The organism is Pseudomonas sp. PA27(2017) (assembly GCF_001945445.1).
Taxonomy (GTDB): domain Bacteria; phylum Pseudomonadota; class Gammaproteobacteria; order Pseudomonadales; family Pseudomonadaceae; genus Aquipseudomonas.
On sequence record NZ_MSXW01000061.1, the window covers coordinates 362851 to 420117 of the forward strand.

50 protein-coding genes and 3 pseudogenes (2 of these 53 cut by a window edge) are annotated in these 57267 nt (G+C 62.1%); 27 read left to right on the plus strand and 26 right to left on the minus strand.

Annotated elements, in window-relative coordinates:
• Positions 1-1331, minus strand: the 5' portion of a protein-coding gene (locus tag BVH06_RS23265) for a glutamine synthetase family protein (protein ID WP_075928521.1). 49 nt of this gene lie to the left of the window's left edge; only the first 1331 of its 1380 coding nucleotides appear in the window; the start codon lies at positions 1329-1331; its stop codon lies off the left edge, out of view.
• Positions 1332-1440: 109 nt separating this feature from the next.
• Between BVH06_RS23265 and BVH06_RS25590 the strand changes: the two genes are divergently transcribed.
• The 8 genes from BVH06_RS25590 (at position 1441) to BVH06_RS23300 (ending at position 10523) form a co-directional block, all read left to right on the plus strand.
• Entirely contained in the window at positions 1441-2148 is a 708-nt protein-coding gene (locus BVH06_RS25590; RefSeq protein ID WP_139315714.1) for a hypothetical protein, read from the plus strand.
• 7 nt (positions 2149-2155) lie between these two features.
• Positions 2156-3514 carry a glutamine synthetase family protein gene (locus tag BVH06_RS23270; protein WP_070885911.1) on the plus strand — a complete coding sequence of 453 codons (1359 nt, stop codon included), beginning with the start codon at positions 2156-2158 and terminating at the stop codon, positions 3512-3514.
• Positions 3515-3567: 53 nt separating this feature from the next.
• Positions 3568-4935 carry an aspartate aminotransferase family protein gene (locus BVH06_RS23275; protein ID WP_075928522.1) on the plus strand — a complete coding sequence of 456 codons (1368 nt, stop codon included), beginning with the start codon at positions 3568-3570 and terminating at the stop codon, positions 4933-4935.
• Positions 4936-5102: 167 nt separating this feature from the next.
• Positions 5103-6203: a polyamine ABC transporter substrate-binding protein gene (locus BVH06_RS23280; protein ID WP_075928523.1), complete on the plus strand. Its 1101-nt coding sequence runs from the start codon at positions 5103-5105 to the stop codon at positions 6201-6203.
• A gap of 152 nt (positions 6204-6355) precedes the next feature.
• Positions 6356-7450, plus strand: coding sequence for a polyamine ABC transporter substrate-binding protein (locus BVH06_RS23285; protein ID WP_075928524.1), 1095 nt, complete (start codon positions 6356-6358; stop codon positions 7448-7450).
• Between the two features lie 55 nt (positions 7451-7505).
• Entirely contained in the window at positions 7506-8660 is a 1155-nt protein-coding gene (gene potA, locus BVH06_RS23290; RefSeq protein WP_075928525.1) for a polyamine ABC transporter ATP-binding protein, read from the plus strand.
• 23 nt (positions 8661-8683) lie between these two features.
• Positions 8684-9565 carry an ABC transporter permease subunit gene (locus BVH06_RS23295; RefSeq protein WP_168172944.1) on the plus strand — a complete coding sequence of 294 codons (882 nt, stop codon included), beginning with the start codon at positions 8684-8686 and terminating at the stop codon, positions 9563-9565.
• Between the two features lie 82 nt (positions 9566-9647).
• Positions 9648-10523, plus strand: coding sequence for an ABC transporter permease subunit (locus BVH06_RS23300; RefSeq protein ID WP_075928527.1), 876 nt, complete (start codon positions 9648-9650; stop codon positions 10521-10523).
• Positions 10524-10998: 475 nt separating this feature from the next.
• Here BVH06_RS23300 and BVH06_RS23305 read toward each other — a convergent pair whose 3' ends face one another.
• The 3 genes and pseudogenes from BVH06_RS23305 to BVH06_RS23315 all read right to left on the minus strand — a co-directional run.
• A complete protein-coding gene (locus BVH06_RS23305; protein ID WP_075928528.1) occupies positions 10999-12972 on the minus strand; it encodes a choline BCCT transporter BetT in 1974 nt (657 codons plus the stop codon).
• A gap of 220 nt (positions 12973-13192) precedes the next feature.
• Positions 13193-13495, minus strand: a pseudogene (locus BVH06_RS23310) (magnesium chelatase); the annotation flags it as partial.
• A gap of 71 nt (positions 13496-13566) precedes the next feature.
• A pseudogene (locus tag BVH06_RS23315) lies at positions 13567-13853 on the minus strand (transposase); the annotation flags it as partial.
• 192 nt (positions 13854-14045) lie between these two features.
• Here BVH06_RS23315 and BVH06_RS25595 point away from each other — a divergent pair.
• From BVH06_RS25595 to BVH06_RS23320, 3 genes and pseudogenes are all read left to right on the plus strand, one after another.
• Positions 14046-15827, plus strand: coding sequence for a hypothetical protein (locus BVH06_RS25595; RefSeq protein ID WP_139315715.1), 1782 nt, complete (start codon positions 14046-14048; stop codon positions 15825-15827).
• A 72-nt stretch (positions 15828-15899) separates the two neighbouring features.
• The gene (locus BVH06_RS25600) at positions 15900-16424 is read left to right on the plus strand and encodes a hypothetical protein (RefSeq protein ID WP_139315716.1); all 525 of its coding nucleotides are present in this window, start codon (positions 15900-15902) and stop codon (positions 16422-16424) included.
• A 70-nt stretch (positions 16425-16494) separates the two neighbouring features.
• A pseudogene (locus tag BVH06_RS23320) lies at positions 16495-17521 on the plus strand (IS30 family transposase).
• A 429-nt stretch (positions 17522-17950) separates the two neighbouring features.
• On the opposite strand, the gene BVH06_RS23325 reads toward BVH06_RS23320, so the two are convergent.
• Both BVH06_RS23325 and BVH06_RS23330 read right to left on the minus strand, forming a co-directional pair.
• Positions 17951-19441, minus strand: coding sequence for a YifB family Mg chelatase-like AAA ATPase (locus BVH06_RS23325; RefSeq protein WP_075935631.1), 1491 nt, complete (start codon positions 19439-19441; stop codon positions 17951-17953).
• Between the two features lie 34 nt (positions 19442-19475).
• The gene (locus BVH06_RS23330; RefSeq protein WP_075928530.1) at positions 19476-19748 is read right to left on the minus strand and encodes an accessory factor UbiK family protein; all 273 of its coding nucleotides are present in this window, start codon (positions 19746-19748) and stop codon (positions 19476-19478) included.
• A gap of 390 nt (positions 19749-20138) precedes the next feature.
• Here BVH06_RS23330 and glnK point away from each other — a divergent pair, with 390 nt between their 5' ends.
• The 5 genes from glnK to sutA all read left to right on the plus strand — a co-directional run bounded on the left by glnK (position 20139) and on the right by sutA (position 24161).
• A complete protein-coding gene (gene glnK, locus BVH06_RS23335; protein ID WP_003096476.1) occupies positions 20139-20477 on the plus strand; it encodes a P-II family nitrogen regulator in 339 nt (112 codons plus the stop codon).
• Positions 20478-20518: 41 nt separating this feature from the next.
• Entirely contained in the window at positions 20519-21835 is a 1317-nt protein-coding gene (locus BVH06_RS23340) for an ammonium transporter (RefSeq protein WP_075928531.1), read from the plus strand.
• A 117-nt stretch (positions 21836-21952) separates the two neighbouring features.
• Positions 21953-23206 (plus strand): ammonium transporter, encoded by a 1254-nt coding sequence (locus tag BVH06_RS23345; protein ID WP_075928532.1) that lies wholly within the window; start codon positions 21953-21955, stop codon positions 23204-23206.
• Positions 23207-23338: 132 nt separating this feature from the next.
• Positions 23339-23764 (plus strand): secondary thiamine-phosphate synthase enzyme YjbQ, encoded by a 426-nt coding sequence (locus BVH06_RS23350; protein WP_075935632.1) that lies wholly within the window; start codon positions 23339-23341, stop codon positions 23762-23764.
• A gap of 76 nt (positions 23765-23840) precedes the next feature.
• Entirely contained in the window at positions 23841-24161 is a 321-nt protein-coding gene (sutA, locus tag BVH06_RS23355) for a transcriptional regulator SutA (RefSeq protein ID WP_070885922.1), read from the plus strand.
• A 256-nt stretch (positions 24162-24417) separates the two neighbouring features.
• Here the strand turns inward: sutA and BVH06_RS23360 are convergent, their stop codons facing one another.
• From BVH06_RS23360 to BVH06_RS23385, 6 genes are read right to left on the minus strand one after another with little or no spacing between them, the layout of a single operon-like run.
• Complete coding sequence (locus tag BVH06_RS23360; RefSeq protein WP_075935633.1) at positions 24418-25122, minus strand: HAD family hydrolase; 705 nt, start codon at positions 25120-25122, stop codon at positions 24418-24420.
• On the minus strand, positions 25119-26021 hold the full coding sequence (xerC, locus tag BVH06_RS23365; protein ID WP_075928535.1) for a tyrosine recombinase XerC: 903 nt from the start codon (positions 26019-26021) through the stop codon (positions 25119-25121). Before xerC ends, BVH06_RS23360 begins: the two co-directional genes overlap by 4 nt.
• A 56-nt stretch (positions 26022-26077) precedes the next feature.
• A complete protein-coding gene (locus tag BVH06_RS23370; RefSeq protein WP_075928536.1) occupies positions 26078-26773 on the minus strand; it encodes a DUF484 family protein in 696 nt (231 codons plus the stop codon).
• A complete protein-coding gene (gene dapF, locus BVH06_RS23375) occupies positions 26770-27600 on the minus strand; it encodes a diaminopimelate epimerase (RefSeq protein WP_075935634.1) in 831 nt (276 codons plus the stop codon). Before dapF ends, BVH06_RS23370 begins: the two co-directional genes overlap by 4 nt.
• A gap of 5 nt (positions 27601-27605) precedes the next feature.
• Positions 27606-28853, minus strand: coding sequence for a diaminopimelate decarboxylase (gene lysA, locus BVH06_RS23380; RefSeq protein ID WP_075935635.1), 1248 nt, complete (start codon positions 28851-28853; stop codon positions 27606-27608).
• 9 nt (positions 28854-28862) lie between these two features.
• Entirely contained in the window at positions 28863-28988 is a 126-nt protein-coding gene (locus BVH06_RS23385) for a lipoprotein (RefSeq protein ID WP_075928539.1), read from the minus strand.
• A gap of 181 nt (positions 28989-29169) precedes the next feature.
• Between BVH06_RS23385 and cyaY the strand changes: the two genes are divergently transcribed.
• The 3 genes from cyaY to rnk all read left to right on the plus strand — a co-directional run bounded on the left by cyaY (position 29170) and on the right by rnk (position 30233).
• Positions 29170-29502 carry an iron donor protein CyaY gene (gene cyaY / locus BVH06_RS23390; RefSeq protein WP_027903921.1) on the plus strand — a complete coding sequence of 111 codons (333 nt, stop codon included), beginning with the start codon at positions 29170-29172 and terminating at the stop codon, positions 29500-29502.
• Positions 29492-29695, plus strand: a complete 204-nt coding sequence (locus tag BVH06_RS23395; protein ID WP_075935636.1) for a DUF1289 domain-containing protein — start codon at positions 29492-29494, stop codon at positions 29693-29695. The genes cyaY and BVH06_RS23395 overlap by 11 nt, the downstream gene beginning before the upstream one ends.
• 130 nt (positions 29696-29825) lie before the next feature.
• Positions 29826-30233 carry a nucleoside diphosphate kinase regulator gene (gene rnk, locus BVH06_RS23400; protein WP_075935637.1) on the plus strand — a complete coding sequence of 136 codons (408 nt, stop codon included), beginning with the start codon at positions 29826-29828 and terminating at the stop codon, positions 30231-30233.
• 81 nt (positions 30234-30314) lie between these two features.
• Here rnk and BVH06_RS23405 read toward each other — a convergent pair whose 3' ends face one another.
• The 9 genes from BVH06_RS23405 to BVH06_RS23445 all read right to left on the minus strand — a co-directional run bounded on the left by BVH06_RS23405 (position 30315) and on the right by BVH06_RS23445 (position 44119).
• Positions 30315-32006: an ABC transporter ATP-binding protein/permease gene (locus tag BVH06_RS23405; protein ID WP_075935638.1), complete on the minus strand. Its 1692-nt coding sequence runs from the start codon at positions 32004-32006 to the stop codon at positions 30315-30317.
• The gene (locus tag BVH06_RS23410; protein WP_075935639.1) at positions 32003-34792 is read right to left on the minus strand and encodes a M16 family metallopeptidase; all 2790 of its coding nucleotides are present in this window, start codon (positions 34790-34792) and stop codon (positions 32003-32005) included. The genes BVH06_RS23405 and BVH06_RS23410 overlap by 4 nt, the downstream gene beginning before the upstream one ends.
• A gap of 14 nt (positions 34793-34806) precedes the next feature.
• A complete protein-coding gene (locus tag BVH06_RS23415; protein WP_083652173.1) occupies positions 34807-37677 on the minus strand; it encodes a TonB-dependent receptor in 2871 nt (956 codons plus the stop codon).
• A gap of 376 nt (positions 37678-38053) precedes the next feature.
• A complete protein-coding gene (locus BVH06_RS23420; RefSeq protein WP_075935640.1) occupies positions 38054-39034 on the minus strand; it encodes a FecR domain-containing protein in 981 nt (326 codons plus the stop codon).
• 90 nt (positions 39035-39124) lie between these two features.
• Positions 39125-39640, minus strand: a complete 516-nt coding sequence (locus tag BVH06_RS23425; protein ID WP_075929107.1) for a sigma-70 family RNA polymerase sigma factor — start codon at positions 39638-39640, stop codon at positions 39125-39127.
• Positions 39641-39717: 77 nt separating this feature from the next.
• A complete protein-coding gene (locus tag BVH06_RS23430; protein WP_075935641.1) occupies positions 39718-42567 on the minus strand; it encodes a class I adenylate cyclase in 2850 nt (949 codons plus the stop codon).
• A 107-nt stretch (positions 42568-42674) separates the two neighbouring features.
• Entirely contained in the window at positions 42675-42920 is a 246-nt protein-coding gene (locus tag BVH06_RS23435) for a TIGR02647 family protein (protein ID WP_075935642.1), read from the minus strand.
• On the minus strand, positions 42910-43764 hold the full coding sequence (locus BVH06_RS23440) for an ABC transporter substrate-binding protein (protein WP_075935643.1): 855 nt from the start codon (positions 43762-43764) through the stop codon (positions 42910-42912). Before BVH06_RS23440 ends, BVH06_RS23435 begins: the two co-directional genes overlap by 11 nt.
• Positions 43765-43843: 79 nt before the next feature.
• Positions 43844-44119, minus strand: coding sequence for a hypothetical protein (locus BVH06_RS23445; RefSeq protein ID WP_075928548.1), 276 nt, complete (start codon positions 44117-44119; stop codon positions 43844-43846).
• Between the two features lie 161 nt (positions 44120-44280).
• On the opposite strand from BVH06_RS23445, the gene BVH06_RS23450 reads away from it, so the two are divergent.
• Complete coding sequence (locus tag BVH06_RS23450; protein ID WP_075935644.1) at positions 44281-45054, plus strand: IclR family transcriptional regulator; 774 nt, start codon at positions 44281-44283, stop codon at positions 45052-45054.
• A gap of 59 nt (positions 45055-45113) precedes the next feature.
• Positions 45114-45737, plus strand: a complete 624-nt coding sequence (locus BVH06_RS23455; RefSeq protein ID WP_075928550.1) for a 2-dehydro-3-deoxy-6-phosphogalactonate aldolase — start codon at positions 45114-45116, stop codon at positions 45735-45737.
• A gap of 27 nt (positions 45738-45764) precedes the next feature.
• On the opposite strand, the gene BVH06_RS23460 is transcribed toward BVH06_RS23455, so the two are convergent.
• Both BVH06_RS23460 and BVH06_RS23465 read right to left on the minus strand, forming a co-directional pair.
• Positions 45765-46007 (minus strand): DUF4282 domain-containing protein, encoded by a 243-nt coding sequence (locus BVH06_RS23460; protein ID WP_075928551.1) that lies wholly within the window; start codon positions 46005-46007, stop codon positions 45765-45767.
• A 323-nt stretch (positions 46008-46330) separates the two neighbouring features.
• Entirely contained in the window at positions 46331-47224 is an 894-nt protein-coding gene (locus BVH06_RS23465; RefSeq protein WP_075935645.1) for a LysR family transcriptional regulator, read from the minus strand.
• A 115-nt stretch (positions 47225-47339) separates the two neighbouring features.
• Between BVH06_RS23465 and BVH06_RS23470 the strand changes: the two genes are divergently transcribed.
• The 5 genes from BVH06_RS23470 (at position 47340) to BVH06_RS23490 (ending at position 53621) form a co-directional block, all read left to right on the plus strand.
• Positions 47340-48587, plus strand: a complete 1248-nt coding sequence (locus tag BVH06_RS23470) for a D-amino acid dehydrogenase (RefSeq protein WP_075935646.1) — start codon at positions 47340-47342, stop codon at positions 48585-48587.
• A 26-nt stretch (positions 48588-48613) separates the two neighbouring features.
• Complete coding sequence (locus BVH06_RS23475) at positions 48614-48970, plus strand: RidA family protein (protein ID WP_075935647.1); 357 nt, start codon at positions 48614-48616, stop codon at positions 48968-48970.
• Between the two features lie 169 nt (positions 48971-49139).
• Positions 49140-50120, plus strand: coding sequence for a TAXI family TRAP transporter solute-binding subunit (locus BVH06_RS23480; protein ID WP_075928555.1), 981 nt, complete (start codon positions 49140-49142; stop codon positions 50118-50120).
• Between the two features lie 134 nt (positions 50121-50254).
• Positions 50255-52819 carry a TRAP transporter permease gene (locus BVH06_RS23485; RefSeq protein ID WP_075935648.1) on the plus strand — a complete coding sequence of 855 codons (2565 nt, stop codon included), beginning with the start codon at positions 50255-50257 and terminating at the stop codon, positions 52817-52819.
• Between the two features lie 136 nt (positions 52820-52955).
• Entirely contained in the window at positions 52956-53621 is a 666-nt protein-coding gene (locus BVH06_RS23490; RefSeq protein ID WP_075935649.1) for a glutathione S-transferase, read from the plus strand.
• On the opposite strand, the gene BVH06_RS23495 is transcribed toward BVH06_RS23490, so the two are convergent.
• From BVH06_RS23495 to argH, 3 genes are read right to left on the minus strand one after another with little or no spacing between them, the layout of a single operon-like run.
• A complete protein-coding gene (locus BVH06_RS23495; protein WP_075935650.1) occupies positions 53622-54101 on the minus strand; it encodes a GNAT family N-acetyltransferase in 480 nt (159 codons plus the stop codon).
• Positions 54102-54116: 15 nt separating this feature from the next.
• Complete coding sequence (locus BVH06_RS23500; RefSeq protein WP_075935651.1) at positions 54117-54662, minus strand: AAA family ATPase; 546 nt, start codon at positions 54660-54662, stop codon at positions 54117-54119.
• On the minus strand, positions 54659-56053 hold the full coding sequence (argH, locus tag BVH06_RS23505; protein WP_075935652.1) for an argininosuccinate lyase: 1395 nt from the start codon (positions 56051-56053) through the stop codon (positions 54659-54661). The genes BVH06_RS23500 and argH overlap by 4 nt, the downstream gene beginning before the upstream one ends.
• Positions 56054-56272: 219 nt before the next feature.
• On the opposite strand from argH, the gene BVH06_RS23510 reads away from it, so the two are divergent.
• Positions 56273-57267, plus strand: the 5' portion of a protein-coding gene (locus tag BVH06_RS23510) for a sensor histidine kinase (protein ID WP_075935653.1). The gene runs 82 nt beyond the window's last position; the window shows 995 of its 1077 coding nt (coding positions 1-995); it begins with the start codon at positions 56273-56275; its stop codon lies off the right edge, out of view.

Sequence of the window (57267 nt, forward strand, 5' to 3'; positions counted from 1 at the left end):
TCGAACTCCTGCAGCTCGGCTTCCTTGCAGGCCACGAAGATATCGATGTAATCCGGACTGATGTATTTGTTGAGTACCTCGCTGTCGTCCAACTCGCGCAGGGCGTCGCGCAGGTTGTTCGGCAGGCTCTGCTCCAGTTGCTCGTAAGAGTTGCCCTCGATGGGCTCGCCCGGATCCAGCTCGTTGGTCAGGCCGTGGTGAATACCGGCCAGGATGGCTGCCATCATCAGGTAAGGGTTGGCATCGGCACCGGCGACGCGGTGCTCGATGCGAATCGCATCGCTGCTGCCGGTCGGTACGCGAACGGCCACGGTACGGTTGTCCAGGCCCCAGCTCGGCGCGTTCGGCACGTAGAACTGCGCACCGAAGCGGCGATAGGAGTTGACGTTCGGGCACAGGAACGCCATCGACGCCGGCATGGTGTCGAGGATCCCGGCGATGGCATGGCGCAGTGGTGCGTGCTGCTCGGGGTCTTCGGTGGCGAAGATGTTCTGGCCGGTTTTCTTGTCGAGCAGCGATATGTGCACGTGCAGGCCGTTGCCCGCCTGGCCCGGATAGGGTTTGGCCATGAAGGTGGAGTCCATTTCATGGTCGTAGGCGATGTTCTTGATCAGGCGCTTGAGCAGCAACGCATGATCGCAGGCCTTGAGCGCGTCCTTGGTGTGGTGCAGGTTGACCTCGAACTGCGCCGGTGCGCTTTCCTTGACGATGGCGTCGGCGGGCAGCGCTTGTTCCTTGGCAGCTTCTAGCATGTCCTGCAGGCAGTCTACGTACTCGTCGAGGTCGTCAATCAGGTAGACCTGGGTGGAGTGCGGACGCTTGCCGGAAATCGGCGAGCGCGGCGGTTGCGGGCGGCCATTCACGTTCTCCTGATCGATCAGGTAGAACTCCAGTTCGAAGGCCGCGCAGATGGTCAGGCCAAGTTCGTCGAACTTCTGTACCACCTGACGCAATACCTCACGGGGATCGGCAAAGAAGGGGCTGCCGTCCAGTTCGTGCATGGTCATCAGCAATTGCGCGGTCGGGCGCTTCTGCCAGGGTTCCTTGCACAGGGTATCGGGGATGGGGAAGCAGATACGGTCGGCGTCGCCGATGTCCAGGCCAAGGCCGGTGCTTTCGACGGTGGCGCCATTGATGTCCAGGGCGAACAGCGAAGCAGGCAGGTTGATGCCCTTTTCATACACCTTGTGGAGGCTGGCGCGTTCGATGCGCTTGCCGCGCACGACGCCATTCATATCTGCAATCAGAAGGTCGACGAACTGAACCTCAGGATGTTCCTTGAGGAACGCGTTCGCTTCATTGAGCTGAACGGCACGCGGGGGTACCGACATGATGCAACACCTATGTTGTTAAAAATATCAATCAATTGCTGACACACCGGGAGTCAATCCCAAACGCCAGGCACTGTCAAGGTAACGAGATGCTGCCCCAATCCGGAGCATGATGGCCATTTTTAGGGCGTTTCAGGGCGTTTCCGTGGAAAAACACTGCACCGTTTTAGGCATCGATCCCAGGCTTTTGGAAGCCGATATGAACGGGTTGTATAAAAAAATGAACAAGGCTAAGCTCGGCGAAAGCCCAAATAATCCAACAATACGGGTGTTTCATGAGCTGCATGTCGCTGTCCGGCGTCATTGCCAGTCCCACATGGTTCGCGGCATTGCCGGCTATGGCCGAAGCCGGCAGAGCCTTGCGCGTAACGCTCGCACAGCGCTTTGCGCGGCATTTGCTTATAGAGATGCCATCGCGTCGAATCGCTCGAAAATCTGCACACTCCGTCAGCTTCCCTCTGTTCCCCCTGTCTATGCTTTTCTGTCGACCGGCGCAGCTTCACGTGTCCATGCGATGTACTTTTGCGTGGCTGATCGATCGTGCTCGGCAATGTCTGACGGGGACGGCGCGCGCTTTGCAATGGCATCTGGCGCTGTCGAGTGCAACAAAGGTCGGTTACAGTCGTGGGCGATGCGGTGGCACGCCGCTGTGGGCATGCAAGGCTCCGGCTTGCGCGCCTGGAGGAGCTTTCGGGCGGTTGCCCGCGACGACGTGAACACCCTGGATTATCCCGTGCGCTGGTGCTGGGCGGCAAAGCCCGCCGCCAGGTTCGGGGCATGTCGAGCCGGCCGAGGATGCCGGTTTCAAAAAACCTGAGGTCTCTATGAGCACCAAATTGGACCAGCTTTCCAGCTGGTTGAAAGAACGCAAGATCACCGAAGTCGAATGTCTGGTCAGCGACCTGACGGGGATTGCCCGGGGCAAGATCTCGCCGACCAACAAATTCCTCGACGAAAAAGGCATGCGCCTGCCCGAGAGCGTACTGCTGCAGACCGTCACCGGCGATTACGTCGAAGACGATGTGTACTACGACCTGCTCGATCCGGCCGATATCGACATGTTCTGCCGGCCGGACGAGAACGCCGTGTTCATCGTGCCCTGGGCCATCGAGCCCACCGCTCAGGTGATTCACGACACCTACGACAAGCAGGGCAACCCCATCGAGCTGTCGCCGCGCAACATCCTCAAGAAAGTGCTGCGCCTCTACACCGACAAGGGCTGGCAGCCGATCGTGGCGCCGGAGATGGAGTTCTACCTGACCAAGCGCAACAGCGACCCGGACTTCCCGCTGGTGGCGCCGATGGGCCGTTCCGGCCGCCCGGAAACCGGCCGGCAGAGCTTCTCGATCGACGCGGCCAACGAATTCGACCCGCTGTTCGAAGACATGTACGACTGGTGCGAGCTGCAGGGGCTGGATCTGGACACCCTGATCCACGAAGAAGGCCCGGCGCAGATGGAGATCAACTTCCGTCACGGCGAGGCCCTGCACCTGGCCGATCAGATCCTGGTATTCAAGCGCACCATGCGCGAAGCGGCGCTCAAGCACGACGTGGCCGCGACCTTCATGGCCAAGCCGATCACCGATGAGCCAGGCAGCGCCATGCACCTGCACCAGAGCATCATCGACCTGAAGACCGGCAAGAACATCTTCTCCAACGAAGACGGTTCGATGAGCCAACTGTTCATGCACCACATCGGCGGCCTGCAGAAATACATTCCCGAAGTGCTGCCGCTGTTCGCCCCCAACGTCAACTCGTTCCGCCGCTTCCTGCCTGATACCTCTGCGCCGGTGAACGTCGAATGGGGCGAGGAGAATCGCACCGTCGGCCTGCGCGTGCCGGATGCCACGCCGCAGAATCGCCGGGTGGAAAACCGCTTGGCCGGCGCCGACGCCAACCCCTATCTGGCCCTGGCAGCCAGCCTGCTATGCGGCTACATCGGCATGGTCGAAGGCATCGAGCCCAGCGCACCGGTGGTCGGGCGTGGCTACGAGCGCCGTAACCTGCGCCTGCCGCTGACCCTGGAAGCGGCGCTGGAACGCATGGAAACCTGCCAGGTCGTGGAGCAGTACCTTGGCCACAAGTTCGTCAGTGGCTATGTGGCGGTCAAGCGTGCCGAGCACGAGAACTTCAAGCGCGTGATCAGTTCCTGGGAGCGCGAGTTCCTGCTGCTCTCGGTCTGATCCAGCCGGGGCTGGCGCGCGATCCGCACGACCCCATTCATAAAGAGGTGAACATGACGGCAAACAATGCGAAAACCCAGCAGTGGCAGGCCATGAGCCGCGACCATCACCTGGCGCCTTTCAGTGACTTCAAGCAACTGGCCGAGAAAGGCCCGCGCATCATCACCCGCGGTGAGGGCGTGCACCTGTGGGACAGCGAAGGCAACAAGATCCTCGATGGCATGGCCGGGCTGTGGTGCCTGGCCGTCGGCTACGGCCGCGAAGAGCTGGTGGAGGCGGCCAGCAGGCAGATGCGCGAGCTGCCGTTCTACAACACCTTCTTCCAGACCGCCCACCCGCCGGTGCTGGAACTGGCCAAGGCGCTCGCCGACGTGACCCCTGCCGGCATGAACCATGTGTTCTTCACCGGTTCGGGCTCGGAAGGCAATGACACCATGCTGCGCATGGTTCGCCATTACTGGGCGCTCAAGGGCAAACCAAACAAGAAGGTGGTGATCGCTCGCGAGAACGGCTACCACGGCTCCACCGTCGCGGGCGCCAGCCTGGGCGGCATGAAGGGCATGCACGAGCAGGGCGACCTGCCGATTCCGGGTATCGTGCACATCGCCCAGCCATACTGGTTCGGCGAGGGTGGTGACATGACGCCGGAAGCTTTCGGTATCTGGGCTGCAGACGAGCTGGAGAAGAAGATTCTCGAGGTCGGCGAAGATAACGTCGCCGCCTTCCTGGCCGAGCCGATCCAGGGCGCTGGTGGGGTGATCATTCCGCCGGACAGCTATTGGCCGCGCGTGCGCGAGATTCTCGCCAAGTACGACATCCTCTTCGTCGCCGACGAGGTGATCTGTGGTTTCGGCCGTACCGGCCAATGGTTCGGCAGCGACTACTACGGCAACACGCCGGACATGATGACCATCGCCAAGGGCCTGACGTCTGGCTACGTGCCGATGGGCGGCCTGGTGGTGCGCGACGAGATCGTCAAGGTGCTCAACGAAGGCGGCGATTTCAACCACGGCTTCACTTATTCCGGGCATCCGGTAGCGGCGGCGGTGGCGCTGGAAAACATCCGAATTCTGCGCGAAGAAAAGATCGTAGAGCAGGTCAGAGAAGAAACGGCACCGTATTTGCAGAAACGACTGCGTGAACTGGCCGATCACCCATTGGTCGGCGAAGTGCGCGGTGTGGGCATGCTGGGCGCCATCGAACTTGTGAAGGATAAACAGACCCGCACGCGTTATCCGAGCGACAAGGCGGTGGGTATGATCTGCCGCGGTCACTGTTTCGAAAACGGACTGATCATGCGCGCCGTGGGCGACACCATGATCATTTCGCCGCCGTTGGTGATCAGCAAGAGCGAAATCGACGAGCTGGTGGAAAAGGCCCGCAAATGCCTGGATCTCACCGCCCGTGCTTTACTGGCCTGACGGCTGCTGCAGCGCTGTCGCACGCAACGACGGTCGGGTGTAATCAATTGCCTGTCAGGGCTTGAGCGATGGGGCTGTTATCGCCAGACTTGCCGGCCAAAAAAATGGGTCCCGCCGCGTAGAACGGCGGCCCGGTTAATCGACATCATATGAGGGAGCTGAACCGCATGATCAAGACTTTCGGCAAGACTCTGCTGGCGGTGACGCTGGCCGGCGCCGTGGCCGGTATGGCGCAGGCAGATGGCAAGGTATTGAACGTCTACAACTGGTCGGACTATATCGCCCCGGACACCATCGAGAAGTTCACCAAGGAGACCGGCATCAAGGTCACCTACGACGTCTTCGATTCCAACGAAACCCTGGAAGCCAAGCTGTTCGCCGGCAAGTCGGGTTACGACATCGTGGTACCGTCCAACAGCTTCCTGGCCAAGCAGATCAAGGCCAAGGTCTACCAGCCGCTGGACAAGTCCAAGCTGCCGAACTGGGAAAACCTGGACAAGAACCTGCTGAAAACCGTCGAGGTCAGCGATCCGGGTAACCTGTATTCCTTCCCATACATGTGGGGCACGGTCGGCATCGGCTTCAACCCGGAAAAGGTCAAGGCCGCGCTGGGCGAAAACGCTCCTGTAGATTCCTGGGATCTGCTGTTCAAACCCGAGAACATCGAAAAGCTGAAGGCCTGCGGCGTGTCGTTCCTCGATTCGCCAACCGAGATCCTGCCGATCGCCATGCAGTATCTGGGCTATGAGCCGACCAGCACCGATCCGAAGCAGCTCAAGGAAGCCGAAGCGCTGTTCATGAAGATCCGCCCGTCGGTCACCTATTTCCACTCCTCCAAGTACATCTCCGACCTGGCCAACGGCAACCTCTGCGTGGCCGTGGGTTACTCGGGTGATATCTACCAGGCCAAGTCGCGCGCTGAAGAGGCCGGTGGCAAGGTCAAGGTTTCCTACAACATTCCGAAGCAGGGCGCTGGTGCCTTCTTCGACATGGTCGCCATCCCGGCCGATGCGGAAAACGTCGAGTCGGCCCATGCCTTCCTGAATTTCCTGTTGAAGCCGGAAATCATGGCCGAGATCACCAACGAAGTGCACTTCCCGAACGGCAACGCGAAAGCCACGCCGCTGGTGGATGAGGCCATTCGTAACGACCCGGGCGTGTATCCGACCCAGGAAACCATGGGCAAGCTGTACGCCTTCCCGGATCTGCCGCCGGCTGCCCAGCGTGCCATGACCCGTAGCTGGACGAAGATCAAGTCGGGTCGCTGATCGCCTGCGGACCGCGGTGCCTTGGCACTGCGGTTTGCGTTTATGGGCAGAGGGTGGATCGCCACCCGTCGAGTGCCGTGGCGTTGCCATGGCGCTCTCCTGAATCGCGATACGTCACCAGTCGGTGATGAGCCACAAGAAGAGGACGACCTGTGCATTTTCCCCTGGGCAAGATCCTGACAACGACCGCGCTTTCGGTTGGCTTGGCAACCCTGGCACATGCGGACGGTACCGTGCATATCTACAACTGGAGCGACTACATCGGCGAGGACACCCTGGCCGAATTCCAGAAGGCCACGGGCATCAAACCGGTCTACGACGTCTTCGACTCCAACGAAACCCTGGAAGGCAAACTGCTCGCCGGCCGTAGCGGCTACGACGTGGTGGTGCCGTCCAATCATTTTCTCGGCAAGCAGATCAAGGCGGGCGCGTTCCAGAAGCTCGACCGTAGCAAGCTGCCGAATTGGAACAACCTCGATCCGGCGCTGCTCAAGCAGCTGGAAACCAACGACCCGGGTAACCAGTACGCCGTGCCTTATCTGTGGGGCACCAACGGCATTGGCTACAACGTCGCCAAGGTCAAGGAAGTGCTGGGCGTCGACAAGATCGACTCCTGGGCCGTGCTGTTCGAGCCGCAGAACATGAAGAAACTCGCCAGCTGCGGCGTGTCGTTCATGGATTCGGCCGACGAGATGATCCCCTCGGTGCTCAACTACCTGGGCCTGGATCCGAACAGCCAGAACGCCGATGACTACGCCAAGGCCGAAGCCAAGCTGATGGAAGTGCGCCCCTACGTGAGCTACTTTCACTCCTCGAAATACATCTCCGACCTCGCCAACGGCAACATCTGCGTGGCGTTCGGCTACTCGGGCGATGTCTTGCAGGCATCGGACCGTGCCGCGGAGGCCGGAAAGGGCGTCGAAATCGCCTATGCGATTCCCAAGGAAGGCGCCAACCTGTGGTTTGACATGCTCGCCATTCCCAAGGATGCCAGCAATGTCGAGCAGGCCCATGCCTTCATCAACTATCTCCTCGATCCCAAGGTGATCGCCGGGGTCAGTGACTATGTCGGCTACGCCAACCCCAACGTCAAGGCGGGGGAGCTGATGGACCAGGACATTCGCCAGGACGAGTCGGTGTACCCACCGCAGGCCGTGCTGGACAAGTTGTACGTGATGGCCGAACTGCCGCCCAAGGCGCAGCGCCTGATGACGCGAAGCTGGACCAAGATAAAGTCCGGTAGGTGAAATCGTTTAGCGCCCGGCCCTCGCCGGGCGCCCTTTATACTGCGGGAGTTTGGTAATGGCAGTTGCTTCCAGTGCCTATAAGAAGGTCATCGAGGGCAGCCAGCAACCCAAAGAGGTGCTGGTCAAAATCGAGCGCGTGACCAAGAAATTCGACGAAACCGTCGCCGTCGACGATGTCTCGCTGACCATCAACAAGGGTGAAATCTTCGCCCTGCTCGGTGGTTCCGGCTCGGGCAAATCGACCCTGCTGCGCATGCTCGCCGGCTTCGAGCGGCCCACCGAGGGACGCATCTTCCTCGACGGCCAGGACATCACCGAACTGCCGCCCTACGATCGACCGATCAATATGATGTTCCAGTCCTACGCGCTGTTTCCGCACATGAGCGTGGCTGACAACATCGCCTTCGGCCTCAAGCAGGACAGGATGTCCAAGGCCGAGATCGACGAGCGCGTGGCCGAGATGCTCAAGCTGGTGCACATGACCCAGTACGCCAAGCGCAAGCCGCACCAGCTCTCCGGCGGTCAGCGCCAGCGCGTGGCTCTGGCTCGCTCGCTTGCCAAGCGCCCCAAGCTGCTGCTGCTCGACGAGCCCATGGGCGCACTGGACAAGAAACTGCGCTCGCAGATGCAGCTCGAACTGGTGGAAATCATCGAGCGCGTCGGCGTGACCTGCGTGATGGTCACCCATGACCAGGAAGAGGCCATGACCATGGCTCAGCGCATCGCCATCATGCACCTGGGCTGGATCGCCCAGATCGGCAGCCCGATCGACGTCTACGAGACGCCGGCCAGCCGCCTGGTCTGCGAGTTCATCGGCAACGTCAACCTGTTCGACGGGCAGATCGTCCACGATGACACCGACCACGCGGTGATCGACTGCCCGCAGTTGGACAAGCCGATCTACATCGGTCATGGCATCAGTACCCGCGCCCAGGAAACCCAGGTCACCTATGCCCTGCGCCCGGAAAAGCTGCTGATGGCCACCCAGCTGCCCGCCGATCACGAGCACCCGGACTACAACTGGAGCCACGGCACCGTTCACGACATCGCCTACCTGGGCGGCCATTCGGTCTACTACGTCAAGCTGACCTCCGGGCAGATCGTGCAATGCTTCATCGCCAACGCCGAGCGCCGCGGCAAGCGACCGACCTGGGATGACCCGGTGGTGGTGTTCTGGGAAGACGACAGTGGCGTGGTATTGCAATCATGAAGATGAGCAGCCTGACCAAGCGTATGCCTAACGGCCGACACCTGGTGATCGGCATTCCGTTCATCTGGCTGTTCCTGTTCTTCCTGCTGCCGTTCATCATCGTGCTGAAGATCAGCTTCGCCGAAGCCGATGTGGCGATCCCTCCCTACACGGAAATCTACACCTGGGTCGACAACACCCTGCAGGTGGTGCTGAACCTGGGCAACTACATCTTCCTCACCGAGGATGAGCTGTACCTGGCCGCCTACCTGGGCTCGCTGAAGATCGCCTTCATCAGCACCCTGGCCTGCCTGGTCATCGGCTATCCGATGGCCTATGCCATTGCCCGGGCCAAGAAGGAAACCCAGACCGTTCTGCTGCTGCTGGTGATGATGCCGACCTGGACTGCGATCCTGATCCGCGTCTACGCGTGGATGGGCATCCTCAGCAACAACGGCCTGCTCAACGGCTTTCTGCAGACCATCGGCCTGATCGACGCACCGCTGCAGATCCTCAACACCAATACCGCGGTGTACATCGGCATCGTCTACTCGTACCTGCCGTTCATGATCCTGCCGCTGTTCGCCAACCTGGTGAAGCATGACCAGAGCCTGCTCGAAGCGGCCTCGGACCTTGGTTCGAGCAACTTCAACAGCTTCTGGAAGATCACCGTACCGCTGTCCAAGAACGGCATCATCGCCGGCTGCATGCTAGTGTTCATCCCGGTGGTTGGCGAATTCGTGATCCCCGAACTGCTCGGCGGGCCGGAAACCCTGATGATCGGCAAGGTGCTGTGGCAGGAATTCTTCAACAACCGCGACTGGCCGGTGGCCTCGGCGTTGGCGGTGGTGATGCTGGCGATCCTGCTGATCCCGATCATTCTGTTCAATCGCAACCAGGCTAAGGAATTGGAGGGTCGTGTATGACGCGATACAGCGCACAGCAACGATCATTCTGTTCAACCGGCTCTTCACCCACAATCCGGGCTAAGGAATTGGAGGGACGGGTATGAAGAACTTCCGTTTCTCCTCGCTGATGCTGTGGGTCGGCCTGTTGTTCATCTACCTGCCGATGGTCATCCTGGTGATCTACTCGTTCAACGAGTCGCGCCTGGTAACGGTGTGGGGCGGCTGGTCGACCAAGTGGTACTGGAGCCTGCTCGACGACCGCCAGTTGATGGGCGCCGTATGGCGCTCTCTGGAGATTGCCCTCTATACGGCGGTTGCCGCGGTGGCGCTGGGTACGCTGGCAGCCTTCGTGCTGACCCGCATCAGCCGCTTCAAGGGCCGCACCCTATTCGGCGGCCTGGTCACTGCGCCGCTGGTGATGCCGGAAGTGATCACCGGTCTGTCGCTGCTGCTGCTGTTCGTGGCCATGGCGCAACTGATCGGCTGGCCGGCAGAGCGTGGCATGATGACCATCTGGATTGCCCACACCACGTTCTGCTCGGCCTATGTGGCGGTGGTGGTATCGGCCCGCCTGCGCGAGCTGGACCTGTCCATCGAGGAAGCGGCCATGGATCTTGGTGCGCGGCCGTGGAAAGTGTTCTTTCTGATCACAATCCCGATGATCGCGCCCTCGCTGATGGCTGGCGGCATGATGTCCTTCGCCTTGTCGCTCGATGACCTGGTACTGGCCAGCTTCGTGTCCGGCCCTGGCGCCACCACGCTGCCGATGGAAGTGTTCTCCAAGGTACGCCTGGGCGTGACGCCGGCCATCAACGCCATTGCCAGCCTGATCCTGCTGGCCGTGTCGCTGGCTACGTTCCTGGTGTGGTTCTTCACCCACCGCGCCGAGGAGCGCCGTCGCAAGGCGATCCAGCAGGTCATGGAAGAAAGCCAGAACGCTATTGGCGCTCGTCCTGAGGCCAAGCCGGCTCACTAAGGCATGTGAGCTGGAAGACGATGCCCGCCCGCTGCGCAAGCAGGGCGGGCATTTTCATTTCCGGCAATGGCATGCCGATGCCTGCATCATCCGTCAGAGTCTATTCACGAGCGTTTTGGGCGACATTAGAGAGACTGCTGCAAGGCAGAAGCGGACATTGATGCAGTACCTGTGGGAGCGGGCGGGGACGCACAGTCCATGCCCGCGATTTTTCGCGCGCATGGCGCGCTCCCACAGTGGATCAGCGAACGGCTGCTGCCTTTTGCAGGCAAAGCGCTGAAAGTCGAGCCGAAAGGTCGTAGACAGGCTCTTGGAGAGGCTGGCGACTTCGCACCCGGGGCGGTCAGCGCTCGCCACGCATTCATCATGCTGCGCCCGGCCACCCGTCAGCGCTGGTTGCCCAGCAGAGGCAAGGAAGGCAGATATAAAAACGCCCGGGCTATCACGGCCCGGGCGTTTTCGTTGCTGCGGAAGTTTAACGCGTCAGATGCAGGAAGTGCATGTGGCGCTCGTACTGGTCGAGGATGTCGCCGATCACTTCTTCACGGTTCCAGCCCATCACGTCGTAATCCTGGCCGCCCTCGTTGAGGTGAACCTCGGCGCGGAAGTACTTGCGCTCCTCGCTGGAGTCGTCGCGGGTGTCACGCAAGGCGAAACTCGGCTGGATCAGGGCGCGGGGGCGTACCTGATACTGGAAGTCCGCTTCGGCACCATGGCTGACCGACAGGGTGACACGGCCATCTTCGCCGCTTTCGACTTGTGCTTCACGCCCCTGCTTGCGCATTTCCTCGGCCACCTGCTGGCAGGCGGGCAGCACCGTCTCGGCGATGAAGCGATTCACGTGAGAGCGGCGCGGCAGCATCACCATGCTGCGCAGGCGACGTTGCCAGCCGCCAGGGGTCGATGCACCGCGGGGGCTTAAAGCGACCTGGTCGCGCAGGTTACGTTTGGCTGCATCGATCTGCAGGGCACGCAGCAGGCCCCACATCGAGGCCATCAGGGCGATCACGAAGGGCAGGGCGCTGGCGATGGTCGCCGTCTGCAGCGCCTTGAGGCCATCGGCGAGCAGCAGCGAAGCCGCCACCACCGCCATCAACGCGGCCCAGAAGATGCGCTGCCACACCGGTGTCTGGTCCTGGCCGCCGGAGGCGAGCATGTCCACCACCATGGCGCCGGAGTCCGCCGAGGTGACGAAGAACACCACGATCATCAGCACCGCAATCTGCGACAGGATCATCGACAGCGGGAAATGCTCGAGAAAGGCGAACAGGGCCAGGGAGCTGTCCTGATTGACGGCTTCAGCGAGGTCGGTAATCCCGTCGACCAGGATCATGTGAATCGCGGTATCGCCGAACACGGTCATCCACAGCAGCGTGAAGCCGGCCGGTACCACCAGCACACCGCTGATGAACTGGCGGATGGTGCGGCCGCGGGAGATGCGTGCGATGAACAGGCCGACGAAGGGCGACCAGGACAGCCACCAGCCCCAGTAGAACAGGGTCCAACCGCCGATCCAGTCGGTCGGCTCGTAGGCGTAGAGGTTGAAAGTCTTGCTGACGATCTCCGACAGGTAGCCGCCGGTGTTCTGCACGAAGGTCTGCATGATGAACACGGTGGGGCCGAGTACCAGCACGATCAGCAGCAGCCCTACGGCCAGCAGCATGTTGAGCTCGGACAGGCGGCGGATGCCCTTGTCCAGGCCGCTGACCACGGAAATGGTCGCCAGCAGCATGGTGAAGATCAACAGGCCGATCTGCACCGTGGTGGTGGTCGGCAGGCCGTAGAGATGATTGAGCCCGGTATTGATCTGCAGCACGCCGTAGCCCAGCGAAGTGGCCACGCCGAGCACGGTACCGATGACCGCGAAGATATCCACCGCATGGCCGATGGGGCCGTAAATGCGGTCGCCGATCAAGGGATACAGCGCCGAGCGCAGGGTCAGCGGCAGGTTATGCCGGAAGGCGAAGTAGGCCAGGATCAGCGCGACGATGGCGTAGATCGCCCAGGCGTGCAGGCCCCAGTGGAAGAAAGTCAGCTTCATCGCTTCCTTCGCCGCGGTGACCGTCTGCGGGTCGCCCACTGGCGGGTCGATGAAGTGCATCACCGGCTCGGCCACGCCAAAGAACATCAGGCCGATGCCCATGCCGGCGCAGAACAGCATGGAGAACCAAGTGGTGTTGTTGTATTCGGGCTCGCTGTGGTCGGGGCCGAGCTTGATGTCGCCGAAACGGCTCATGGCCAGGAACACCACGAACAGCAAGATTAGCGCGACGGAAAGGATATAGACCCAACTGGCATTCTCGATGATCCAGGCCTGGGTGGCGCCGAACACGCTCTGGGCGTTGTCCTTGAAGGCCGTGCTGTAGATCACCAGGCAGGCGATCAGAAAGGTCGAGCCGAAGAACACCGGCGGGTTGAGGGTGGAGCGGGAAGACAAGTTTGCCCCCATTGAGCTAGCTCTCCTTGGTCAGAGTCAGTCCACTACGTGCATATTCCCGGAGCAGCGTAGGCCGTATCGGGAAGATGGCAGGATGGAAATGCGACTCGGTTTTTCGGATGGCCGCCAAAAGCGGAAGGCCCGCGATTGTAGCATCACCGGTAATCGGATTAGTGGCCACGCCTGCTATCGATAAGCCACTAGCCGTTTCGTTCAGCTTATTTGCGCAGGCTCACAGGCTGGTGCGGTACTGCAGCGCCTCGGCCAGATGCTGGCGACTGATGCGCTCCTCGGCCTGCAGGTCGGCCAGGGTTCTCGCCACTTTCAGCACGCGATGGGCAGAGCGCAGCGACAGCGTGAGGCGCTCGCAGGCGTGCTCCAGCCACTGGCGGTCGCCATCAGCCAGATGGCAATGAGTGCGCAGCCCAGGCAGGTCGAGAAAGGCGTTGGCGGTGCCCTGGCGCTGCAGTTGGATATCCCGTGCTGCCGCAACGCGGGCGGCAGCCGCCTCGCTGGTTTCGCCGTTATCTGCCGGGGGGCATCCTCCTTTTTTCCGGCGCCTGAAGAGGCTCGGGTTGCACGTAAGGCAGTGGAGTCGATCATTCAGGTGTCCAGATTGATCAGGCCCTCTAATTCAACCGGACGTGCAACCGCTCAAGTACTCGGTCAAACGTGCCATTGTCTCGCCAATCACGGAACCGTTGATACACCGTTGACCACGGGCCGAAACGCTCTGGCAGGTCGTGCCAGGTGGCCACGGAGCAGAGGATCCAGAAGATGCCGTTGATCAACAGCCGATTATCACTGCGCGGCCGGCCCATCTTCTGTTCCGGGGAAACTAGATCTTTGATCAACTCCCATGCTGCATCGGGGAGTTCGTAGCGTTTTGTCATGCAGGCCTCCAGCCAATCATGGCACTAAATCTATCCGTATTGACTTTTCGTACAGAACTTAGTACCGCCCTTGCAAGGACTAGATAGGCGTTGGAATCGCTAACAATCTCATCATTTTTTGAAAATTACTGAGATTTCTTCTGATAGACGTCTTGTAAAAGGAGAGCCTAAAGGCTTGGCTGGCGAGGTGAAATGATGGCCTGGGAGTGGGATGTAGGACTTCTTATAACACCAGATGATTACACATCGACGAATGAAACTGGCACTGGATTCATCGGAGGTAACTTTAGTAGGCCTGGAGGATCAGTCCCATATGGAGCGATAAAATTCACGATGGGACAAAATGAGAAGCACTATCAAAATAACAAGAGCGAAGTTAGCGCGCACTATACGGCGCCAGATAGCGATAATTATCTTTCAAATGCAATGATCAGTTTTCTTATTCCGGAAATGGCTAGGTTGCCGAGTCTAATTGCCGACATCACTAAAGAAACAATGAGCAGTGCAGAATACAAAGCAATAAAAACGTTCGCTTTGAAAAATAATGTTGTGGCGCAGGTTGCCCTAGCAGGCAGCGCGATTAGCGAGGACGTCAACTCCGGAATTTCTCCCTACGTAGCAATTGGCACACAAGCTACAATTATTGGATTTGGGGCTGGACTCGCTATTGCTACTGCCGGACTTGGTATTCCACTCTCGTTAGGTATAGGTTTGGTACTATCTATCGGTCTTGAAAAATTTAATGTCCAGGGTCAAATAAACAACTACTTATCATCTATTCTCGGATTGCCTACAAGCACTGCCAATGAAGGTGGCGAAACAGATGGTCTAACGGGATATCAAGTTTATCAAGCCCTCATGCAAATCCTGCAAAATCCGGACGCATATCCGGATGCGGGAGATATGCTCGATGAGTTTGTTGCCGAAGCCGGCGCAATGCTGCTGAATCACGATGCTTTTGTAATAATAAGTCAAAACAATAGCGAGCTACTAAATAAAGAGCCACCAAAGACAATTTTAATGTCTGACATAAATCATGACGGCGATGGATATAGAACCTACTCAGCCGAAGGGAACGGGGGGTATCTATTCAAAGGCTCAGAAGAGTACAACAAAATGATCGGTGGCGATGGGCTTAACTGGTTTCTAATCGCAGAAAGCTGGGGCCTTGAGGGCTGGGACTTTCTTACGCCACGGAACATCGTTACAGGTGGTGCGGGGTACAATGTTTTAGACTTCTCTAATGCTCCGGATGGCGTCCATGTTTTGCTAGGCGGTAATGATTATATCAATCAACGTATAAATGACATGGACGAAAAATTTAACTCATCTGTTCGTAGCTTCCTAGATGAGCAGATGTCGAGGGCTATGAGAGGCGGGGCAGATCAGTGGCTCAATACAGACTTCTGGAATATCAACTCGGGTGAGTACAGAAACATTAATTTGGTTATAGGCTCTCCTTACAACGATATCATAGTAGGTGATTGGATAGGTGGAAATACATTAACAGGAGGTTATGGTGACGATATATTTGTAATCCATGGCGGGAGTAATACGATTAGATTTTATGATACGGACTTCTCTAATCCCGGTGAGGTAATAGTTAGAAAAACCGTACATGGCCTAACCTTGGGCAAGGAAGCTCTTTATTTTAATGGGCCGAATTACAATCCCACCCATGATAGATATTTCAGAATAGACAGTGATAAGCTAGATTTTAGCGGAATTGATGCAGACCTTAGCAAGGAAGGTACTCAGTCATTTACCTTCATTGGTGAGAATGAATTTTCAGGTGCAGCTGGCGAGCTTCGTCTCGACGTAGCAGTCGCTGAAAAACCTACATTTACACTCCAGGGTGATAGAACAGGAAATGCCACCGCTGACCTCGAAGTTTCCTATGAAATCTACTATACAAACCCGTTCGTTAATGCCGCATGGAGTCCATTCATTACAGTAGAGGATCTTATCTTATAGCATGCAGTCATTGAAGAGCAGCAAACGCTCATCACTGTCTGAACTAACCTATGACTTCAAGGTCACCGCAGAATGAAAGAACTTATTAAGAAATCATTGAGTTTACTTATTGATATCCCCAGCGCAAGCAATCGACTTGCCCCACTAAAAATATTTTTTTTGCTGTCCTTGGCATGGGTGGTCTCACGCTTAATGCTCGGCAGATACATATCGGAACTATTTTATTTATACGATATGACCAATGATGTCTTACTAGTTCAGCGTGACGAAATGATTTTTTTTATTAACCCAGGACTGGCAGGGGCTTTAGTGGTGATAATTGGCTCAGCAGTAATGCATATTCTTGTATACTTCAATACAATCAATTACAACTGGAAAGCTTCCGCCATAATTATAATTTCAGCTATCGCATCCTCAATCATGTTCTTAATAATTGGGCTGTGGGCTAAGCAACTTTCATACTTTGTAATCAGCTCGGGGGGCTACATTGTTTGCCCATACGGTTCAGCTGGTTATAGTAGGTCGCATGACTATGGTGGTAGTAACTTATATAAGTTTGCTTTGCTTGATAGAAAGTCAGGGCTGACTTGCAAGTAGGTATTTTTAATTGTAGGCGGTGGCAAAAACTGAGTGCAACACCTGACCCTTTCGGTAAGGTGCTGCCCCTATGCCTTATCACGAACTTAGTATCGAAGAACGCATCATCATTCAACTCGGTCAGGCCCAGGGCTTCAGTTTGTGCCGGATTACCGCTCTGATCAAACGATCACCCTCGACCCTCAGCCGCGAGCTGCGTCGCAATAGATGCTCTGGCGCCAGCTACTTGGTCTGTACCGCTCAGCAGCAGATGCGTGCCCGTCGTCAGGCCTGTCGCCCCCAACGCAAACTCTTGCCAGGCAGTGAACGTTTCGAGCTGGTGGCTCATATGCTGCGCGAGCGTTTGTCTCCCGAGCAAATCGCCGGCAAGCTACGCCGCATGAGCATTCCCAGCCTTAGAGATGCCTACGTCTGCCGCGAGACGATTTATAACGCATCTATGCAATGCCAGTGGGCGAGTTACACAAGGGGTTGATCGTTTGCCTGCGCCAGGGAAAAACGACTCGCCGGCCGCGTTCCGGCGGTGTGGATCGACGTGGCCAGATCCCCGATATGGTCAGCATCCATGTGCGCCCGCCAGAGATCGAAGACCGGCTGATGCCGGGCCATTGGGAGGGTGACCCGATCAAGGGCAAGGCCAACGCCTCAGCGGTGGCACCCTGGTCGAGCGCAGCAGTGGCTACCTGATGCTGGTAAAGATGAATGACGCGACGGCGACCTCGGCGATAGAAGGCTTCGGTGCAGCGCTCAATGGCGTGCCGCTGGCGATGCGCAAGAGCATGACCTACGACCGGGGGCGGGAGATGGCGCAGCATGCCAAAATTACCCAGCAGACCGGAGTGGCGATCTACTTCTGCGACCCGCACAGCCCCTGGCAACGCGGTAGCAACGAAAACATCAATGGGTTGATCCGTCAGTACTTGCCGAAGGGCACAGACTTATCGATACATAGCCAGCAGGAGCTGAATGCCATCGCCTTGCAACTGAATATGCGCCCCCGTAAACGCTTCGATTTCAAATGTCCGATCGAAGCCATGAGCGAAGTGATGCAGGAAGCCATGGCTGTGCGACATGATGCGCCAGCTTCAATCCAATAACCGTGTTGCACTCAGCTCCTGCAGCGGCCCCCTTTCAAACCTGCCTCGACACGGTGAACTACTATCACGGAATGCTCCTATGTGTAAGTTCTGCACATTGCCGTTAGAAAATAAACGCCAGCGTAGTCCGCGCCGCTGGGTCAGCAGAAAATCAACAGCTCAAGCTAGTCATTGAAAAAATATTGCGAGCAACCTCACGAAATCGCAGGGGGCCTTAGCCTCACCGGCGAACATGAAAGTCATCATGCAATCTTGTCTTAGGTTGGGATCGTCCTGAATGTGTAGCATCTTGCGAGGACGCATTTTTTAGGCTTGCCATCGTGGGCGAGCCGTACAGGTCACGCCTATAGCATCACCGGTAATCGGATTAGTGGCCACGCCTGCTATCGATAAGCCACTAGCCGTTTCGTTCAGCTTATTTGCGCAGGCTCACAGGCTGGTGCGGTACTGCAGCGCCTCGGCCAGATGCTGGCGACTGATGTGCTCCTCGGCCTGCAGGTCGGCCAGGGTTCTCGCCACTTTCAGCACGCGATGGGCAGAGCGCAGCGACAGCGTAAGGCGCTCGCAGGCGTGCTCCAGCCACTGGCGGTCTTCATCAGCCAGATGGCAATGAGTGCGCAGCCCTGGCAGGTCGAGAAAGGCGTTGGCGGTGCCCTGTCGCTGCAGTTGGATATCCCGCGCTGCCGCAACGCGGCCGGCAGCCGCCTCGCTGGTTTCGCCGTTATCCGCCGGGGCATCGAGCTGGGTGCTCTCGCGGGCCACGGTAATGTGCAGGTCGATGCGGTCGAGCAAGGGCCCGGAGAGCTTGCCGCGGTAACGCTGGATCTGCTCCGGGCTGCAGCGACAGCGCCCGCTGGGATCGCCGAGAAAACCGCAGGGGCAGGGGTTCATGGCCGCTACCAGTTGGAAGCGGGCAGGGAAGCTGACCTTGTCGCGGGCGCGGGCAATCACGATATGGCCGCTTTCCAGGGGCTCGCGAAGCACTTCCAGCACGCGGCGGTCGAACTCGGGCAACTCGTCCAGAAACAGGACGCCATGATGGGCCAGAGTGATTTCTCCTGGCTGCGGGCGACTTCCGCCCCCTACCAGCGCCGGGCCGGATGCGCTGTGGTGGGGATGCCGGAATGGCCGTTGTGGCCAGTTATGTAACGGCGTGTGGCTCGCCACCGAGCGAATCGCGGCGACCTGCAGGGCTTCTTCCTCGGTCAGCGGCGGCAGCAGGCCGGGCAGGCGGCTCGCCAGCAGGGTCTTGCCAGTACCGGGCGGCCCGCTCAACAACAGGTTGTGGCCGCCTGCGGCAGCAACCAGCAGGGCACGCTTGGCGGCGATCTGCCCCTGCACTTCGGCGAGGTCCGGATAGGGCTGGATGTGACGCAACAGGCCTTGGGCCTGGTAGGGCGCCAGCGGCGTCTGGCCGTTCAGGTGCGCCACCAGCTCCAGCAGATGATCGACCGCCAGCACGGTGAGGCCGGTAGCCAGGCTGGCTTCTTCGGCGTTTTCCTTTGGCACCACCAGGGTGCGCCCGGCGTGCCGGGCCGCCAGTGCTGCGGGCAGCACGCCCTGTACCGGGCGGATTGCGCCGGACAAGGCAAGTTCGCCAAGGCATTCGAGGCTGGTAAGGGACTCTGCGGGCAGTTGGCCGCTGGCGGCAAGAATGCCCAGGGCAATGGCCAGATCGAAGCGGCCACCATCCTTGGGCAGGTCCGCTGGCGCGAGATTCAAGGTGATACGGCGGGGTGGGAAATCCAGCGCGCAGTTGAGGATGGCACTGCGTACGCGATCCTTGGATTCCTTGACCGCGGTTTCCGGCAGCCCGACCAGGGCCAGAGAAGGCAGGCCGTTGGCCAGGTGGGCTTCGACGGTGACACTGGGAGCATCGACGCCGACCTGAGCGCGACTATGGACTATGGCCAGCGACATCGATTCACTCCCTGATCACGCCCGGCCGGTCAGGCTACTCGACCGGCGCCTGTTGCGTCGTTGCGGTGCGCGTTTCGAGTTCGGCGACTTTGGCTTCCAGGGCTTCGAGTCGCGCGCGGGTGCGGGCCAGTACGACCATCTGGCTGTCGAATTCCTCGCGGCTGACCAGATCCAGCTTGCTGAAGCTGCTCTGCAATAGTGCCTTGAGCTGGCTTTCGATTTCACTGCGGGGCAGCGGGTTGTCGCCGCTGAGCAGGCGACTGGCCTGGCTGCTGAGGGCATCGAGCAACGCTTTGGGTGGCAGCATGGGAACCTTCCAGAATGAACTGGCGGCAGTGTAGCACGGTGATTTTTCGCAGCCGGCAAGCTGTTTGCGCACTAATTGTGTGCATGGCGCGGTGCGGTTTGGCGCTCTTCTGGTGCGACCGCCTTGGTGTGACGCACATCACTCTCGTTCACAGGCCCGTAAGTTCCTGAAAAGCGGCGTTTTGCCGGTATTGGCAAGATTTCTGCTTAGACGCTCATGACCCATGCACCGATGCGGTTCGGTTGTCACGAACGGGCGGGAAGGGTTCGCCGCGAGCAGTTGGTCAGCCCGTCTTGGCAACCGATGCATACAAAAGCCAGACACTGAGCTTAGACTTGAGCTGGGGTAACAATTCCTGGGGCAAGTCCACCTTACACGGGAGAGAGTTTCATGAAACTAGTCACTGCCATCATCAAGCCGTTCAAGCTGGACGACGTCCGCGAATCGCTGTCGGAAATCGGTGTGCAAGGCATCACCGTCACCGAAGTGAAAGGCTTCGGCCGCCAGAAGGGCCACACCGAGCTGTACCGCGGCGCTGAATATGTCGTCGATTTCCTGCCCAAGGTGAAGATCGACGTCGCCATTGCCGACGATCAGCTGGACCGCGTCATCGAGGCCATCACCAAGGCCGCCAACACCGGCAAGATCGGTGACGGCAAGATTTTCGTCGTAAACCTGGAACAGGCGATCCGCATCCGTACCGGCGAAACCGATACCGACGCGATCTAAAGCTCCGCCCCCACCCCCCAAATCGTCCCAGGAGTTAAATCATGACTCTGCGAAAAATCGCAGGGCTTGGAGCCCTTTCGTCCCTGTTTTTCCCAGGCCTGGTCATGGCTCAGGAGAAAACGCTTAATTCCGGTGACACGGCCTGGATGCTGACCGCCACCGCCCTGGTGCTGTTCATGACCATTCCGGGCCTGGCGCTGTTCTACGCCGGCATGGTGCGTTCCAAGAACGTGCTGTCGGTCATGATGCAGTGCTTCGCCATCACCGCGCTGATGAGCCTGCTGTGGTTCGCCTACGGCTACAGCCTGGCGTTCGACACCACCGGGATGGAAGCCGGTGTCACCAACTTCAGCTCCTTCGTCGGCGGCCTGGGCAACATGTTCCTCGGCAACCTGACCAAGGAATCGCTGACCTCGGCATTCCCGGAAAGCGTATTCATCACCTTCCAGATGACCTTCGCCATCATCACCCCGGCGCTGATCGTCGGTGCCTTCGCCGAGCGCATGAAGTTCTCCGCGATGCTGGTGTTCATGACCGTTTGGTTCACCCTGGTCTACGCGCCGATCGCGCACATGGTCTGGGGCGGCGACGGTGCGCTGATGTGGGACTGGGGCGTGCTCGACTTCGCTGGCGGCACCGTGGTGCACATCAACGCCGGTATCGCCGGCCTGGTAGCGTGCATCGTGCTCGGCAAGCGCAAGGGCTTCCCGAGCGTGGCCATGGCGCCGCACAACCTGGGTTACACCCTGATCGGTGCAGCGATGCTGTGGGTCGGCTGGTTCGGCTTCAACGCCGGCTCCGCTGCCGCCGCTGACCAGACCGCTGGCATGGCCATGCTGGTCACCCAGATCGCCACTGCCGCCGCGGCGCTGGCCTGGATGTTCGCCGAGTGGGTCGCTCACGGCAAACCCAGTGCACTGGGCATTGCCTCGGGTGTGGTCGCCGGCCTGGTCGCCATCACCCCGGCTGCCGGCACCGTCGGCCCGATGGGCGCGATGATCATCGGCCTGGCTTCCGGCGTGATCTGCTTCTTCTGCGCCACCAGCCTCAAGCGTAAGCTGGGCTACGACGACTCGCTGGACGTGTTCGGCGTGCACGGCGTGGGTGGCATCGTCGGCGCGCTGCTGACCGGTGTGTTCGCAGCACCAGCCCTGGGTGGCTTCGGTGAGGTCGAGAACATCGGCCTGCAACTGTGGATCCAGTTCAAGGGCGTAGCCGTCACTGTGATTTACACCGCCATCGTCACCTTCGTGATCCTCAAGGTCATCGATGCCGTGATGGGCCTGCGTGTCACCGAAGAAGAAGAGTCGGTCGGCCTCGACCTGGCTCAGCACAACGAGCGCGGTTACATCCTGTAAGTACCAGCGGCCCGCTTTCTGTGGCGGGCCGACAGCACACGGAGTGCGCCCGGAGCCAACCCGGGCGCCTCGACCGCACAGCGCACGCCCGTGCGCAACGGCCAGAGGTGAATAAAAATGGACAACACAGCACTGACTGCTCTGCAGTACGGTTTCGATACCTTCTACTTCCTGATCTGTGGCGCTCTCGTCATGTGGATGGCCGCCGGCTTCGCCATGCTCGAAGCAGGCCTGGTACGAGCCAAGAACACCACCGAGATTCTCGCCAAGAACGTGGCGCTGTTCGCCATCGCCTGCATCATGTATTTGCTGATCGGCTACTACATCATGTATTCCAGCCCAGAGGGCGGCATTGTGCCGAGCTTCGGTTTTCTGATCGGTGACGAAAACACCGTCGAGTCGGTACTGGCTGGTGGCGAAGATGCCCCGTACTACGCAGCCCGCTCGGACTTCTTCTTCCAGATCGTGTTCGCCGCCACCTGCATGTCGATCGTCTCCGGCGCGGTGGCCGAGCGCATGAAGCTCTGGTCGTTCATCGCCTTCGCGGTGGTGATGACCGCGGTCATCTACCCGATCCAGGGCTTCTGGAAATGGGGCGGTGGCTTCCTCGACGCCGCCGGTTTCCTCGATTTCGCCGGCTCCAGCGTGGTGCACATGGCTGGCGCCGCGGCTGCTCTGGCCGGGGTGATCCTGCTCGGTGCGCGCAAGGGCAAGTACGGCGCCAATGGCCAGGTAAACGCCATTCCGGGTGCCAATCTGCCGCTGGCGACCCTGGGCATGTTCATCTTGTGGATGGGCTGGTTCGGCTTCAACGGTGGCTCGCAGCTGAAGATGAGCACCATCGAAGACGCCAACGCCGTGGCCCAGGTGTTCGTCAATACCAACATGGCCGCGGCCGGTGGCCTGATCGCCGCGCTGATCGTTGCACGCATCCTGTTCGGCAAGGCGGACCTGACCATGGCCATCAACGGTGCGCTCGCCGGCCTGGTGTCGATCACCGCCGAGCCGCTGACCCCGACCGCGCTGCAGGCCACCCTGATCGGCGGCGTGGGTGGCGTGCTGGTGGTGTTCGCCATCCTCGGTTTCGACAAGATCAAGATCGATGACCCGGTCGGTGCCATCTCCGTGCATGGTGCGGCGGGTATCTGGGGCACCCTGGCGGTCTGCCTGACCAACCCCGAATCCAGCCTGGGCGCTCAGCTGCTGGGTATCGCCTGCATCTTCGCCTGGGTGTTCATCGCCAGCCTGATCGTCTGGAGCATCATCAAGGCAGTCGTCGGCCTGCGGGTTTCCGAGGAAGAAGAGTACGACGGCGTCGACCTGGTCGAGTGCGGGATGGAAGCCTATCCCGAGTTCACCGGCAAGAAATGATGGGGGAGGCGCAGGGCGCCGACCATCATCAGTAAAAATGATGGTCAATACCGGCAAAAGGGCGCTCAGGCGCCCTTTGCTTTTTTTTCCGGCACGCTAGAATGCGCGCGTTGAAAAACGAGGGCGACGAGCATGTGGCAGCAACGGCTGATCACCCTGCGGCCAAGGGCACGAGGCTTCCACCTGGTGACCGATGAACTGCTGGATGCATTACCGGAACTGGCGAGCTACAGGGTGGGTCTGTTACACCTGTGGCTGCAACACACGTCGGCGTCGTTAACCGTCAACGAGAATGCCGACCCAGCAGTGCGTCGTGACTTCGATCGTTTCTTTGGCCGCCTCGTGCCCCAGGATGCGACAGGTTACGAGCACTGTGACGAAGGCCCGGACGATCTGCCGGCGCATTTCAAGTCGAGCCTGCTCGGCGTTCAGTTGCAGCTGCCAGTGAGTAACGGACGCTTGGCGCTGGGCACCTGGCAAGGGATTTACCTGGGCGAACACCGCGAACACGGTGGCGCCCGCCGTGTGCTGGCAACCTTGCAAGGTACGGCAAATTGAATTTTTTCCAGGCGTTCGGCAACGTCGTACGACTGGGCTATAACTAACCTGCTTTTCGCAAGTCATGAGGCTGAACATGAGCGACGAAGAACTGGAACAAGACGAACTGGAAGGCGCAGACGAGGACGACGGCGAGGAGCTGGCGGCTGCTGATGGGGATGTCGCCGATGACGACAGCGAGTCCGATAGTGCAGCGCCCGCCAAGGGCAAAGCCAAGAAGGCCGTTGAAGTCGAGGAGCTGCCGAGCGTAGAAGCCAAGCAGAAGGAACGCGATGCGCTGGCGCGCGCCATGGAAGAGTTCTTGTCCCGTGGTGGCAAGGTTCAGGAAGTGGAGCCCAACGTCGTTTCCGACCCGCCCAAGAAGCCTGACAGCAAGTACGGCAGTCGCCCCATCTGACGCGAACGCTGGATTTGAATGCAAAAGCCCGCCTCTATCAGGCGGGCTTTTGCGTTTGTGGCGGCTGTCATATTTAGCGAAAACACGAGCTGATCGAGCAGACGATGTGGGAGCGGCTTCAGTCGCGAGGCTTTCGGTCTCTTCAACAGAAGCCGCTCTCACGAATTTGTCTCCCGTCACAGCACCATTACGCAGGCTCTACGACCCGGTGCACATCAGTGCCGAAATCAGTCGATTGTGCTTTGTCCAACTCTTCTCAAGTCATCGAGGCCCAGCGCTGCAGCAGCGCCGGCAGCTCACCCAGGCTACGGATCTGCGCGTCGGCTTCTTTCTCACCGGCCCAGGCCTTGCCCTCGAGGTTGAACCAAACCGCACGCCACCCAGCCGCCTGCGCCCCGGCGATATCGTCGCCGGGGTGGTCGCCGATATGCACCGCCTGCTCGGCCTGCATGCCGGAGCGGGCAAGGGCCTCCTCGAATGGCCTGCGATCGGGTTTACCGACGCCCAGTTCTTCGGCGCAGAGGATGAAACTGAAGTAGTCCGCCAAACCCAGGCGACGCACGTCGGCGTTGCCGTTGGTGATCACGCCCAGGCTGTATTGATTGGCCAGCAGCTCCAGGGTGGTGACGGTGTCGCTGAAGAAGGTGATGGCGTGGCGTGCTTCGAGCATCGTCTGGAAGGCGGCCTCGGCCAACTGCGCGGCTTCCTCGGGGGCATGGCCGACGCCCTCCAGCGCATGACGCAGGGTGCGTCGGCGCAGCTCGCTGAGGCGGTATTTCAGGTTGGGTTCGACCTCCAGCAGACGACCGCGAACCTGGCCCAGGTGATCCACCGGCTGGCTCGCCAGACGCGGTGCATGGACGCTGATCCAGTCACGCATGGCGGCTTCGGCACCGAGAATCACCGGGCGGTTGTCCCACAGCGTATCGTCGAGGTCGAAGGTGATCAGGCGAATGCTCATGAATCCTGTTCCTTGCGGCGCTTGGCCCGTGGGTGAGCACTGTCGTAGACCTTGCTCAGGTGCTGGAAGTCCAGATGGGTATAGACCTGCGTGGTGGCGATATCGGCGTGGCCAAGCAGCTCCTGCACCGCGCGCAGATCCTGGGACGATTCGAGCATATGGCTGGCGAACGAGTGGCGCAGCATGTGCGGATGAATGTGCTGGCCGAGTTCGCTGACGCCCGCCTGGCGCACCCGCAACTGCACGGCGCGGGCGCCGATGCGCCGGCCCTGGCGGCTGATGAATACCGCGCCATCGGCCGGGTTGGCCAGTGCCCGCAGCGGCAGCCATTGCTGCAGGGCTTCACGGGCCTTACTGCCCACTGGCAGCTCGCGCACCTTGCTGCCCTTGCCGGTGACGCGCACCAGACCGGCGGGTAGATCGAGCCAGTCGAGGTTCAGCGCCACCAGCTCCGACAGGCGCAAACCAGACGAATAGAACAGCTCGAGCATGGCGTGATCGCGGCGGGCGATGAAGTCGTCTTCCTGGGCGCCGTCGAGCAACTGGGTGGCGCGGTCCACGTCCAGCACCCGGGGCAGCTTGCGTTCGCCCTTGGGCGGGGTCAGGCCGGTTGCCGGGTCGTGGCGGCAATGGCCTTCGCGAATCAGATAGCGGTACAGGCCGCGGGTCGCCGAGAGCAGGCGCGCCAGGCTGCGCGCTGACTGGCCGTCTTTGTGCAGGCGCGCGACCTGGCGGCGCAGACGGGCAATGTCGAGCGCCGCCCAGTCGGCCAGGCCTTCGCGCTCGCAATAGGTGAGCAGCTTGGTGAGGTCGCGGCGATAGCCATCCAGGGTATGGGCCGACACCTGCCGTTCGCTGCGCAGGTGTTCGAGGTAGGCATCCAGGTGGGCGGCAAGCATCAATGGGCGGCTCCGTGACGAGAGGGCGCAATGCCTGCGCCCTTGTGGACGGCGCGTTACCTGACCGAGCGCAGCGGCGCGGAGAAACGTGGCAGCACGCGCGACAGCACTTCGGCGATGTAACCGAGGAACAGCGTGCCCAGCGAGCTCTTGTAGTGCTGCGCATCGGCACTGCCGATCGCCAGCACGCCGTGCAGCCCTTGATGGGACAGGCCCACCACCGCTGCGGAGCCAACGTCGGCACCGGCTTCGCCGAACAGGAAATTCAGCTCGTGCTCGCGCAGCACGCCGCAGATTGTCTTGCCGCCGGCCAGCAGACCGCCGATGGCCTGGTGCGCCTCGGCGCTGCTGACGCTACGGCCGACCGGCAGCGGCGTATCGCTGAACAGGATCAGGCCCACGAACGGCACCTGGAATTCACGGCGCAGGCTGTCTTCCACGCAGCTGACCACTTCCTCGAGGCTGCTGGCGTCCATCAGGTCTAGCACCAGGCGGCGGGTCTTGTCGAACAGCCGGTCATTGTCGCGGGCCACGTCCATCAGGTGCGACAGGCGCTGGCGCATCTCGATGTTGCGCTCGCGCAGCAGTTTGACCTGACGCTCGACCAGCGACACGGTATCGCCACGCTGGTGCGGAATGCGCAGCTCGGGAATCAGCTCGTCGTGGTCGATGAAGAACTCGGGGTGCAGGCGCAGGTAGGCGGCGACCGTTTCCGAGTCCAGGGGCTTGGGCGAATCCTGCTGGTCAGTCATAGGCGAACCTGTCCTTCGTACACGCGCACGGCGGGGCCGGTCATCATAACGGGCTGGCCGGGGCCTGCCCACTCGATGTGCAGCTTGCCGCCAGGCAGCTCCAGCTGTACGGGCGAGTCCATCCAGCCCTGGCGGATCGCCGCGACGGCAGCGGCGCAGGCGCCGGTGCCGCAGGCCTGGGTTTCCCCAGCGCCGCGTTCCCAGACGCGCAGGCGGCCACGCTGACGGTCGATCACCTGCAGGAAGCCGACGTTGACCCGCTGCGCAAAGCGCGGATGGTGTTCCAGCTTCGCGCCCAGTTCGTGCACCGGCGCGCCGTCGACATCATCGACACGCAGCACCGCATGGGGGTTGCCCATGGATACCGCGGCCAGCTCATGGCTCCTGCCATCCACCTCGACGGCATAGCTAAGCGCTTCGGCATCGGCCTGGAAGGGGATCTGCTCGGGTGCCAGGCGTGGTGCGCCCATGTCCACGGTGATCAAGCCATCGGCACGCACGTTGAGCTCGATGATGCCGCCCTTGGTTTCCACGCGGATGTTCTTCTTCACCGTCAGGCGCTTGTCCAGCACGAAGCGGGCGAAGCAGCGCGCGCCATTGCCGCACTGTTCCACTTCGCTGCCGTCGGCGTTGAAGATGCGGTAGCGGAAATCCACGTCCGGGTGCTGCGGCGGCTCGACCAGCAACAGCTGATCGAAGCCGATGCCGGTGTGCCGGTCGCCCCACTGCTTGGCGTGCTTGGGCTGGATGTGGGCATGCTGGCTGACCAGGTCGAGGACCATGAAGTCGTTGCCCAGGCCATGCATCTTGGTAAAGCGCAGTAACATGGGCATCACTCCGGCAGGCGGCTTTCGCCCGCGAAGAGCTCGTCCAGGGTTTCGCGGCGACGCACTTCGTAAGCCTGCTCGCCGTCCACCATCACCTCGGCGGCACGGCCGCGGGTGTTGTAGTTGGAGCTCATCACGAAGCCGTAGGCACCGGCCGAACGCACGGCCAGCAGGTCGCCTTCTTCGAGCACCAGCTGACGATCCTTGGCCAGGAAGTCGCCGGTCTCGCAGATCGGCCCGACCAGGTCGTAATGGCGCGCTTCGCCATCACGGGGCTGCACCGCCGAGACTTCCATCCAGGCCTGGTAGAGGGCCGGGCGGATCAGGTCGTTCATCGCCGCATCGACGATGGCGAAGTCCTTGTGTTCGGTGTGCTTGAGGTATTCCACCTGGGTCAGCAGCACGCCGCCATTGGCGACGATGAAACGGCCCGGCTCGAACACCAGGGCCAGGTCACGGCCTGCCAGGCGCTGGCGTACGGCAGCGATGTAGTCGCCGACCTGCGGCGGTTGCTCGTCGCGGTATTGCACACCCAGGCCGCCGCCCAGGTCCAGGTGCTTGATGACGATGCCGCGCGCGGCCAGTTTGTCGACCAGCAGCAGCAGGCGATCCAGAGCATCGAGGAAGGGTTCGAGGGTGGTCAGCTGCGAGCCGATGTGGCAGTCGACGCCGATCACTTCGATGTTCGGCAGCTCGGCGGCGCGGGCGTAGACCGCCTCGGCCTGCTCGATGTCGATACCGAACTTGTTTTCCTTGAGACCGGTGGAGATGTACGGGTGGGTGCCGGCGTCCACGTCCGGATTGACGCGCAGCGAGACGGGCGCCTTGACGTCCATCTCGGCGGCGACCTTCTGCAGACGCTCCAGCTCGACGCTGGACTCGACGTTGAAGCAGTGCACGCCGACTTCCAGGGCGCGGCGCATGTCGTCGCGGCTCTTGCCGACACCGGAGAAGACGATGCGGCTCGGCTCGCCACCGGCCGCCAGCACGCGCTCCAGCTCACCGCTGGAAACGATGTCGAAGCCGGCGCCGAGGCGCGCCAGCACGTTCAGCACGCCGATGTTGGAGTTGGCCTTGACCGCGAAGCACACCAGATTCGGCATGCCGGCCAGCGCATCGGCGTAGGCGCGGTACTGTGCCTCGATATGAGCGCGCGAGTAGACGTAGGTGGGCGTGCCGAAGCGCTGGGCAATGGCGGACAACGCCACACCTTCCGCGAACAGCGAACCGTCGCGGTATTCGAAGGTGTTCATGGGCGGCCCTTATCTGTCTTGCGAGGCGGAGGACTGGTTATCATCCGGCAGGTACAGCGGGCCTTTCTGGCCGCAGCCGCCGAGCAGGGTGGTAACGGCGACGAGCGCGATGAGGGCAGTGAGCAGCCGCTTCATGGTCAAATCCTTGTAATAAAGCATAATTGCCCCCGAGTATACCGACCCCCCGGCATGTTGCCTATGCGCCGGGGTTCCCGTCCGGCGGGCCTTTGCCCTGGCCTGCCGGCATGTGCGGGCAACGACGCGCCCATGCTTTGCGTCGGTCCGATGCAGCAGAATTTTTCATGAGGTAAGTGCAATGAGTTTGAGCGAAGCCCGTTTCCACGACCTGGTCGATGCGGTGCAGCAGGCGCTGGAAGACATCTTCGACGACAGCGACCTGGACATCGATCTGGAGAACTCCGCGGGCGTGCTGACGGTGCGTTTCGACAATGGCTCGCAACTGATCTTCAGCCGCCAGCCGGCGCTGCGTCAGCTGTGGCTGGCGGCCCGCTCCGGTGGTTTCCACTTCGATTACGACGAGGACAACCAGCGCTGGATCTGCGACAGCAGCGACGAGTTGCTGAGCGAAATGCTCGAGCGCATCGTCGCCGAACAGGCCGGCGCCGAACTCGAGTTCGATGAAATCTGAAGACAGCGATGAGCCGGCGTCGGGCGCCGTTGCGGTGGCCTCGCCCTGCCGCCGGCGCTGTTGTCTGAACGAGGCCGAGCGCTGCCTGGGCTGCGGGCGGCTGCTGGCGGAAATCCTCGAATGGGGCAACGCCAGCGACGAGCGCCGCCGTGCCATCCGCACCCTCGCCGAGCAGCGTCTGAACCTCGACTGACCCGGCTCTTGTTTATTTGGGTGGCTGTGTTACGGTCGGCCTGGCTTCTGCAAAACAGTTTCTGCAAAACCCCGTCCTCTCGATGGGGTTTTGCTTTTTTGGCGTCCAGCAAAGGAGATATGCCCGCACCATGGCCAGCACACCGTCCATCACCATTACCCGTCTCGATCTGCAGCGCCTCGAGCAACTGCTCGATGACCTCGATGATTTCGGCCCTACCGCCGAGGCCCTGCAGGCCGAGCTGGATCGCGCCGAAGTGGTCGGTCACGACCAGATTCCGGCCGGCGTGGTGACCATGAATTCGCGCGTGCATTGCCGCGAGGAAGGAAGTGGCAAGGACTACCACCTGACCCTGGTCTATCCCCAAGACGCTGGCGGCGAGGGCAAGGTATCGATCCTCGCCCCGGTGGGCGCAGCCCTGTTGGGCCTGAGCGTCGGCCAGTACATCGACTGGCCGGCTCCAGGCGGCAAGGAACTCAAGCTGACCCTGCTGGCAGTCGAATACCAGCCCGAAGCCGCTGGCGAGTACGCTCGCTGAAGCTGCGCGACTCGGCGCCGATCCCGCTGCCGAGTCGCTTCTGCGTTGACCGGGTCTCGCACGGCGAGGCCGGCAATCCGCTTAGGCCGTGGTCGCGTCCCGCACCAATGGCTTGCATGCGGCCCCACACTCCTGCAAATCGATACTGCGCTCGAACAGGCGTTGCACCGCCGGTTGATGGCTGACGCCGATCAGCGTGCAGCCTGGCAGGCGCTCGCGTAGTCGCATGAGGAGCCCGCAGGCGGCCTGCTCGTCGAGCTGGTTGGTGGCCTCGTCGAGGTACAGGGTATCGGGCCGGTAGAGCAGCGCGCGGGCCACGGCCAGGCGCTGCTGTTCGCCGCCGGAAAGCTCACGCCCCCACTCGGCGTCCCGTTCCAGTTCGCTGGCCAGATGGCCGAGGCCGACATCCTGCAGGGCGCCAATCAATTCCAGGGTGTTCGGCACCTGCGCCGCGGGGTAGGCCAGTGCTTCATCCAGCCGGCCGCTGGCCAGGTAGGGCTTTTGCGGCAGCAGCAGGCTGCGCCCGCCGGGCAGTTGCCAACTGCCACGGTGGTGCGGCCAGAGGCCCATCAGGGTACGCAGCAGGGTGGTCTTGCCCAGGCCGCTGGCGCCGGCCAGGCGCAGCCATTCGCCGGGGCGCGCCTGCAGTGCCAGGCCGCACAGCAGCGGCTCGCCGTTGGGCCTCAGCACGTCCAGCCCGCAGGTGCTGAGGGTTTCACCGTGGTGAAGGTCGATCGGCTGCAGGCGCTCCATGGCCTGCTGGAACTGGCCGAGGCGCTGCACCGTGGCACTCCATTCAGCCAGGTCGCGGTAGGAGAAGATGAACCAGCTCAGCGAGCCCTGGACGGCGGTGAAAGCACTGCGAATCTGCATCAGCCCGCCGAGGGTGATGGTTTTGGCGAGAAACAGCGGCAGGGCGATAAACACCGGCACGATATTGCTGATACGGCTGTAACCCGCGGTGAAGATCCCCAGCTTCAGTTCCCGGCGCATCAGCCCGCGCCAATTGTCGGCGATGGCCGCAAAGCGCAGCCCCAGACTTTTCCGCTCGGCGCCTTCGCCGGCATACAAAGCAATTTGCTCGGCATGTTCGCGCTTGCGCATCAGGTCGGTACGAAAGGCCGCCTCGCTGCGCTGGCGTTCGTAGTTCAGGCCGTGCAGCGGATGTCCCAGCCAGTGGGTGAGCAGGGTGCCGACGGCGGTGTAGAGCAGCGCGGCCCAAACCAGATAACCGTCGATGGTCAGCGCATGACCGGCGATGGTGAAGGTCTGGGTACCGGACAATTGCCAGAGAATGCTGACGAAGGCACCGATCTGCAGGCTGTTGATAAACAGCGAGACGACGATGCCCACGGTCTTCTCGGTCAACAGGTAGGCGTCCTCGGCGATTCGTTGATCCGGGTGGTCAGGCTCGCCGCCAAGGCCCAGGCGATAGTAGCGGCGCTCGCCCAGCCAGCGTTCCAGTAGATAGTCGTTGAGGTGCTGGCGCCAGCGCAGCACCAACGCCTTGTTGAACCAGTCCTTGGCGACGATGGCGCCGATCAGCATGCCGATGGCAACTGCATACTGGCCCATGAGGCCAAGCAGGGCGCTACCGTCGAAGGTTGCCAGGGTGTCGTAAAAGACTTTGCTCCATTCGTTGATGTACACGTTGACCTGCACCAGGCCGGCGCCCATAGCCAATGCCAGCGCCAGTAGCGCCCAGCCCGACCAGCCGGCGCGGCTGCACCAGAACGGCCTGGCCAGCTTGAAGAACAGTCGCAAGGTGTTCACGAGCCGGCGCCCTCGGCGGGCAGTACCTGCATGCGTACTTCGTTGTCCGGCGGGAAGATCTGCCGGGCCAGGCGCTTCATCGCCGCTGTTTCCAGCGCTGCGGATAACTGCTCCTGTTCGCTGAGGTAACGCGGGTCGCCCCAGGCTCGCTCACTGAGCATCAGCCGATGCAGTTGGGTGGCCGGGTCTTCCCGACGCTGGTTTTCCTTGCGGGCCAGCTCCTGGCGCAGGGCCATCACGCGCTGTTCGGTGACCGCCTCCGGCAGCGCGGCCAGGGTTTCCCGAGCCAACTGCCAGAGCTCCTCGGCCCGTTGCGGGGCACTGCTGAAATGCAGCTCACTGTCGATGCGCTGATGCTCCGGGCTCAGTTCGCTGTCGAAACGCAGGCGGTAGATGCCGGTGGCATCGCCACGCAAGCGTTGCTTGAGTTCGGCGTTGGCAATTTCACGCAGGGCGGCAATGCGCGCGGCATCGGCCGGGTTCCAGGTGTGGGGCTTGTAGCTGCTGGCATACAGGCCGGCGCGTGGCTCCAGGGCGATGGCCAGCGAGGTCTGGCGCCGACCGGGCAGGCGCGCCAGTGGCGTGGCGTTCAAGGGTTCGCCCCGCGGGATGGCGGCCAGGTAGCGGCTGACCAGTGCCTGTAGTTCGGCCTCGGGCAGGTCGGCCATCAGGTAATAGGTCACCGGGGCGGCGGCCTGGCGCTGCCAGTCGGCCTCCAGCTGGCTGCGGCGCAACGCGCTCAGCGCCTCGGCAGTGGGTGCCTGCCAGTCGTCCTGGCCCTGCTTCAAGCGTCGCCAGGTAGCGTCCTGCTCGCTGCGCACATTGTCGCGCTGGCGCTGCAACTGATCGTGCAATTGCTCGACGCTGTCGCGATAGGCCTGCTCGTCCAGGGTGGTGCGCATCTGCCGCGTCTGGTAGAGGGCCAGCAGGCTTGCCAGTTTCGGTGGTGCAGCGCTGCCGTGGGCTTGCAGGCGGCTGGCCTGCTGGTCGAAGGACAGTTGCACGCCTTCGCGTTTCGTCCAGGCGCTCAGCTGTTCATCGCTCCAGCCGCTCGGTGCGGTCTGCAGGGCCAACTGGCTGGCGATCTGGGCGCGCCAGGGCAACCCGCCCCGGTAACCAAAGCCGGCACTGGAATCGACACGCAACTGTACCTTGCCGTCGGCGCCGGGGCGGCGCAGCCATACCAGGCGGTCACCGTTGCTCAGTTGCCAGTGCTCGACCTTTTCTGCAGTGAAGCTGCGCCGCTCGACAATGCGGCCCGCGGGCAAGGCGCTGCTCAGTGTGGGGGCCACGACCTCCGCCTGGGCAGCGGGTGGCAGCGGTGCGGCCAGCCCGGTCTCGGCCAGGATCTGCCATTGCTGCAGCACGCTGGCGGCCGTGGGCAGCTCCAGTTCCATGCCACCCGGCGCGCTGAGCTGCAGCACCCGATCCGGGCTGGCCAGCCAGCTGCGGATGCGCTGCTGCAGGTCGTCTGCGTCGATGGTGTCCAGGTTGCTTAGCGTGATGCGGGCGATGGCTGCGGGTTCCTGCAGCACCCGCTCGGCAAGGGTCGCGTCATTGAGCTGGCGCACCCAGCCATCGAAGTCACGTGGTGCCGGATCGCTCAGCATGCGTTCGGCGATGCGCCGGATATCATCCTTCACGGCCTGCACGTCGTCCTCGTGCAGCGGATGGCGGTCGATCCGCTGCAGCTCGCGCAGCAACGTCTGCAGCGACTGCTCGTGGTGCTGCCCCTTGACCGCGGCGGCCACGGCCAGCACGCCGCTGCGCCGGCCGATCTGGGTCTTCACGGCGGTAAGGCTGCCAGTCTGGGTTTCATCCAATGGCTGGCGGCGCAACTGACGCGACAGCATGCTGAGGGCCAAGCGGTCGATCAGCCGGTCTCGGCTGGCGGCGCGGGTCTGTTCGCGGCTGTCGAGCTGGCTGAAGCGAAACAGCAGGGCAACCTGGTTGCTGCCGCTCTGGCTGTCCTGTACGCGAAACACCTTCAGCCTGTCGTCCAGTGGCAGCTCCAGGTGCTCGCGACTCGGCACGTCGCCGCGTCGGGGCTTGGCGAACGCCTGCTCGATCTGCGCGATCAGCTGCTGCGGCTCGAAGTCGCCAACGATGTTCAGCACCATGTTGTTAGGCAGGTACCACCGCTGCTGAAAGGCCTGCAGCGCCTCCAGCTGCGCCTGCTCGATGGCCTTGCGGTTGCCGATGGTGCGGTGCGCGGGGTAACGCGAGCCGGTGCGCTGGGCGGCGGTGCGCTTGGCGTTCATGCGCTGGGCCACACCCAGGCCGCCGCGCCATTCCTCGATGACGATGGGACGCTCGCGTTGCAGGTCCTCCGCGGTGAAGTCGGCGGCGAAGGCCATGTTGGCCAGGGTCTGTAGCGCCAGCTCGCTGCTCTCGACTCCATTGGGCGGGCTGAGCAGGTATTGGGTGCGGTCGTAGCTGGTCACTGCATTGAAATGCCGGCCCTGCTGCCAGCCGGATTTTTGCAGGCGCTGGCGCACATCGAGCGGTTCAACGCCGTGGCTGTAGAAGGCCAGGTGCTCGAGCAGATGGGCGACGCCAACCTGATCGTCGGCCTCGTCCACCGAGCCGGCGTGCACCGTCAGGCGCATATCCAGCCGGCCTTTTTGCTCATCGACGGGGATCAGGTTGTAGCGCAGGCCATTGGGCAGCTCGCCACGAATGACCATTGGGTGCCACTGCAGCGGCGTATCGCCGTCGGGCAGGGACGCACAGGCACCGAGCAGCAGCGCTGCCAGTGCCGTGAAGAGCGATTTCACGGGATGCATGGGCGCGTGCCTTCTTAGAATTGGTAGCCGACTTCGAGCCAGTATTGGCGGCCGACTTCATAGCTGACGGCTCCGCCGTCCTCGTTGACGATGCTGTTGACCTTGTCCAGCACGTTCGTGATATCGGCGGACACGTACATTGACTGATCTTTAAATGTAGGTAGGGTCCAGGTCACCTTCATATCCCAGGTAGGTGCTCCGGCAACACGTTTCACCTGGTAATTCTGGTAGCTGCTGCCGTTTATGATCACGGTTGAAGGCGAACCGCTGTAGCGCTGTTCGTAGGGGCCTCTGTAACGAAATAGATTGCTGACGGTAAGGTTCAGGGCCGGAATAGCCGTGATGGTATTGAGGCGTGCAGTCCAGGGGCGATTGAAGTTGTCAGCTGGCAATTCACTGTACGGAACTAGTTTCCCATCGAAGTAAACATCCTCATCGTTGAGGCGATCCTGATTGAACAGGCTATCGTAGTCCGGGTAGCTGCTATAGCTTTGGTTCCAGTCAAAGGCGGCCTGCATCTGCGTGAAGGTGCCGGCTATGTTGATTTTATCTTCTGGAGTGATTGTCAACGTAACGGTCTTGCTTCTGCTCTTGCCAGCATTGGTGTAGGTGTAGTAGCGAACGATTTCATCTACACCGTTGCCGTTATTCAAACCGAGGAGATCCGAGCGACTGCGTACAACCTGATTCTTGCCTTCGCGATTGACATACTTGAGATCAAATTTGACGTTTCCGATTAGTTGACTGAGCCCAACCATCCATTCGTCGTCATACGGCATGTCAATCTGGCGGAATGAGTTTTCATCGACACCATAATTATTGAGCGGGCCAAACTCTGGGATGGCGTTAGTGTCGACTCGCCGTCTGGTCTGATTGGCTCTAAGCGATTCACGGCCATCCGCCAGGCGATACTTGAATAAGTTGCGCCCGTAGTACCGATTCAGGCCACCGTGAAATACGGTGCTCTGGTCGCCGAATAGGTCGTAGGCCAACGCGAAGCGTGGAGCCAGCGTCTTTTTGTCCATGTAGTCGTCGGCATCGAAACGCAGGCCAGGGCGTAGGCTGAGTCGGTTGATGCGTATTTCGTCCTCGATAAACAAAGCCAGAGCTGTCTCTGCAAGCTCTATTTCTCCCGCACGGTAATAATTGAGAGAGCCAAAGTACTGTCGCTCTAATTGATTGTTGCGGTTGTAGCCTATCGAACAATACTCGCTATCCAGCCTCCCGCTGGTTGTCTGGCAGGTTGCATTAGCTGCGCTTGTCGTGCCGTTTTCCGTGAGCAGGCGAGGTGTAGTGGCTGTCCATGAGTCGCTGGGGTTTTCATAGCGAGCTTTTTGATAATCCAGTTCCAGCCCGGCTACCAGCTTGTGTTCGGTATTGAAAAACATGATTGGCAACAGCTCTGCCATAAAGCTGTATCTGGCACCCGTCTGTTCCTGCTGCAAATCGCCAATACTGCCTTCTGTACTGGTTACGGCGGGGCCCCAGTTCTTTTGATCAGACCAACGCCATTGCTTGAGTATCTGACTTTCTGCATCTCTCGAGGTTTGTGAGTAGTTGTAAGACAGTTTGTGGGTGTAGGTGGCCAAATCCCCTTGCCAGACAGCCTCCAGCGCGGCCATGTGTCCGCCCTGCTTGATGGTAAATTCCGAGTTCTTAGTGTTGCTTCTAAAATAAGTGCCGGCTTGGGGAGCATCAAGCAGCGTGAACTTCACATCCAGTCGCTCGTTGGGTGTCCAGAAACCCTTGAGCATATAATTGTCTATTTCTCGCGTCTGGGTCTTTTTCTGCCGGTCTCCCTGGCTGGTGAATCCGTCGCTATACGCATAAAGCGGAATGTCCGAGGTTTTCTCTACGAAATTACCAATCAGTCCGAAGTTTTCCGTTACATGGCCCTCCAGTACCAATCTTTTGGTGAGCTTCTTAAACTCTGGCTGATTCAAATAAGTACTGGAGTACTGGAAGGCTTCTTCATCGCCGTTGATGTGATAGCTGGTCCAGTCGGACTTACTCATGCCCAGCGAGACTTTACCGTGGAACTCCTCTGTCGGTCGGCGTGTGATCGCGTCGATCACACCGCCATTGAAACCGCCATAGCGTGCCGATACGTTGCTGTCAAAAACCCTTACCTCTTCGAGGAGGTCTGCATCGATGGCGATACCGAACGAGTTGCTGGGAAGGTTGTAGATACCTTCGACATTGCCCCGCGTGGCGTTACTGGAGCCTGGATCAAGGTCGTTATTGACGCTGATGCCATCAACCATGAAGTTGTTCTGATAATACTTAGCGCCGTTGATACTGATATCTGCCGGGTTCAGTTCGCCCGGTGTGCGCGAGCTTTGCTGGGTGGTGTCGAAGCGCACGCTTGGGTGCATCTTCAGTAGGCTGGTCATATCGCCATTCGCACCGGCGAAATTTTCGATCGCACGCCGATCGATCACCTCCGAGCCTTGGAATGGGCTGTCTGCTTGGCCGAGCACCACGGTATTACCCAGCTCCATCACATCCTGCTGGCTGGCCACCTGAAAGAACGTCAGCAGTTCCTGCTGATAGTCCCAACCGATGTCGCTGCCTTCCAGCAAGCGCGACAGCGCCTGCTCACTGCTCATCTGTCCTTTGATCGCCTTGCTGCGCAGGTGGCCGACCAACTGCTGGTCGGCGCTGACTTGCAGGCCGCTCTGCTGGGCGAAGGCGATCAGGGCGTCGGCCAGGGGCTGGGCGGGAACGTCGAAGGTATGCTGTTGCTGCAATAACGCGCTGGAGGCGTCTTGCGCCATGGCCGTGCTGACGCCGATTGGCAGCGCGCTGCACAGGCCGAGCAGGCCCAGGCTGATGGCTTTGCCCAGTGTCCTGGCGTGTATGGCGGGATGCGACTGCTTGTTCATACCTTCCCCGAACGGGCCAGAGGCCCAGCTGAAAGCTAATACGAATCCGTATCGATTCGTGTTCGAGGCAATGACGTACCGGTGCTGAAAATTTTCAGAGAAATTCGAATTATTTTTTCGAGATCAGAAAAAGCCGCTCGAAAGCGGCTCAGGGCTAGGGTCATTTCCCGCGCAACCTAGGCGGCCCCACCCGAAGGGCCGGGCCGGTTTTTGCGCGATGCGGCGTTACTCGATGGCTCATTTGGCCTGCCAAACCGCGCATCTGTGTGACCCACATGGATGTGGGAAATGCCGCAAGCGCGCCGGGAGCGGGCGCGGCCCTTGCATCGCGCAAAAACTGGCTCCGGCGCGGCTGTGCGTGAAACGGGAACAGACCCTAGCGGTCGACGACTCGCAGCCAGGCCGTCCAGGTGCTGACTCGCCCTTGGTAGGGCTGGATGACGGCGCGCAGGGCGGCATCCGGATTGCGCAGATCGTAGACGCCGGTGACGCGCCTGTCGCCCAGCTCAGCGTCGCGCAGCGCCAGCTTGCCAGGCAGGTAAGGACGCAACTCGTCGAGCACCTCGGCGATGCGGGCGTCGCGCACCACCAGTCGGCCTTGCTGCCAGGCGGCTATCTGGCTGACCGGGAGCGTATCGCGCACCACCTTGCCGCTGCCGCGCCACTGTAGCCGATCGCCTGCGTGCAGTGCTTCGGCCAAGGTCTCGCTGCCCTCGGCCACACGCACTGAGCCGTGCTGCACGGCGACGGCCAACTGGCTGGGCCGCATGGCCACGTTGAACGCGGTGCCGGTGACGGTGATCTGCAGGCCGTCCGCGTCGACCGTGAAGGGGCGGCTCTTGTCCGGGGTTACCTCGAAGAACGCCTGGCCGCTGAGCAGGCGCACCTCGCGGCGGTTGCCGTCGAACGCCACGGCGATCGCCGAACGGCTGTCGAGCCGTACGCGGCTGCCATCGTCCAGTTCGATGCTGCGCTGCTGGCCAAGGCCGGTGCGGTAATCGCTCTGGTAGCGCAGGTAGGCGTCGGGGGTCATCAGGATCAGCAAACAGGCGGCCAGCGAGCCCGCCAACAGGGCTGGCCAGCGACGTCGGCGTGGGCGATGCGGGCGCACAGCGGGAGCCGCTGCTGCCGCGAGCTCGGCGGCCGTTGCGCGGGGGCGTTCGATGGCCGGCGCGCTTGTCGCTGCCTGGGCCATGCCGGTCAGCTGCCAGACCCGCTGGGCCTTGCGGTAGGCCTCCACATGGCGGCTGTCGATGGCCAGCCAGGCGGCCAGCTCGGTACGCAGCGCGGCATCCTCGGGGCTCTGCTGGATGCGTAGCAGCCAGTCCAGTGCGGTGTGGGTGAGGTTGCCGGTCATGGTCGTTTCGGATCGTCCTGAAAGGTGGGCAAGGGTCGCACACACGTGCCCCTACGAGCAAAGGACGGTTCAGCCGCGCAGATTTTCAGATCAGCCATTGGCCTGCTCCAGGCGGTCGGCGCAATGACATAACGCCTGGTGCACCAACTGGTGGGCCAGGCCGACGGAAATGTTCAGGGTGGCGGCGATGTGCTGCAGGGTGTGGCCTTCCAGCCGATGCATCTCGAAAGCGCGCTGCACCCGGGGCGCCAGCTCTGCCAGAGCGGCGTTGACGATACGCAGTTCGGCGCTGGTGCTGGCTTGCTGCTCGGGCCCTGGCTTGTCGTCGGAGAGCGTCTCGAGCAAGTCATCGCCATCGGGTTGGCGTCGCTCGGTGGCGTCGCGGCGGCTCAGGTCGAATGCCAGGTTACGGACGATCCGGTAGAGATAGCCGACTGGCTGCTCGATCACGGCGTCGACGCTGTCACGGCTGCTGAAGCGCAGCCAGGCTTCCTGCACGACGTCTTCGGCCTGGGCGCGACAACTGAGCAGCGAGGCAGCGTAGTCCACCAAGGCGAGCCGATGGACGAGGTACAGGTCGAGTTTGGGATTGGGTGTCGAAGGCACGATTGGCACTGCCGCAAGCCGTGCACAGCGGACGTGCTACAGCGAGCGAGCATGGTAGCTCATTATGAGAATTGTTATCAATAAGGTCTGGGTGCGCTCAATGCGCCGTTCAGCGCTTCCTCGAGGCTGGCCTTGTAGCGCAGGTAATGAACCACCGATGGCTGCCGGTCGCCGAGTAGCGCGGAAAGGTCGAGGTCGGTGATATAGCACGGATACGGTTGCTGCTCGCTGCGCTGGGCGAGGATGTGCCGGGCCACGTTGGCGAACAGCTGCTCGCCGTGTTCGAGTTCGGAAAACTCCCGATGGTTGCAGAACAGGCTGATGTAGGCACGCGGACCGTTGCCCGGCTCGACGATGGCCTGAACGTCATAGAACGGCAGGCTGGCTTCGCTCAGCGGCGCCGGCCTTGGCTCCAGGCGCTGCGCTCGCAGCGGGGCGGCCGGCAGCAGTTGGTTGTAGAGGATTTCCAGCGGTTGTTGTGGGGCTTCGAGGGCCTGGGCGGCGTCGCGCCGGTACAGCAGCGATTGCAGGAAGCGGTGCAGCGGCGTGAGCAGGCTGGTTTCGTTATGAAATGGCGCCTGGCTGCGCCACAGCGCGCCGCATTCGTCGAGCACGCTGATCTGTGCCAGGCCTTCCGTTTCGTGCAGGCGGTAGAACACTTGGATGCACGCCGGGCGTCCGGCTTCGAGAATCAGCGCCAGATCGTCGCCTTCCAGCGCGTTGCGATCCAGGCGCAGCGGGCTGTACTCGGCGCGATCCTGGGCGAGGTGTTCGAGCAGCGCGGGCAGATCCTCCAGCGTGCTATGCCGGACGTTGCCGGGTGACAGGTCGAGCAGGTGGTAGCGGCGGGCGATCTGCAGCAGGTAGCGCGGCCGCTCGCCGCCGTCGAGGCGGTCGATCAGCTCGTCCAGAAGGCCCTCGATGCGCTCGACGATGGTCGCGGCGCGGTTGCGGCAATAGCAGAACACGCGCAGGCCCGCTCGCTCACCGCGAGCGGGGCGTGCATTGAGCACGTCGCTCAGGCAGTCGAGCAGTGCGGTGGCGCCTTCGTAACGTTCGACCAGCAGCTCGTTCCAGCTGTTGAGGGTGATGCGATCCAGGGTCAGCACCAGGTTGTCGCGCACGCCCGAATAGCCCAGCGGATCGGTGCGCTCGCTGGTCATGTGCACGTTCATCTGGCTGTGCTGCTTGAGCGGGTCGATGCCGACGTTGACCAGCAGCAATTCCTCGACAGGCCTGCGCGGTCGCGCCAGGGCCGCCTCGCTCACACTCGTCAGCGGCATCGGCAGGGCCTGGGCCAGGCAGCCGAGCAACTGGCTGAGTTCGAACTCGGTGAGATCGCTGTCGCCCGGGTGCAGCGACAGATGCGTACCGCTGTCGATCACGCCATTGCGGTGGCTCCAGGCGAGCAGTTCGACCAGGCTACGGGCCTGGCGCAATGGCGCGAAATCGTGCCACTCCTGGGCGCCCAGGCTGCCGTTGTAAAGCGCCCAGCGCTCGCCCTTGGGCGTGGGGTTATGCACCAGGGTCAGGGTATCTTCACCCAGGTCCGGGGCGATGCCCGGGTTGATGAACTCCACCTTGCCCGCCCGGCGTTCGAAGGCGGCGTAAAGGCGCCGGCCCAGCACGGCCAGGTCGCGGCTGTCGGCCGCCACGCCATCGGGGCGATTGCGCGCGAACATCGATAGGAAGCGATAGCTGAAGTTGAGCTCGTTGACCAGCGCCTGGCGTTCGGCGACGACCTGGCGGACCTTCCACTGGCTGCGGCTGTCGAGCAGGATCAGCTGGCGCTCGCCCCAGCCCCACTCGCCGGTCAGCCGCTCGAGGAGCAGGCGCTGCCAGCTCTTTTCGCGGTGGCGCGGCGGCTTGCTGATCTTCTTGTTGACCTTCAGGTACAGGCAACGCCTGACCAGTTCCAGGCGCTCGGTCTCGCCGCGCGCCTGCAGGTATTCCTCCAGGCGGCGGTAGATCAGCACGTAGGGGTCCAGCTCGTCGAGGTCGAGCAGGCCGTCGTAGACCGACTGCTTGAAGCGCAGCGACAGGCAGCGCACCTGGGGATGCTCGCTGGCGTACACCTCGGTGAGCAGTAACTTGAGCGCCGACTTGTAGGGCGACTCGATGCCCTTGAACAGCTGCCACATACCGGCGCCGAGAAACTCACCGGCCGGCACGTGGGCCAGGTGGCCGAGGTCGAGCACGTCCTCGGCGCGGATGAAGCGCTTGCTCAGCAAGGCTTCGGTCACATGGGCGTAGCGATGCTCGTCGTTGGCCGGCACCAGCCACCACAGCGGCATGCGTCCGCCCAGCCAGATCGCCGTGCGGTAGAACTCGTCGAGGAGCAGGAAATGCTGGGTGGTGCCGCAGTCGTCCGAGGTCAGTCGTGCCTCACGGGCGCCGCTGCGAAAGCGCTCGGGGTCGATCAAAAAGAAGTGCGCCTCGGTGCCCTGGCTGGCCGCCCAGCTCTGCAACAGGTCGCATTTGCGTTGCAGCGCTTCGCGGGCGCCCGCGTCGAGATCGCCGGCGTGGCAGACCCACAGGTCCATGTCGCTCTGCTCGGCCTGGGCCACGGTACCCAGGCTGCCCATCAGGAAAAGGCCGTGGATGGGCGTGGGTGCCGGGGCGCGCGCCGGCTTGTAGGCGAAGGAGCGGGTCAGGCGCTGGGCTTCGGCCAGCAGCTCGGCCGAGGGTTCGAAGCCGGCCAGCCCGGCCGGCGTTTGCGCCGAGACGTAACCGGGCAGCAACGGATGATTGACGTGAAACAGCAGCGGCAACAGCGTCAGCACCCGTTGCTGGCGGCTCGACAGGGCCTGCATGGCGCGCTGCTGGCGACCGTGGTTGATGCGCATGAAGCGCGCGCGCAACTGCGTCAGCACCTTGCGGTCGATGCCGTCATCGATGTCGGGTCGCAGGGGAAGGTGGCGCGTCATGCTTGGGCTCGGCCGGGTGATGAGCAAGCCTACAGGCGCGCAGTGCCTACTCGCAATGGCCGTCGGGAGAGGGCCTGCCGCGTCGGACGGCAGGCGTGGTCAAACGGTCAGAGCGCTTTGGCGGTGGTGAGGATGGTTCGCAGGCTTTGCGCGTGTTCGGCAGCTTCGTGGCCCAGTCGGGTCAGATAGCCGCCATCGGGGAGGGTAATCAAACCTTTGTCGTGCAGGCGCCCGGCAGCGGCGACCGCGGAGGATGCGGCATCGTGGTGAATCTTCAGGCCCTCCTGGCCGTTATCCAGATTGAACAGCAAAAGAATTTCCAGTTCGGCGACCAGATCGGCGTTAAAGACCATGGTGACTCCTGCCTGTTGTTGTCGTGCACGGCGTTGGCCGTGGGGCGCGGGGCTGGCCCGCAGGCGAAGTGTAGTCAAGCTGGCGACAGTTCGCCGGAGCGTGTTGCCAGCGCTCGAGGATCTTCTGGTAGCTGCCATCGCTGCGCAGGCTGCGCATGCCTTGTTCGAAGCGCTTCAGCAGGTCGGCGGCCGCGGGGTCGCGCCGCGAGAAGCTGAGGTAGAGCGTCGGGCTGTGGAGGGTCTCCAGCGCCACGAACTGGCCTTCCAGTTGCGGGTTCTCGCGAAACAGTGCCTGGGCGGTGCCGCGGTAGGCGGCCACGAAGTCCACCCGGCCATGCTGCAGCATGAGAAAACCGCTGAGGTCGCGCCGCACCGGAATGCGGATCACTTGATGGTCGCTGTCCAGGCGGGCGCCGTATTCGTAGCCGATGGTCACGGCCACCTTGCGGCCAGCAAGATCCTGCGGCTTGCCGTCGAGCGGCGCCGCGTCGCGACGGGCCCAGAGCAGGATGTCGTCACTGAACAGCGGTTCCTTGGGGATCAGGTAGTCGGCGCTGATTCGCTGATCCGGAGCGGTGTTGAAACAGGCTGCCAGCAAGCCTTCCTGAGCCATCTGCATGCAGCGCGAATACGGGTAGGGCACCAGCTCCACAGGCGTGTCACTGGCCGCGAAGGCCGCCTTGACTATATCCACCGACATGCCCTGAATCCTGCCGTCACGGTAGGCGGTGTACGGATACCAGTCGTCCTCGGCACCAATGCGCAGCACCTGCTCGGCCCGCGCGACGGCGCTGAGGGTGAGCAGCAGGAGCAGGCACAGGCTGAGAGATGTGGAAGGGCGCATCCAAGCTGATCCACAGGGGCTTCGGGCAACCATAGTAGCGCCCTGGGCGGGAAAGAAGGCGGTTGGCTGTCGCGGCGCCTCAGGCTTCGTCGGGCAAGGTCGGCAGGGCGCGCAGCAGGCGCTCGTAGTTCTCGGCATCGAAGGGGCGGTCGTCACGCAGCATGGCGTCCACTTCGTGGGCCAGCACCATGGCCATCATCTGTACGCTTTCCTCACGTTCATGGCCGGTCAGGGTCAGCTTGTTCAGCACCGCCTGTGCGAAGGCCGGCTCGCCGGATTCCAGCTGATTCTCGATGGCCTGAACCAGGGTGTTCTCGGTGAAGGTGTCGTCGTCGTGCTCGTCGGCGCTGCTCATGGGGCGATCCTGGTATCGGGAGAAAGCGCCAGTGTAGACAGGCTGGTCGGTTGCTGACCACGACAATCGCTTTGCTTCAATGACTCCTGAAATATGGGAGCACGTTTCTCATATTGAGAATTAGCAGTGGCGCGGCTACAGTCGGCTGTCTGGAGAATCCCATGTCCGACCATTACGACAAACAGGCGCCGGCAGGCGCCCAGGCGCTGTTCCGCGGTCTCGCCGTCATCGACGCCGTCGCCCAGGGTGCCAGCAGCCTGGCCGACATCGGCTCGACCATCGGCTGTACGCGCAGCACCACTCACCGCCTGATCGCCGCACTGGTGCAGGCCGGTTACCTGCGCGCCCTGGGCGGCAGCAGCGGCGGCTACCAGCTCGGTTCCCGGCTCATCGAACTGGGCTACAAGGCACGCGGGCAAATGCCGCTGGCCAAGCGCGCGCAGCCACATCTCGAGCGACTGGCGCGCCATACCCAGGACACCGTGCACCTGGGCGTGCGTGAAGGCGCCGAGGTGCTGTACATCGACAAACTACCGGGTAGCCGCGGCCTGGAAATGCGCTCGCGTATTGGCCTGCGCATGCCGCTGGCGCTGACCGGCATCGGCAAGTCGCTGATGCTCGACCTGCCGGAAAGCGAGTGGCTGGCGCTCTATCGGCAGCGGTGTGAGCCCGACGATGGGCTGCCCTGGGAAACTTTCCGCGAGCAGATGCGTGACTATGCCCGTGGCGGGTGCAGTTTCGATCTCGAGGAGAACGAGCTGGGAATTCGCTGCCTCGCTGCGCCCATTCGCGAAGCCGATGGGCAGATCGTTGCCGCCCTGAGCGTTGCCAGTGCCGTGCCCTACATGCCAGAGGTTCGGTTACAGGCTTTGCGTCCCGAGGTGGTCGCCTGCGCGCAGGCCATTTCGGCCGAGCTGGGTTGGCGATCGTCATGAACAACGCGTCTGGCGATCATCGTCGCTCTGGCGCCATCACGCCCCGAGGAGGGCCTGCAATGTCCGATTCGTACCTGCAGCAACTACCGCTGATCGCCATCCTGCGCGGGGTGACGCCCCAGGAAATCGTCCCCGTGGGGCTGGCGCTCCATGAAGCCGGCTTCCGGGTGATCGAGATCCCGCTGAACTCGCCCGACCCGCTGCACAGCATCGGCCTGCTGGCCGCTGAACTGGGCGATCGCGCGCTGATCGGTGCCGGTACCGTGCTCAGCACCGAGCAGGTCGCTGCGGTGGCGCAGGCGGGCGGGCGGCTGGTGGTGTCGCCCAACTGCAACGCGCGGGTGATCCAGGCGAGCCGGAGCGCCGGGCTGTTCTGTGCGCCGGGCGTGGCCACGCCAAGTGAGGGGTTCGCCGCGCTGGAGGCGGGCGCCGATGTGCTCAAGTTGTTCCCGGCCGAGCAGTTCAGCCCGCAGATCGTCAAGGCATGGCGCGCGGTGTTCGCCAAGGACGTCGCGTTGTTGCCGGTGGGCGGTATCACGCCGGCGAACATGGCCGCCTACGTGCAAGCGGGCGCCAGCGGCTTCGGGCTGGGCTCGGCGCTGTACAAACCGGGCATGGGCGTTGGCGAGGTAGCTGACAATGCCGCCGCATTCGTCGCAGCCTGGCAGGCGATCCAGCACTGAGCCGAGTCACCTGCCTTTTGCCTGGGGTCAGGAACGGTTGGCGATTTTCTGCAGGTTCTCGTGGATCTTGAACAGCACGATCATCAGTTCGCAGCCGATCCGCGCGCCAATCACACCGCCGATCAGGGTGCCCAGGCCGCCGAGGAAGCTGCCGTAAGCGCCGAACATCATCGTCAGGCTGCTCACTGCCACGCTGAGCAGCATCAGCCAGTAGACGAACGTGATGATCTTCGGGGTAAGCATCGCATCGAAGAAGAACAGATTCTTCATGGGGTTAACTCCAGTCCATGGGTTGGCAAATGCCCGGTCGCCTGCGCCGCCTGCGACGTCAGGCGGGCGCAGGGTAGCAGTCGTCATGGGCGGCGGCCAGTTGTCCGAAATGCTCTTGGCAGGAGGTGACGAGAGCTGTCCGCTCGTCAGCGCGTAGCAGTCGATTCCGAGTAGTGTTTTACTCAGATGAAAATTTTCTCGGGCGATGTGCAGCGCGCATGGATCGCTTCCCAGCCTGCATACAGCATGGCAGCCGTTCCCGATGCGGTGTCGGCGTGGCGGGTGATAATGAGCGGTGCTGCGCACCTGGTTTCCAGCAAGCCTTACCGCATCAAGTTCGCTGCTTCGTTGCCCAACTCTTCCAGTAACCCGTCCAGCACGTCGCTGGTGCCTTGGTCCGGACGCGTCAACGCGCACAAATTGACCGGCAGCATTGGCCGCAAGGCGCGCACCTGAATCAGCGGGCCCGGGCCATAGGCGGTCAGCGGATCGACCACTGCCAGCCCCATTCCTTCAGCAACCAGCGAGCGTGCCAGCAACCAGGTCTGCACGCGCGCGATCACCTGGGGTGGTTTTGGCGTCTCACTCAGGTGGTGATCGAGCAAGCTGCCCAGTGCGTCACGGGTATCCAGTGCCAGCAACGGCTCGCCGCCCAGTTCCTGGATGTCCAGCGCCTCGTTCAGTTCGTGTGTCGGCCAATGCTCAGGCGGCGCAATCACCACCATATGTCCCTTTGCCAGGGGGCGCATGCTCAGGCCGGCGTGTTTGGGGTCCTGCAGTGTCAACGCGAGGTCGCTCTCGTGCAGCAGCAGGTTTTCCACAAGCTTGGGGGTGTGGTGAGTCGCCAATTCATAAGGCACGCCAGGAAAGCGCTTCATCCAGCGAGGGATAACCTTCGGTAATAGTGATTGGGCCAGGCTTGGCGTGGCCGCAATCCGCAAGCTGCGCGCGTTGTGCTGGCGCAGCCCGCCGGCCAAGCGTCGGGCACGTTGCAGCTCTTCGAATACCCGCGCCGTAGAGGGTTCGAGAATGCGCGCTTCCGGGGTCGGCAGCAATTGGCCACGTACCCGTTTGAACAAGGCAAAACCCAACTGAGCTTCAGCGTGTTGTAGCGCTTTACTCGCTGCTGGCTGCGAGACATTGAGCAGGCTGGCGGCGCCAGTCACCGATCCAGTCTGCAGGATCGCCTGGAAGATTTCGATATGGCGCAGGCGCATGGCACATCCTTCAGCTGCATAACCAAAGGCAATACCCTAGCGTCATCTATTCATTGGTTCCAGCCAGCCACGCGTCATTACAGTCCGGGCATGTTTCATCGTTCGAGGCTGTGATATGTCCAAGCAGGTTGCCATCATCGGCGGTGGCGTTATCGGGATGGCCAGTGCCTATGCGCTGGTTCGGGCCGGGCATCAGGTGACCCTGGTCGAGAGGCAGACGCAGCCCGGCCTGGAAACCAGCTTCGCCAATGGCGGCCAGCTCAGCTATCGCTATGTGTCACCGCTGCCGGACGCCGGCGTGCCGCTCAAGGCCATTGCCTGGATGCTGCAGGGCGCCAGCGCACCGCTACAGTTCCGTCCTCGCCTGTCGTCCGAGCAGTGGCAGTGGTGCCTGAGCTTCCTCGCTGCTTGCCGCCGTTCGGTGAATCGACGCAATGGCGGTCATTTACTGCGCTTGGCGCTCTATAGCCAGGCGGTGCTGCAGCAGTGGCGAGAGCAGGATGGCCTTGAAGGCTTTGCCTGGAAGCGCAACGGCAAGCTGGTGGTCTATCGCTCGTCGAGCACTTTCGCCGCTGCCGCTGGCAAGATCGCCTCAGGCGATGAGCAACGGGCACTGTCGGTCGACGAGTGCCTGGCGCTGGAGCCCGCGCTCGGCGATGTGGCCGACAAGCTGGCAGGCGGCATCTTCAGCGTTTCCGACGAGACCGCCGACTGTTACCTGTTCTGCCAGGTACTGGAGCAACGCCTGCAAGCCAGCGGCCATTACCGGCGCCTGCACGATCAGGTCACGGGTACCCACCGCGAAGGTTCGCGCATCAAGGCATTGAGCCTGGCCAGCGGGTCGGCGTTGGCGGCGGACGAGATCATTCTCGCTGCCGGCAATGGCAGCCAGGCGATCGCCACGCCGCTGGGCATCAAGCTGGGCCTGTACCCGCTGAAGGGTTACAGCCTGTCGCTGCCTGCTGCCAACGGCGCTGGCTGCCCTCGGATCAGCGTGACCGACTTCGATCGCAAGATGGTCTACGCCCGCCTTGGCGGTCAGTTGCGCGTGGCAGCCATGGTCGACATCGGCGCTCGCGACGCCGGCATCGACCCACGGCGCATGCGCGTCCTGCGTGCCCATTGCCAGGACACATTCCCACGCGCGGGTCATTACCCGGATGCGCGCGAGTGGGCCGGCCAGCGCCCGTCCACCGCCACCGGTACGCCGTTGCTCGGCGCCACACCCTACGACAATTTCTGGCTCAACGTCGGCCACGGCAGCCTGGGTTTCACCCTCGCCTGCGCCAGCGGACAGATCCTCGCCGAGCTGATCGGCGGCGCAGCCAGCCCCATCGACCTGACCGGCCTGCGTGCCGGTTGAACCTTGTCCACCCAGAGGAACACCCCATGAGTATCCAGCGTATCGACACCAATCCCCGCCTCAGCGGCGCCGTGGTCCATGGCGGGTTGGTCTACCTGTCCGGCCAGGTGCCCACCGACCGCAGTCTGGACTGCGCCGGGCAGACCCGCGAAGTGCTGGCCAAGATCGACGACCTGTTGGCCCGCGCCGGCACCGACAAGACCCGCCTGCTCAGCGCGCAGATATGGCTGAAAGATATTGCGACAGACTTTACGGCCATGAACGAAGTATGGACCGCCTGGTTGCCGCAAAATGGTGCACCTGCCCGCGCCACCCTACAGGCTCCGCTGGCATCCGCGGATGTCCGGGTGGAAATCATGCTGACCGCCGCCCTCCAGGGCTGACACCGAGACTCCTGGGAGTTTCGTATGCCAACTGCTGCTCATGAAGCAGCAGTACTGAACGGCAACCGGCGTTGAGCAGGGTTGAGTGGTGTGGCGATAGTCATTGGAGAGGCAAGGCTCGTGGTTTGGGCCGAGTACAACAATCGAGTAGAAGAACAGGACGCATCCCATGAAGAAATTCGCGATTCCCGGTGTAATCACCACCGTGGCAGCGGCGTTGGCCCTGTCCGCCACCAGTTCGCTTAGTCATGCGCAGGAGCGCTTCGTCACCATCGGCACTGGCGGCCAGACAGGCGTCTACTACGTTGCCGGGCAGTCCATCTGTCGCTTCGTCAACCGCCTGGGCACCGACCAGGGCGTGCGTTGCAACGCACCGTCCACCGCTGCCAGCGTGTACAACATCAACGCCCTGCGCACGGGCGAGTTCAACTTTGGTTTCATCCAGTCCGACCACCAGTACAAGGCCATGAACGGCCTGGCGCCGTTCGACAAGCAAGGCCCGATGGAAGAGATGCGCAGCGTGATGTCGATGCAGACCGAGGTGCTGACCATCCTCGCCAGCGTTGCGTCCGGCGTGGAGAGCTTCGATGACCTGGCCGGCAAGCGCGTCAACATCGGCGTACCAGGCTCGGGTAGCCGCGACACCTTCGAAGAGGTCATGCAAGCCAAGGGCTGGACGCGCTCCAGCTTCGCTCTGGCCGCTGAGCTGCGCCCTGCTGAAATGGCATCGGCCATGGCCGATAAACGCCTGGACGTGATGACCTACGTGGTCGGCCACCCCAACGGTGCGATCCAGGAAGGCTTGAGCGTGGTCTCCGGCAAACTGATTCCGGTGCAAGGCCCGGACATCGACAAATTCCTCGAAGAAAAAACCTATTACATCAAGACCGAGGTGCCCGGTGGCCTCTATCCGGGCGTCGACCAGCCGGTACCGTCGCTGGGCGGCAAGGCGCTGCTGGCGGCCAGCAGCAAGACCGATCCGGAGTTGGTCTACCTGGTGGTCAAATCGATCTTCGAAAACTTCGACCGCTTCAAGCGCCTGCACCCGGCCTTCGCCAACCTGGAAGAGAAAGAGATGATCTCCGTCGGCCTGAGTGCACCACTGCACGAAGGTGCCGAGCGTTACTACAAGGAGCGTGGCTGGCTCTGACAGAGCCGCCATCCCGCCTGCTGCGGCCTGCGCCGGGCAGGCGGAGAGACCGCTCGCTGGCGCGAGTGGTGCTCGCGTCACCGAGATTACCGGCCGGTCCTGAAGGGCCGGCCGTTTGATTTGGAGCTGCACCCATGAATCAACAGAGCGCTGCCGAACTCGCTGCCCAGGAAACCGGTGCTCGTTCCCCCGGCGGGGTTATGGCCTGGCTGATCGCTGCCCTTGCCCTGAGCTGGTCGCTGTTCCAGCTATGGCTGGTTTCACCCCTGCCGTTCATTTTCAGTTTTGGCATCTTCAATGATGCCGAAGCCAGAGCCATCCACCTGGCATTCGCCTTGGCCCTGGCTTTTCTGGTCTACCCTGCCTTCAACCGTTCACCGCGCAGCCAAGTGCCTTGGCACGACCTGCTGTTCGCCCTGCTGGCTGGCGCAGCGGTGCTCTACCTGTTCATCTTCTACCGCGAACTCGCTAGCCGGCCAGGCACACCGACCGACCTCGACCTGCTCACTGCGCTGATCGGCATTCCGTTGCTGCTGGAGGCCACCCGGCGCAGCCTTGGCCCTGCGCTGGCGGTGATCGCCCTGGTATTTCTCGTCTACTCCGTCGCCGGCCCCTGGATGCCAGGCATGCTGTCGCATCGCGGTGTGTCCTGGGAAGCGCTGGCCAACCACCAGTGGTTGAGTAGCGAAGGCGTATTCGGCGTCGCATTGGGGGTGTCCACGGCCTTCGTCTTTCTCTTCGTGCTGTTCGGCGCCATGCTCGACCGCGCTGGCGCCGGCCATTACTTCATCCAGCTGGCGTTCTCCATGCTCGGCCACATGCGGGGCGGGCCAGCCAAAGCCTCGGTGATCGGCTCGATGCTGACCAGCCTGATGTCCGGTTCGTCCATCGCCAATGTGGTCACCACCGGCCCCTTCACCATTCCGATGATGAAGAAGGTCGGCTATCCCGGTACCAAGGCCGCCGCCATCGAAGTGGCCGCCTCGACCAATGGCCAGATGATGCCGCCGGTAATGGGCGCTGCGGCCTTCCTGATGATCGAGTATGTCGGCATTCCGTATGTCGAAGTGCTCAAGCACGCCCTGCTGCCAGCGACCATCTCCTACATCACCCTGCTCTGGCTGGTGCACCTGGAGGCCGTCAAGTTGGGCATGGCCGGCCTGCCGCGGCCGACGCCCAAGCCCATTCTGCTGCGTCTGATGACCTTGAGCTTCGGCATCGCCCTGGTCAGCGCCCTGGCTTTGGCCGTGTACTACGGCCTTGGCTGGCTCAAGCCGCTGTTCGGCGACTATGCCAGTTGGGTGATCGCCGGGCTGATCGCCGTCGCCTACCTGGTGCTGATTCGCATTTCTGCCGGGGTCGAACAGCTCGCGGCGGAAGACCCGGAAACCGCCCTGACCCAGTTGCCGGACACTCGCAAGGTGTTCCTCTCCGGCCTGCACTTCCTGCTGCCGATGGTGATCCTGGTCTGGTGCCTGATGGTCGAGCGCCTGTCCCCCGGCTTGTCGGCCTTTTGGGGCGTGCTGTCGCTGATCGTCATCCTCGTCACTCAGCGCCCGCTGCTCAACCTGATGCGCCGCGACCCGCTGCGCCGCGCCGGCACTCTGCGCAATGGTCTGTACGACCTTTACGCCGCACTACAGGCTGGTGCCCGCGGCATGATCGGCATCGGCGTGGCCACCGCCACCGCCGGCATCGTGGTCGGCGCCATCTCGCAGACCGGCGTCGGAATCGTTCTCGCCGACCTGGTGGAAACCCTGTCGATGGGTAACCTGCTGCTGATGCTGGTGCTTACCGGGGTATTTTGCGTGGTGCTGGGCCTCGGCCTGCCGACCACAGCCAACTACATCGTGGTGTCGTCGCTGATGGCGCCGGTGATCGTTTCGCTAGGCCAACAGCATGGTCTAGTGGTGCCGCTGATCGCGGTGCACATGTTCGTTTTCTATTTCGGCTTGCTGGCCGACTCCACGCCTCCGGTGGGGCTTGCCTCGTTCGCGGCAGCGGCGATCGCCAGAGACGACCCGATCAAGACTGGAATTCAGGCTTTCATCTACGACGCACGCAGCATCGTGTGGCCGTTCATGTTCATCTTCAATACTGACCTGTTGCTGATCGACGTGACCGTCACCCAAGGCATAATCACCTTTTTCAGCGCTACGCTGGCGATGCTGGTGTTCGCCTCGGCCACCCAGGGCTGGTTCATCACCCGCAACCGCTGGTTCGAACTGCCGTTGCTGTTACTGATCTCCTTTACCCTGTTCCGCCCGGATTTCTGGCTGGATCGCGTCATCGCGCCTTACCAGGGCGAGCCACCGGCACGTTTCGCCGAAGCGCTGCGCGAGGCTGATCCCGGCGACGATCTGCGCCTGGTAGTGCGTCAGGAAGAAGTGGATGGCAGCACCCGTGACCTGACGGTGATGTTCAAGGTGCCGGACAGCGTGCCCGAAGAGCGGCTGGAGGCCCTGGGCCTGACGTTGTACGAGGAAGGTGAGCGCACCCTGATCGATGCGGTGGGCTTCAGATCGGCAGCCGAGCGCGCCGGCCTGCAGTTCGACCAGGAGGTTCTCGAACTGCAAATGGAAAGCCATCGTCCTCCCAAGGAAATCATGTGGATCCCAGCGGTTCTGCTTCTTGGTCTGTTGGGTTGGCTGCAACTGCGGCGGGCAAAGGCGCAGCAACTGCCGCAGACCCTGTTCTGAGTGAAGGAGACCTCGCGCTGCAGGCCGTGTGAGCAAAGCGAAGCTCGGTCATGCAGCGTTAAGATCCGGCTGTGCTAAGCATCCAGGTGGCGTGTAACCTTACCTGACCGGTCTGCCTACCAGAGGAAACGTATCCATGCTCAGGCTCCATGGTTTTGCCGTCAGCAACTACTACAACATGGTCAAACTCGCCCTGCTGGAGAAGGGTTTGCCGTTCGAGGAAGTGCAGGTCTTCGCCTCCCGCGACGAAGCCTTCCTGGCGATCAGCCCGCGCGGCAAGGTGCCGGTGTTGCAATGCGAGCACGGCTACATCAGTGAAACGTCGGCGATTCTCGAATACATCGAGGCGCTGGGCCAGGGGCCGTCGCTGCTGCCCAAGGGGGCCTACGAGCAGGCGCGGGTGCGCGAGCTGGCCAGGCACATCGAGCTGTATATCGAACTGCCGGCGCGCGCCTGTTATGCCCAGGCATTCTTCGGTCTGCAGGTCGACCCGGCGATCCAGGCCAAGACCCGTGAAGAACTGTTGGCCGGTATCGACTCGCTGAAGCGCCTCGGCACCTTCTCGCCCTACGTGGCGGGCGACAGCCTGAGCCTGGCCGACCTGTATTTTCTGTACAGCGTCGACCTTGCTGCCGCCGTGGCTCACAAGGTGTTCGCCATCGACCTGCTGGGCGACTTCCCTGAGGCCAGGGCGCTGCTCGAACGCTTCGCCGAGAACCTCCATGTGCAGCGCATCGCGGCCGACAAGGACGCGTTGATGGGGTCGTTCCTGGCCCACATGAAAGCGCGTTTCGGCGGCTGATCAGCCGGCGGCGAAGCTCGTCAGGGCTTCGCCGGTCAGGCGGTAGCCGATCCACTCGTTCTGCGGCTTGGCGCCGATGGAGTCGTAGAACTCGATGGCCGGCGTGTTCCAGTCCAGCACCGACCATTCGAAGCGACCACAACCGCGCGCCACCGCCAGCTTGGCCAGATGGCGCAGCAGCGCCTTGCCGGCACCGACGCCGCGCTGCTGCGGGGTGACGTAAAGGTCTTCCAGGTACAGGCCGTGCTTGCCCAGCCAGGTCGAGTAATTGAAGAAATACACGGCGTAGCCGATCGGCTCGCCGTTCAGTTCGCAGATCAGCCCGTGGGCCGTGCTGCCTTGACCGAACAGGCTGTTCTCGATGCCGGCGACATCGGTTTTCACCTCGTGCTCGGCCTTCTCGTAGATGGCCAGGTCGGTGATGAAACGCAGGATCAGGGCAGCGTCTTCGCGTACGGCAGGGCGGATGTGAATCGACATGATGGTTTCCTGAATCTATCGGGTTGGCAGCGTGGCCAGAAAATCATTGATGGCCTGGCGTGAAGCGAGGCGCAGGTAAGGGCGATGGGGTGGGGCGTCGCGCATTTCCTCTGCATAACGCGCGCGATACTTGCCGTGACGCGTCCACGACCAGGCCAGAATCGACTGCTCGGGTTTGAGGCTGAACAGGTTGGCCCAGCGTTCGCGGTTGCCGTTCCACAGCTCCTGGCTTTGCAGCAGGCGGCGTAGCGTGCGCCACAGCACCTGGCGCATCACGGCGTGGCGCGGCAGATCCAGCCAGATCACCAGATCCGCCTGTTCGAGAATCTGCGTGCGTACTGCCGAATAGTTGCCTTCCACCACCCAGCCATCGCCTCTGGTGGCTTGTGCCACCGCCTGCCGGAAAGCATCGACCGGCAGGGGCTGCCAGCCGGGTTGGTGGTACAGCGCATCGAGTTCGATATGCCGGTAGCCCAGCTGCAGTGCCAACTGGCGCGACAGTGTGGTCTTCCCCGCCCCGGAGCAGCCGACCACCGAAATACGGCGGCCGGGAACGCTCATCGTGTGGCCAGCAGGTTCTGGCCGCGCGCCACCGCCGCACGCACCTGAGCCGGTGCGGTACCGCCGATGTGGTCACGGGCATTCACCGAGCCTTCCAGAGTCAGCACGGCGAATACGTCCTGCTCGATCTGGTCGCTGAACTGGCGCAGCTCGTCGAGGCTCATTTCGGCCAGGTCCTTGCCGCTGTCGACGCCGTACTTCACCGCATGGCCGACGATCTCGTGGCAGTCACGGAACGGCAGGCCCTTGCGTACGAGGTAGTCGGCCAGGTCGGTGGCGGTGGAGAAACCGCGCAGCGCCGCTTCGCGCATGATGGCGTGCTTGGGTTTGATCGCCGGGATCATGTCGGCGAAGGCGCGCAACGAATCACGCAAGGTGTCGGCGGCGTCGAACAGCGGTTCCTTGTCTTCCTGGTTGTCCTTGTTGTAAGCCAGCGGCTGGCCTTTCATCAGGGTCAACAGGCCGGTCAGGGCGCCGAACACGCGGCCGGTCTTGCCGCGTACCAGCTCGGGTACGTCGGGATTTTTCTTCTGCGGCATGATCGAGGAGCCGGTGCAGAAACGATCCGGCAGATCGATGAACTGAAACTGGGCGCTGGTCCACAGCACCAGCTCTTCGGAGAAGCGCGACAGGTGCATCATCGCCAGCGACGCGGCGGCGCAGAATTCGATGGCGAAGTCGCGATCCGACACGCCGTCCAGGGAATTGCCGCCCACCGCGTCGAAGCCCAGCAGCTCGGCGGTTATCTCGCGCTGGATCGGGTAGGTGGTGCCGGCCAGCGCAGCGCTGCCCAGGGGCATGCGGTTGGTGCGCTTGCGGCAGTCGACCAGGCGCTCGTAGTCGCGCGAAAGCATTTCGAACCAGGCCAGCAGATGATGGCCGAAGGTTACCGGCTGGGCGGTTTGCAGGTGGGTGAAGCCGGGCATGATGGTCTCGGCTTCGCGCTCGGCCTGTTCCAGCAGGCCCTGCTGCAGGCGGGTGATTTCGGCCAGGATCAGGTCGATCTCGTCCCGCAGCCACAGGCGGATGTCGGTGGCCACCTGATCGTTGCGCGAGCGGCCGGTGTGCAGCTTCTTGCCGGTCACGCCGATGCGGTCGGTCAGGCGCGCCTCGATGTTCATGTGCACGTCTTCCAGGTCGACGCGCCAGTCGAAGCTGCCCGCTTCGATCTCGTTCTGGATCTGCTTGAGGCCATCGATGATCGCATCGCGTTCGGCGTCGGTCAGTACGCCGACCTTGGCCAGCATGGTGGCGTGGGCGATGGACCCCATGATGTCGTGACGGTACAGGCGCTTGTCGAATTCCACCGAAGCGGTGAAGCGGGCGACGAAGGCGTCGACGGGTTCGCTGAAGCGGCCGCCCCAGGACTGATTGGTTTTTTCTTGGCTCATGAATGTGGCTCGGCTGTAGGCGTGTTCGGACGGATCAAGGCTGCCCGTCATGGCGGAAAAGTGTGCCGATGATAACAGACCCGGCACCCTGCGCAGTGGCCGGCGCGAGTGTCGCCTGGGTCACAGTTTCGTCCCTTCGCCACGCGTTTACGCGGCTTATTTCGCCTGCCTGCCACGGGCTCTCTTGCCCGTTGCGCAGTGCACGTCGAAACTGCCGAGATGAACGACACACGCAAGACCTCGACCCCTAAGGCGCCGAACGATTTTTTCGTGCCCGAGCTGTGCCAGCCCGAAGCGCTGCTCAGCACCGTGCTGCTCGCCGAACTGCTGGTGCTGGTACTGGTGCTCGCCGAGCCGATGCTGCCCGGTTTCGACTGGGTGCGCCTGGCGCTGACCTCGCTGTTCGTACAGTGGATCGTGCTGCTGTCCTCGGCATTGTTGTGCCGGTTGCGGCCGCTGCTCGCCAGGCTGCGGGCGATGTGGGCCGGTGCCGCCTGCTGTGCATTGGTGGTGGGGCTCACGTTGGGCTGCACGGCGGTCGCCGACTATTACGATCTCGGCGGGCCGCTGCCCCATGAGGGCGAGGTCAACCTGTACCTTCGCCATGCGCTGATCAGCCTGATCATGTCGGCGTTGCTACTGCGTTATTTCTATCTGCAGAGCCAGTGGCGGCGTCAGGAGCAGGCCGAGCTGCGCGCGCGCATCGAATCGCTGCAGGCGCGCATCCGCCCGCACTTCCTGTTCAACAGTTTGAACAGCATCGCGAGCCTGGTTGTCACAGATTCTGCCAGGGCGGAACAAGCGGTGCTGGATCTCTCCGACCTGTTCCGGGCAAGCCTGGCCAAGCCCGGTAGCCTCGTCAGTTGGAGCGAGGAACTGGAACTGGCACAGCGGTACCTGTCGATCGAGCAATATCGGCTTGGCGAACGGCTACAGTTGCAGTGGGACGTCGACGATGTTCCCGCTGACCTGCCGATTCCCCAGCTGACCCTGCAGCCGCTGCTGGAGAACGCTCTGATCTACGGTATCCAGCCACGTATCGAAGGGGGACTGGTGCAGATATCAGCCACATACAACGATGGTGTATTCCATCTCAGCGTCTGCAATCCCTTTGATGAGGGCGGCGCACCCATGGCCTCGCGCGGCACGCACCAGGCGCTGGCCAACATCGATGCGCGGCTTGCGGCACTTTTCGGTTCGCAGGCCAATCTCAG

Coding starts and splice junctions, on each gene's coding strand:
- BVH06_RS25590 (WP_139315714.1), top strand. CDS start 1,441: ATGATGGCCATTTTTAGGGCGTTTCAGGGCGTTTCCGTGGAAAAACAC.
- BVH06_RS23270 (WP_070885911.1), top strand. CDS start 2,156: ATGAGCACCAAATTGGACCAGCTTTCCAGCTGGTTGAAAGAACGCAAG.
- BVH06_RS23275 (WP_075928522.1), top strand. CDS start 3,568: ATGACGGCAAACAATGCGAAAACCCAGCAGTGGCAGGCCATGAGCCGC.
- BVH06_RS23280 (WP_075928523.1), top strand. CDS start 5,103: ATGATCAAGACTTTCGGCAAGACTCTGCTGGCGGTGACGCTGGCCGGC.
- potA (WP_075928525.1), top strand. CDS start 7,506: ATGGCAGTTGCTTCCAGTGCCTATAAGAAGGTCATCGAGGGCAGCCAG.
- BVH06_RS23295 (WP_168172944.1), top strand. CDS start 8,684: ATGCCTAACGGCCGACACCTGGTGATCGGCATTCCGTTCATCTGGCTG.
- BVH06_RS23300 (WP_075928527.1), top strand. CDS start 9,648: ATGAAGAACTTCCGTTTCTCCTCGCTGATGCTGTGGGTCGGCCTGTTG.
- BVH06_RS23305 (WP_075928528.1), bottom strand. CDS start 12,972: ATGGGGGCAAACTTGTCTTCCCGCTCCACCCTCAACCCGCCGGTGTTC.
- BVH06_RS25595 (WP_139315715.1), top strand. CDS start 14,046: ATGATGGCCTGGGAGTGGGATGTAGGACTTCTTATAACACCAGATGAT.
- BVH06_RS25600 (WP_139315716.1), top strand. CDS start 15,900: ATGAAAGAACTTATTAAGAAATCATTGAGTTTACTTATTGATATCCCC.
- BVH06_RS23325 (WP_075935631.1), bottom strand. CDS start 19,441: ATGTCGCTGGCCATAGTCCATAGTCGCGCTCAGGTCGGCGTCGATGCT.
- BVH06_RS23330 (WP_075928530.1), bottom strand. CDS start 19,748: ATGCTGCCACCCAAAGCGTTGCTCGATGCCCTCAGCAGCCAGGCCAGT.
- glnK (WP_003096476.1), top strand. CDS start 20,139: ATGAAACTAGTCACTGCCATCATCAAGCCGTTCAAGCTGGACGACGTC.
- BVH06_RS23340 (WP_075928531.1), top strand. CDS start 20,519: ATGACTCTGCGAAAAATCGCAGGGCTTGGAGCCCTTTCGTCCCTGTTT.
- BVH06_RS23345 (WP_075928532.1), top strand. CDS start 21,953: ATGGACAACACAGCACTGACTGCTCTGCAGTACGGTTTCGATACCTTC.
- BVH06_RS23350 (WP_075935632.1), top strand. CDS start 23,339: ATGTGGCAGCAACGGCTGATCACCCTGCGGCCAAGGGCACGAGGCTTC.
- sutA (WP_070885922.1), top strand. CDS start 23,841: ATGAGCGACGAAGAACTGGAACAAGACGAACTGGAAGGCGCAGACGAG.
- BVH06_RS23360 (WP_075935633.1), bottom strand. CDS start 25,122: ATGAGCATTCGCCTGATCACCTTCGACCTCGACGATACGCTGTGGGAC.
- xerC (WP_075928535.1), bottom strand. CDS start 26,021: ATGCTTGCCGCCCACCTGGATGCCTACCTCGAACACCTGCGCAGCGAA.
- BVH06_RS23370 (WP_075928536.1), bottom strand. CDS start 26,773: ATGACTGACCAGCAGGATTCGCCCAAGCCCCTGGACTCGGAAACGGTC.
- dapF (WP_075935634.1), bottom strand. CDS start 27,600: ATGTTACTGCGCTTTACCAAGATGCATGGCCTGGGCAACGACTTCATG.
- lysA (WP_075935635.1), bottom strand. CDS start 28,853: ATGAACACCTTCGAATACCGCGACGGTTCGCTGTTCGCGGAAGGTGTG.
- BVH06_RS23385 (WP_075928539.1), bottom strand. CDS start 28,988: ATGAAGCGGCTGCTCACTGCCCTCATCGCGCTCGTCGCCGTTACCACC.
- cyaY (WP_027903921.1), top strand. CDS start 29,170: ATGAGTTTGAGCGAAGCCCGTTTCCACGACCTGGTCGATGCGGTGCAG.
- BVH06_RS23395 (WP_075935636.1), top strand. CDS start 29,492: ATGAAATCTGAAGACAGCGATGAGCCGGCGTCGGGCGCCGTTGCGGTG.
- rnk (WP_075935637.1), top strand. CDS start 29,826: ATGGCCAGCACACCGTCCATCACCATTACCCGTCTCGATCTGCAGCGC.
- BVH06_RS23410 (WP_075935639.1), bottom strand. CDS start 34,792: ATGCATCCCGTGAAATCGCTCTTCACGGCACTGGCAGCGCTGCTGCTC.
- BVH06_RS23415 (WP_083652173.1), bottom strand. CDS start 37,677: ATGAACAAGCAGTCGCATCCCGCCATACACGCCAGGACACTGGGCAAA.
- BVH06_RS23420 (WP_075935640.1), bottom strand. CDS start 39,034: ATGACCGGCAACCTCACCCACACCGCACTGGACTGGCTGCTACGCATC.
- BVH06_RS23430 (WP_075935641.1), bottom strand. CDS start 42,567: ATGACGCGCCACCTTCCCCTGCGACCCGACATCGATGACGGCATCGAC.
- BVH06_RS23435 (WP_075935642.1), bottom strand. CDS start 42,920: ATGGTCTTTAACGCCGATCTGGTCGCCGAACTGGAAATTCTTTTGCTG.
- BVH06_RS23440 (WP_075935643.1), bottom strand. CDS start 43,764: ATGCGCCCTTCCACATCTCTCAGCCTGTGCCTGCTCCTGCTGCTCACC.
- BVH06_RS23445 (WP_075928548.1), bottom strand. CDS start 44,119: ATGAGCAGCGCCGACGAGCACGACGACGACACCTTCACCGAGAACACC.
- BVH06_RS23450 (WP_075935644.1), top strand. CDS start 44,281: ATGTCCGACCATTACGACAAACAGGCGCCGGCAGGCGCCCAGGCGCTG.
- BVH06_RS23455 (WP_075928550.1), top strand. CDS start 45,114: ATGTCCGATTCGTACCTGCAGCAACTACCGCTGATCGCCATCCTGCGC.
- BVH06_RS23460 (WP_075928551.1), bottom strand. CDS start 46,007: ATGAAGAATCTGTTCTTCTTCGATGCGATGCTTACCCCGAAGATCATC.
- BVH06_RS23465 (WP_075935645.1), bottom strand. CDS start 47,224: ATGCGCCTGCGCCATATCGAAATCTTCCAGGCGATCCTGCAGACTGGA.
- BVH06_RS23470 (WP_075935646.1), top strand. CDS start 47,340: ATGTCCAAGCAGGTTGCCATCATCGGCGGTGGCGTTATCGGGATGGCC.
- BVH06_RS23475 (WP_075935647.1), top strand. CDS start 48,614: ATGAGTATCCAGCGTATCGACACCAATCCCCGCCTCAGCGGCGCCGTG.
- BVH06_RS23480 (WP_075928555.1), top strand. CDS start 49,140: ATGAAGAAATTCGCGATTCCCGGTGTAATCACCACCGTGGCAGCGGCG.
- BVH06_RS23485 (WP_075935648.1), top strand. CDS start 50,255: ATGAATCAACAGAGCGCTGCCGAACTCGCTGCCCAGGAAACCGGTGCT.
- BVH06_RS23490 (WP_075935649.1), top strand. CDS start 52,956: ATGCTCAGGCTCCATGGTTTTGCCGTCAGCAACTACTACAACATGGTC.
- BVH06_RS23495 (WP_075935650.1), bottom strand. CDS start 54,101: ATGTCGATTCACATCCGCCCTGCCGTACGCGAAGACGCTGCCCTGATC.
- BVH06_RS23500 (WP_075935651.1), bottom strand. CDS start 54,662: ATGAGCGTTCCCGGCCGCCGTATTTCGGTGGTCGGCTGCTCCGGGGCG.
- argH (WP_075935652.1), bottom strand. CDS start 56,053: ATGAGCCAAGAAAAAACCAATCAGTCCTGGGGCGGCCGCTTCAGCGAA.